Below are 43374 nucleotides of genomic sequence, written 5' to 3'. Positions count from 1 at the left end.
GCCATTGCCGGAGCGAAAATACGGCGGTGGGCAGCGCCCGCCGGACTGGTTTCAGCCTAAAAATAACGCCTGGACCAAGACCCAGCCGAAGATGGCCGGATACATGGCCTGGCTCGTCGTTGAGCACCAACGCAAGTGGGCGAAGGGCAGTGCCGGTGGTCGGCGGCTGCAAGAAGCGATGGAGCGCGGACTGCACCTGTACGAGCCCCGCCTCGCGTTGCTGGCCTGCGAGGCGGGGCTAACCACCGACGGGGCCGAGGCAGCCGTACAAGCCGCCGCGCAGGCGCTCGTCTCCCGCACCACCGACGACGCCTATCAGCGCCTTGCGGACTGGCTTACGTGGGTCCAGCAGAGCCAGGCGCTGTTGGCGCGACGGAGCATGCCCCACCGGGAACCGGCCAAGCGACGCGGTCGCCCAACCGCACTGGTACCGCCGAACCCGTACCTGCCGAACTAACTGTGTGCGCCCCTTCCACCGCGCGGTTGAGGTGAGCTTGACCATGAACCCGGGAACGCCCACTGGTGCCGATGTTCAGGCGGTCCTCAACCCTGCTGGGTGGTGGGGTCGCAGTTCGTCATCGAGGATGACCACTCAATGGTTTCGAGTGCCGGGGTGGCTCTGATCGCGTCGATCAGGGTGCGGGTGCCGCTGACTCTTGTGGCTTGAAGGTCCCAGTCGGTCCACACGAACCACGACCTGTCCAGGGGCCACAGGTTCGTCGGTGAGCACTGGTACGGCCCGCCGTTGTCCTGGATCAGTTCCGGGACGGCGGACAACGGCCCCTGCCAGAGATGCACTGTGTCGAAGTCACTTGCTGGCAGGGCGGCGTAGAAGGCATAGCAGCGGATGGCATCGCCACTCGGTGACTGCGCGGCGAGGGTGTCGAGCAGAGCGCCGAGGCTCTCTTCGTCGAGGGAGGCCTCCGGGGGCGGCTCCACTGCTACCGGCCAGCTGGCGTGCGGAAACCACCGGTCAGACGGCGGGTAGGAGCGATCACCGTGGAACTCCGGCGTTCTGGCCAGGTAGTCGCCCCAGCGCACCCGCCGCCACGGGCGGCCCGGCTTGATGACAAAGCCCAACGGAGTCCCGACGACGCTGGTGGCCTCGTCCAGGTTCACGTCACCGATGATGAGCGGCTCGATCTCGCCCGCGTTGAGTCGACGACGGTGCAGCTCGTCGTGGGTGCCGAGTCTCTCCAGAGCGGGGTTCTCGTACATCGCGTGCAGGATCCACGTGGATGCCTCCCAACCGTCGGGGGCATAGCCGGTGACGCCTTCCTCCGCCGGCCGGTCGCCCAGCCAGCTCAACAGGCTGGCCGCATCCTCTGCCCGCTCCATCGCTGACACCCCGTTATCTTCCCTACCAGGGCGACGGAAAGACCGGGCAACGCGCTGTCATGCCCCATTCCGCCGGTCCGGCTCCGGCCGCGGTCGGCCAGGAGCGGTTAGACGCCCAGTCCGGCATACCGCGCGGGTAACCGCGGGGCCAACCCATCACAAGATCATTCCCGTTTGCGGCTGGTGACGCGATCCTTACCGGCACCCCGACTCCAGAGGGGATATTCGCAAGTCGCCTGGGAGGGTGCGGGCGCCGAGATCATTGAGGCATCGCCTGCGGCCAACCAGTCCGGAAGCAACTGCGCCGATTTCACAGTCGGCCTGTCCCATGTCTTCGAGCTCTCGCTCATCCGCCAATACCTCTCCGCGGTGGTCATGGGCCGCCGTGGAGACGTGTTCTGCGATCCGACGCCGTCGCCGCTGGCCACCGTCGGCCCGCCCCTGCTGCCCGCCAAGCCGACCCCGTACGTCGCGCCCCTGGACCCGCAACAACGGGAGATCCTCCTGGTCGGCGCGTACGCGGTCTGGCTTCCCCGCAGCGGCCCCGGACGCAACGGGATGGACCTTTCCGACATCACCACCGTCGTCGCCCACGACGCCGCCGGCAACGTCGTGGCACAGCTGACCTGACGCGCCGCGGGTCAGCCCCAGGACGGAGCGTCCGCGCCCGGGCGGTGCGGGGGAGTCGTCCACCGTGGCGTGTACCCGTCGAGCGTGCCCGGCGGCCGCACGTAGCCGAGCGCCCCGAAGTCGCTGTCCATTGTGGAGACAAGGTCGGTGGGGTAGTCGGGTTCGCCCGCGCCCGTACCGGCGGTGGAGCGGCCCAGCCCGTCCAGCCACCTTGCCGTACGCGCCAGCGACAGCCGGGCGTGCCACGAGCCACCCACGCACGCGCGGCGACGCAGCCCCTCCATGGCCGCCATCGCCGCCAGCCAGCCCGTACCGTGGTCAAGCGTCTGCGCGGGCAGTGGCACCGGTCGTCCGGTGTCCGACCACGCGATGCCCGTGGCCAACTGCACCAGGCTGTCGAAGCCGCGCCGCTGCCGCCACGGTCCCGCCTCGCCCCACGCGCTGATCGACACGTACACCAGGCCCGGTCGCAGCGAGGCGCACTCGCGCGGGCCGAACCCGAGGCCCTCCAGGGCCCCGGGGCGGAAGGCCTGCAGCACCACGTCCGCCTCCCGGATCAGGTTCCGCAGCGCCTCCCGCCCGGCGTCGGTACGTAGATCCAGGTGGGTGAACCGCTTGCCGAACCCGGTGTCGACCACCAGCGCCGGCACCAACGCGAGCTGGTCGGCCCCGACCCGCAGCACGTCCGCGCCGTACGCTGCCAGGGTGCGCCCCGCTACCGGCCCGGCGATGACCCGGGACAGGTCCAGCACCCGTACCCCATCGAGGGGCCGGTCGGCGGCCGGCAGCGGGCGCGCCGGGGCGTCACCGATCCGCTGGAGGTCCACCAGAGGCAGCCCGGCCACCGTGCCACCTTGCGGATGGGCGGCCCACTCGGCCGGCGTGCGTAGCGCCGCCGCCGCGCCGCCGGCGGCCACCACCGCGTCCTCGACGTCCACCGCGGCACGGCCGGCGACAGCCGACGCCGCCCGGTCACGGTCCTCCGGTACGCCCAGGGCGCGCGTGATCGCGTCCCGGTGCGCTGGGTAGTTGGCGTGCAGCCGTACCCACCCGTCGGCGGACCGGTAGTCACCGGACAGGTCGGCCCACACCGCCGGGGCCGCACCGTCGATGCGCAGGTACCGCTCGGTGCGGAACGCCAGCGCCGCGTGCCGCACGTCCACGCGTACCCGGGGCTGCGGTCCGCCGCGCGCCTGCCACAGCCGGCCGGCGGCCAGGGTCGTCGCCGCCACCGCGGCCGTCGCGGCCGCGTCCACCCGGTACGGCGATGCCAGCACCCCGTCGCCGGTGATGTCGATCCCTGTCGGGGCGTCCACCCCCAGGTCCCGGCAGATGCCGGCGACTGCGTCGACGACTGTTTCGCTTGTGGCGCCTTCGTTCATGCTGCCGACTGTAGGTCCGCCCGACGCCCGGTCCCGGTCTGCAGTGCGGTCGCGTCGGTCACAGGACGTCCAGCTTGAGTCGCTGGAGGTAGGCGTACAGGGCGGCCGAGGCGCGCAGTCGCAGCAGGCTCCGGCGCTGCGCGGCCCGGTCGCGGCTGGCCGGTTCGGCATGGCTGGCGTCGAGCGCCGCCAGCACGGCTTCGAGGTCTCCTGCATGGGCGGCGCGCATGATGTCTCGCGTACGTGCCCAGCCGTGCCCCTCGGCCAACTGCCGCGCCACTGTCAGCGCCGCGGCGTGATCGTCGGTGAAGATGCGGTAGCCGCTCGCCGTACGCTCGACCGGCGGAAGGACTCCGAGGTCGATGTAGTTGCGGACCTGCTGGACCGAGATCCCGGCGGCCTGCGCGAGGTCGGTTGCCCGCAGCCTGCGAGGGGGGTCGACGGTGGGTCGGGGATTCACGGGCACCCGCTGACCGTACCGCTTCTATTTGGGACTTTCAGGGCATTTTCTCGACTAAACCCGGGAATCACCCTAAGAAGTCTCAAGCCCTGGAGTGGGGGTGTCGGTAATAAACGTGCCATCAGCCGCAAACGGCGACGCAGCTCCAGTCACCGGAACCTAATCGGGTGATCTACGGCAGCGTGGTGCGTCTGTTACGGGTCTGGGCCCGGCGGCGGACGGCGTCGAGCGCCGCAGGCGGGGGGAGGCTCCGCGTCAGGCCGGAGCGAGGACGCAGAACTCGTTGCCCTCCGACGTCGGCCAGGACGATCCACGGGACGTCGCCCTGGCCGACGTCGGCGAGCGTCGCGCCGAGGGTCTGCAGCCGGGCCACCTCCGCCGCTTGATCGTCACCGCGATACGGCACCACGTCGAGATGGACGCGGTGCCGTACGTCCTTCAGGTGGGGCGTGCGGAGGAACTCAAGATACGGCCCGACACCCTCCGCGGAGCGCAGCAGCGCAGGATCGTCGGTTACCCCGTGCAGGGTCCAGTCCATCGCCTCGCCCCAGAAGTGGGCCATGGCCCGCGGATCCGCGCAGTCGACCACCACCGTGGCGATCGGCCCGGTGTCCCGGTAGATCTCCCGAGGCTCCAGCACGCAGAACTCGTTGCCCTCCGGGTCGGCCAGAACCGTCCACGGGACGTCGCCCCGGCCCACATCGGCGGGCGTCGCACCGAGCTCCTTCAGGCGCGCGACCAACTCCGTCCGATGGGACGCAGAGGTGGTGGCGAGTTCGAGGTGCACGCGATACTTCACCGTTTCGGGGTTCGAGACGGCTATGACATCGACGCAGGCAGAGGCGTCGGGGTCTGTCCAGACGAAGCCCGCGGGTGCAACGCTAGTCGCACCGGGACCCGAGCGGGAAACCCAACCGAGTGCCTCCACCCAGAACCGGCCGAGCGCCGAGTCATCCCGAGCCTTAAAATTCGCCTGGACAAGGCGCAGCGCCATGCTGCCTACCCTTCCAGACTCTGAGCGCTCGCATCTGTTGGTAGCACTACAGACGCTTCCGCATCTGGATCGCGGAAATCTCAAAGCCCATTTGTTCGTACAGGCTGCGCGCGCCAAGGTTGAAGCCGAACACGCTCAGTCCTACAGAGACCACTCCCATCTCGCGGCACACCTGCTCAGCGGCGACCACGATCGCGCGGCCATAACCATGGCGACGCACGTCCCGCCGTACCGAGAAGTCGTAACCAAAGGCATGTAGGCCGTCCGATCTCTGCTCCACGTGCAACCACAGCACGCCGACCTCCTCCTCGCCGTCGTAGGCAACCCAGAGATGGTGACCAGGCGTATCAAGCCCTTCGGCTAGCAGTCGGCCAAAGTCTTCCCGTGCCTTTTCGCGAGCCTCGGACTCTGGCGTCGCTCCCGACGCGGCGATGTTGTGTGCGTAGTCAACCTCAGCGGCCAGTCGATAGGCCTGGTACCGGGCAGCGGTCATCGGCTTGAGTTGCACGGCGACAGTCACTCCTCGAACCTAGCGCCGCTCGGCAATCGCATGATTGCCGAAGGTCTTCAGGAACGGTGCCGGTACAGGACGCCTTGGCTCGACCGGAACGGCAAGAACCAGCTGGGACGGAAACGCGAGTACGCGGTACGGCTCCTCGCGCCGGCCAACCGAACGGGGAAACGGCCGTCACGCCTCGTCCGCGCCAGCCGTCGCCCCACCGAGCAGCCGCCCCAACGCACGGTTGGTCCGGTTGGCCCGCACCGCGGCCCGCTGCTGGCTCGCCGTCACCTCGATGTAGTGCTGACTCGTCGCCAGGCTCACGTGCCCCAGCAACCGCATGATCTCGGACGCGTTCGCCCCGTCCTCGGCCAACCGCGTTGCGAACGTGTGCCGCAACGCGTGCAACTGCGCCCCACGCGGCACCCGGTCGGTGATCCCGGCCCGCCGATAACACGACTCGACCAGATACTGGAGCCCGCCGCGGCGCATCGGCTCACCGTGCCGATCGACCAGCAACGCCGAATCCGGGCGTACGGTCTGCGCCCCGAACCGGCGCCGGCGACTGTCCAGATAGCCGTTCAGCACCTCGTCAAGCTCGGGCTCGATCGGCACCACCCGGGGCCGGCCACCCTTGCCGGACACCTCGACGCGACGCTCACCCGGGCGCCCCGTAATCGACGCCACCCGCAGCGCCAGCAACTCCGACAGCCGCAGCCCCGCGCACAACGCCAACGCCAGAACCGCCACATCACGCTCCGGCCAGGGATGGCGCTGCCGCTGGTCGTCGCGCGACACGGCCTCCAGCAACTGTTCGGGGGTGTCCTCACCGCGCAACGGCTTGGGCTGGGGGATAGGAGCACTCGGCCTGTCCACTGCGGACATCGGGTTACCGGCGACGAACCCGTCGGCGACCAGAAACGTGAAGAAGCTGTTCCACGCCGACCAGGCCCGGTAGACCGAGGCCGCCGCGCGGGGAGTGGCGAAGCGTGCGAACGCCGTACGCAGCACCCGGGGAGTCAGCGCGGTGATCATCAGCATGTCAAGGGGGAGGGGAGGGGTGGCGCCCTCGGCGACCAACTGGGCGACCGCCACCAGGTCACGCCGGTACGCCTGCAGGGTGTGCGGGGACGGCTTCCGCGCGGCACGGGCGGCAAGGAACTCCTCGATGAGAGTTAGTACCTGTTCGTCCTCTTTGTCCTGCATAAGGATTATTATGCATGAATTACGGGTCAACGTCGATAGGGGTCCTCGCGCCACATCGGCGCCCACGCGCAGCGATGTCGCCACGGCGCCGTATTCGCGCGCACTGTCTCCGTGAGCCCATACCGTCTCCCTGAGCCCACACCGTCGGGCGTCCATGCGGATGCGGATGCCAAGACGGACGTGCCGGATGGACGGAGAACGCGCGATGGCATCCGGCGGCGAACATCCGACGCGCGACAGTCGATCGTTGTCGTCGCGAAGCATGCCGTCTGTCGTCGCGTTTGACGGAAACCGCGGGAGACTTCGCAGCGGCCCGTGCGGGCGCGGTACGAACGCGGGCGATAACCGTGCCTGTGTCGGTGGACGCCGAAGTGGACGTCGAAGGGGTCCTCTGGGCCCCTTCCGGGGAGCCTTCCCAGAGTCAGGTTGACATAATGTGCATTATCGACCAACTGTTACCGCACGTCGGATGGGGGCTTCGGCCAGGGTTTTCCGTCCGTGTGACTGCCCGGCCCCCGGCACCCGGCAAATTCACAGCCTCACGGGACTAGGTGGCGTCGGCGCGGGTAGTCGCGCCGAGATCCGCCCAGCATTCGAGGTGATCAGGAGGAGCCCATGGCAGTCAACAGTCCCGCGGACTTGTTCATGTTTGAGCTGTCCGGCATGCACGACGCGGAGAAAAAGAAGGCCGCGTGGAAGGGCGAGATGGTCGGGCAGATCCGTGAAGGCAACCTCCAGCAGGTCGTCCGGATCGAGCAGCAGGAGAGCCAGCAGAAGGTGAAGAATCTGGAGCAGTGTTTCCAGGCGTTGGGTACCCAGCCGCGCGATGTCCCTTGTCTGGCGGTCGACGGGATGCGCGCGGACTACCAGCAGTTCATGAGTCAGAACCCGTCGCCCGAGGCGATGGAGATGTTCACTGCCGGCATTATGTTGAAGGCGTCGCACTATGGGCTCGGAAGCTACAAGAGTCTGATCGACAAGGCGATGATCATGGGCGAGACGCGGTGCGCTCAGCTGCTGCAGCACAACCTGGTCATCAGCGAAGAGAGCACCGGCCGGCTGGAGCGGATCGGCCACGAGATGAGCCAGCGGGTCATGGCCACCGCCTAGGGCGGTTCGCGGGTACGCCGATGCGACGGTCGGCGGTGTCGGTGCCACTGTGCGCCGTCGCCGCTGGCCGTCCGCTTGTGACGGCCGCTATCCACGGCGCACGTACTCCCCCTAGGCTGGTACTCCCTACTCCCCTACGCTCGTACTCCCCTACGCTCGTACTCCCCTACGGCGGCGTGGTTCGCGTACGGCTGGACTCTCTGCTCACGATGGGGCGCCGGCAGGGCTGACCGGCGTGGAGAATGTCGGACCCGGTTGGTAGAACATGTGTACAGCCGCACGTGGGAAGGGTTCGACATGGCCGTACGCAGCGCAGCCGGTGGGTTGTCTCCTGACGAGCTGGAGCAGATCCGCGACGCGCTTGCCGCGGGGCGCCGGCCGAAGGTGGTGTTCACGCAGGCGGCCGGCCAGATCGCTGGACAGCAGGGCCAGGTCGTCGGGTTGACCGATCCGCAGGACAGCGACGAGTGGGTCGTGGTCCGGTTCGGCCGGGACGAGTTGCCGTTCTCCCCCGCCGACCTCGCTGTCGCGCCCAAGGCGACGCCGGGGCACCGGGCGGCGAAGGCCGTGCAGGCGGCGAAGGCGCCGGAGTTGGCGCCTGGTCCTCCCCTGCTCCCCCCTGAGCAGCCTGCTCCGCCGCCGGTCAGCACGCCTACCACTGCGGTGCCCACGCCTCGGGAGGAGAAGCGACCGGCCACCGGGAGCGGAGCGGCCGGGCGCAAGGCCGGCCGGGGTAAGCCGGCCGCGGCGCTGACGGTGACCCTTTCGTACGCCGATGGTGAGTGGATGGTCGCCGCCCAGCAGGGCGCGAAGGTTCTCGCCAAGCCCTACCTGATCAAGCCGTCGGAGGCGCTGAAGATGGTGGGGATGCTCGACGTCCCAGGGGTTCAGGCTGCCGTCGAGGAGATCGTGTCGGCGGCCCGGGCCGAGGCGGAGGCGGCTGCCGAGCGGTTACGGGCGGAGCTTGCCGAGGTCGAGGCACGGCTGGCGGAGTTACGCGACGCGACCTAGCGGACGGAGCGGCGCCAGGTGCTGTGGCCGGTGGCGGGTCGACGAGGGTTCGCGGGCACCGGCACAATGGCAGGCCATGGCCGGTCATCTGTACCCGTACCTGGACGCGCCCACTCCGTTGGCGTTCGCGCACCGTGGCGGCGCGGCCATCGGGGACGAGAACACGGCCGCCGCGTTCGCGCGCTGCGTCGACCTGGGGTACCGGTACGTCGAGACCGACGTGCAGGCCACCAGGGATGGGGTGCCGGTCGTGTTCCACGACGCCACCCTCGCGCGGATGACTGGTGACCAGCGGCGGGTACGGGACGTGAGCTGGGCCGACCTCGCGTCGCTGCGGGTGGCGGGCGGCGCGATCGTGCCACGCCTGGCCGACATGCTCGATGGGTGGCCGCAGCTGCGGTTCAACGTCGACATCAAGTCCGAGCAGGCCCTGGAACCGGCGCTGGCGGTGCTGCGCCGGAGCTCGGCCTTCGACCGGGTGCTGCTCGCGTCGTTCTCCGACGACCGGCTGCGCCGGATCCGCCGCGCGTTGGGGCCGCGGGTCGCCACGTCCATGGGTATGCGTGAGGTGGCGAAGCTGTGGGCGGGTGCCCGGCTGGGCCGGGCTGTGCGGGTACCCGAGGGGGTGGTCGCCGCTCAGGTTCCGGTGCGGCACGGCCGTGTCCGGGTGGTCACGTCCCGGTTCGTCGCGTACGCGCACCGGCTGGGGCTGCAGGTCCATGTCTGGACGGTCGACGAGCCGACCCAGATACACGAGTTACTCGACCTCGGCGTGGATGGGATCATGACCGATCGCATCGAGGTGCTGCGGGACGTCTATCGCGCCCGTGGTCTGTGGCCACCGAAACAGGCCACCGAAACAGGCCGCTGAAACGAGATGAGGACGCCGATGGTCGCGGAGACCGGGGTACGTGCGGAGCTGAGCAGCCGCCGGGAGCGGATCGGCTGGTACTTCTACGACTGGGCCAACTCGGCGTTCTCCACCACGGTCGTTACGGTGTTCTTCGGCCCGTACCTGGGGTCGATCGCCGAGCACGCCGCCGACGCGAACGGGCGGGTGTACCCGCTGGGCATTCCGGTCGCGGCGGGCTCGCTGTTCGCGTACACGGTGTCCTTGTCGGTTTTTCTCCAGGTCTTCGTGTTGCCGACGGTGGGCGCGATCGCCGACCGGACGTCGAGGAAGAAGGAACTGCTGGCGCTGTTGGCCAACGTCGGCGCCGGCGCGACGATCGGCATGATGTTCGTGACCGGCGACCGCTACCTGCTCGGCGCGGTGCTGTTGCTGGTCGCCAATCTGGCGTTCGGGGCGAGCATCGTGGTGTACAACTCGTTCCTGCCGCAGCTCGCCGGGCCGGACGAGCGGGACCGGGTCTCCAGCGTCGGCTGGGCGATCGGGTACATCGGCGGCGGGCTGCTGCTCGCGCTCAACCTGGCCGTTCTCGTGATCAATCCGGCCGGCATCGGGACGGGCGAGATCGCGCGGTGGAGCATCGTGGCGGCCGGCGTGTGGTGGGCGGGGTTCACCATCATCCCGCTCGCGCGGCTGCGTAACCGGCCCGCCGTGGCGGGTGAGGCGCACGGCTCGGCGTTGCTGGACGGGTTCCGCCAGCTGGGGCGCACCCTGCGGGAGCTGAAGGCGTACCCGCTGACGCTGTTCTTCCTGGTCGCCTACCTGATCTACAACGACGGCATCCAGACGGTCATCGCCATGGCCAGTGTGTACGCCGACAAGGAGCTCGGTCTCGATCAGTCGGTGCAGATCGAGACGATCCTCCTGGTTCAGTTTTTGGCTTTCGTGGGCGCAATCGCGCTGGGGCGGCTGGCCCGCCGGTTCGGCGCGTGGAAGACGATACTGGCCAGCCTCGTGCTCTGGACGGTCGTGCTGGGGATCGGGTATTTCCTGCCGGCGAAGCAGCCGGTGGCGTTCATGCTGATGGGCCTGCTGCTGGGGATCGTGCTCGGCGGCACCCAGGCGTTGAGCCGGTCGCTGTTCAGCCAGCTGATCCCGCACGGCAAGGAGGCCGAGTACTTCGGCCTCTACGAGATCTCCGACAAGGGCACCAGTTGGCTGGGGCCGTTGCTGTTCGGGCTGGCGTACCAGCTGACCGGCAGCTACCGGGTGGCGATCGTGTCGCTGGTCGTGTTCTTCGTCGTCGGGTTCGTGGCCCTGGCCGCCGTACCGATCCGGCGCGCGATCGTGGCGGTCGGCAACACCCCGCCGCGGGTGCTGTAGCCGTCAGTGTGACTCGGCAGCCGTCAGTGTGACTCGGCTCGGTGGGCCGTCAGGACGTCCCCGCCGAAGTCGCTGTCCGGACGGCGCAGCACCGTGTGCGTGTGGTTGGCGTTGTTCTGCCGGTTGTCGTACTCGATGAGCAGGTCCGGCGCCTGGATGCGGTAGTAGTGCCCGAAGCCCGGCTGCGCCGGCCCCTCCCAGGCGAAGTGCAGTTCGCGCCGGTCGACGCGGGCCGCCTCCTGGCGGGCCAGCTCCGGCGGTAGCCGATCGAGGTACACCGCGACGAGTCGGTCGAGCAGGTCCCGCGCCGGTGGGGTGAGCCGGTGCGCCGGTACGCCCTGCGGGGTCAGCGGCGCGTCGACGTGGGGCTGCTGGCCGCTGGCGATGTCGGCGGGCGCCGTGTCGGCGGTGATGGCGCGCGTACGCCCGGCCGGGCCCATCGCGTCCAGGAGCGCCCGGGCCAGGTCCTCTTCGAGGGCGAGGGGGCGTACGACCGGGTGGCCGGCGTAGCTGACCGTCGCCGGGTTGGCGCCCAGGAACACCGGTGTCGGGTACACGCGGTCGCCGTCGACGGTCATCGTCACCGAGATGTGGTGGCCCTCGAACCGCCAGCCCCACCGGGAGTCGCCGTCCGGATCGCCGAACACGTTCACCCAGTAGTCGTTGCTGTGCCGGCCCCGACCCCAGCCCTCGGCCCGGTCGAGGACCTCCTCCAGCGCGACGATCGTCATGGCCTGCGCGTACGCGTGGGGGCTCAGCCCGGTGGCGAGCAGTCGGTGCGCCGCCTTGCGGGCCGGTACCGACAGCTCGGCGAGGCTGATCCCGGGCCGGGGGCGTGGACGGTACTCGATCCAGCGGCGCATCGTGTCGTCGGCGAACGCGTGGTAGGACGCGGCGCGTTGCCGGTCATCGAGGTGGCCCACCAGGGTAGCGGCGGCTGCGCGCATCGCGTCGGGGATTGTTTCCACGGCTCCTCCTTACCCACCGGTGCGCGATCTCAGCGGCGGTTCGCGCGGGCCGCCGCGATCGCGTACGTCGGGTCGCGGTCGAGGTTGTGGCGGTCGCGGTCGTAGCGTCGGGTGGTACGCGGGTCGGAGTGGCCCATCGCGTCCTGCACATCCTCCAACGGCACACCCTGGTCGCGGGCGGTAGTGGCGAACGCGTGCCGCAGCGAGTGCGGTGACAGCCTGGCCCAGGCCGGGATGCCGGCCTGCTTGGCCAGCCGGCGGACCAGCCGGAAGACGGCGGGCTGGCCGACGCGGCCGCCCGTCGACGTGACGAACAGCGGCCCGGCGGGCGGGCCCGGCCGGACGGCCAGGTACGCGTCGAGCGCCGCCGCGGTGCCCGGGGCGAGCGCCCGCCGGCGGGGCTTGCCGCCCTTGCCGACGAACCGCACGGTCCGGTGACCGCGCTCGTAGCCCAGGTCGGTGACGTCGAGGCCGACGAGTTCGCCGACGCGCAGCCCCAGGTCGGCCAGCAGGGTCAGCATCGCCCGGTGCCGGACCGCCTGCGGGCCGTCGTCGGCGTCGGCCGCCGCGAGCAGCGCGTCCACCTCGTCGGCGGTCAGCCCGACCGTCACAGAGTGGTCGCGCTCCACCCGGGGCCGGTCGGCGCCGGCGACCGGGTTGGCCGCGACGGCGCCGAGCCGGGCGAGGAACGTGTACCAGCTCGACAGGCCCGACAGGCGGCGGGCGACCGTGGCGGGCGTGGCCGGCCTGCTCGTCCTGCCGTCCACAATGGATTCCAGTTCGCGGGCGTACTCGTTGACGTGCAGGAACGACACGGCCAGGGGGTCGAGGTCGCGGCGGGCGCACCACTGCAGCCAGGCGTCGACGTCACGCTGGTACGCGGCGCGGGTGTGCGGCGACAGCCGCCGGTTGCGCAGCCACGCCGTGGTGAAGTCGACCAGGTCGTGGGTGCGCGCGAGGGAACCGGCGGGTGACTCGACGCGGATCGGCAGGTTCATGGGTACCGAAATCGTAGTTCAGCGGATCGGTGGTTCAGCGGATCACACGACGACCGGGCTGCGACGCTCGACGAGCACGACGTCACGCCAGCGGCCGTGCTGGCGGCCGAGGCGCTCGCGGGTGCCCACCACCCGGAACCCGACGGAGCCGTGCAGCGCGAGACTGGTCGTGTTCTCCGGGAAGATGCCCGACTGGATCGTCCAGACCCCGGCGGCTTCCGTCGAGTCGATCAGCGCGCGCAGCAGCGACCTGCCCACTCCCCTGCCACGTGCGGCCGGATGGACGTACACCGAATGTTCCACCACGCCGGCGTACACGCCCCGCTGCGACACCGCCGCGCAGGCGACCCAGCCGAGCACGTGGCCGTCGGCGTCGACGGCCACGAACCGGTGGTCGCCCGACCTGGCGGCGGTGAACCGCTGCCAGGTCGGGGGTTCGGTCTCGAACGTCGCCTCGCCGCCGTCGATGCCCATGCGGTAGATCGCCAGCACCGCGTCGGCGTGGGCGTCCTCCATCGGCACGATGCGCATCTGTTGCTGGGTTGGCACGGATCTACTGTATTTCCGGCGGTGGCTGGATGACGTCGGACGCTCCGCGCCGCCATGATTAGGCCGACATCCGCTCCCGCTGGTGCCCGTACCGCTGGCTGATCATCCGGCCGGCGGCGCTGTCGGCCGGCGGGGTCGTGCGGGCCAGGTGCAGCAGCGTGTCCAGGTTCGTCACCGCCGCACCGTCGACCGCCGCGCGGTCCATGATCCCGGCGCACGCCGCCTCCCGGTAGCCGGGATCGGCGTGCCCGGCCCGCTCCAGGACCGCCAGCACCTCGCTGCGGGCGTCGGCGATGCTGTTGCCCTGGCTGCGCTGGCTGACGATCCGCGGGCGGACGGGTTGGCTCGCCGGCGCCGGCCCCGACCGGGTAGGCACCGGGGTGGGCGCGGGCCGAGCCGGCGGGGCACTGACGAACTGGTCGTCGGTCGCATCGTCAGCGGGCCCCAGGTCGACGATGTGCTTGGCACACCGGTACTTCTTGTTGGGGTCGGTCCGGGTCTCCATGTGCTTGTAGACCGCCACCCGGTGCCCGATCAGCCGCTTGGCCGTCTCCCACAGCGCACGGCCGGTCGGCCCGTCGGTGCGGTCGGTGCGGATCATCTCGTCGGCTGGCTCGCCATCTCTGGGGACGGTGAGGGTCAGCATGGCCCGGGTGCTCGAGTGTTCGATCTCCACCGCGGTGAGGACGCCGACGAAGACCTGGGAGTTCATCAGTTCCGCAAGGCGACGGGTCAGCTCCGCCCGCGGGCCGCTCTCGATCCACAGGTCGATGGCGAGTGCCCGCACCCGCTCCATGTACTGGCTCTGGGGCTCGCCGTCCCGCATCGGCCCGACGCCCTGCACGGCCAGCGGCAACAGGCGCATGGCCAGCTCGCCCGCGTCCCGCGCGATCTGCTCCGGTGACATGGGGGCTCCAATCCCTCGTTAGTACGCATGTACGAGTGAAGTACAGCGCGAGGGTCTGACATTTTCGCGGCGCACTCGCGCCGGCCGTGCGACGAACCTAGACGTTTGACCGGTCCACCCCGCACCTGGACGATCGGCGCCGCCTCCCATTCGGCGCCGTCTCCGAGTTGGGAGGCGCGGTGGCACCGGACGCGGTATGAACGGCAGGTACCGGCCACATCGTCAAGGAGGTCACCATGTCAGACAGACCGTTCGCACGGGCAGGCGCAGACCCGGCCCTGCCAACCGCCGCGCCCGCGCGGCAGCCCCCGCCCGCCGGCAGGGGAAGCATCGCCGGCTTCGACGCCGCCTACGCGGGCACGCCCCCGTGGGACATCGGCCACCCGCAGCCGGCGCTGGTGCGCCTGGCCGACGACGGGGCGGTCCGCGGGTCCGTGCTCGACGTCGGATGCGGGACCGGCGAACATGCGCTGATGGCCGCCGCCCGCGGGCTGGACGCCACGGGAATCGACGCGTCGCCGACGGCGATCGGCCTGGCCCAGCGCAAGGCGGCGGCGCGCAACCTGCAGATCCGGTTCCTCACCTGGGATGCGCTCGATCTGTCCGCCCTCCACCAGCGGTTCGACACCGTGCTGGACTCTGGCCTGTTCCACGTCTTCGACGACGACCAGCGGCACCGGTTCGTCAACGGCCTCGCGGCCGCCGTGCCGGTCGGCGGCCGCTACATCATGCTCTGCTTCAGCGATCAGATCCCTGGCCAGTTCGGCCCCCGGCGGGTGAGCCGCGAGGAGATCCGCACCAACTTCCGCGACGGTTGGCACGTGCTGTCGATCGAAGCGACCACAATGGAGGGTACCGCCGCGGTGGGCGACACCCCCGCCTGGCTGTCGGTGATCGCGCGCAGCTGAGCCGGCCGGGCTGTCGGCGGGCACGGGTCCGCGTCACCAGACATGTGGTACTGCTCGGGTAGCGTCACCGCGTGCTCGCCGACATCAAGGGCCTGTCCAAGCACTTCACCGAGGAGAGCCTGCGCGCCCACCTCCTGGAGCGCTCGACCCGTACCGACGACGGCTGCCTGGTCGTCCGCGGCTACGGCAGCCGACGCGGTTGCCACCAGAAGGTCGCCGGGCGCGCCTGGGCGCACATCGCGGCGTACGTGGTGTTTGTCGGCGGCTACGACCCCGGCCTGGACGTCGAGCACACGTGCGGCGTGCGGGACTGCATCGCGCCCGCCCACCTGCGGCAGGTGACACGGGCGGAGACTGGCCGCAACCGGGCCCAGCGCTCGCACTGCCGCAACGGACACGCCCGGGAGCTCGACGAGGCGACCGGCCGGTACCGCCGTGCCTGTCGGCAGTGCAATCGGGACGCCCAGCGGTGCTGGCGGCAACGGGAAGCCGACGAGGTCGCGCGGGCCCGGGCCACCGCGGGGTGGCTGCCCGGCTAGTGCGCATCCAGAGCGGGACCGCCACCGGGCGGTCCCGCTCTTTCCGGCCGTTGCTACACCAGCCTGATTCATTACGGATGATAACTGGCATTATCATGTATCTGATTATTGGATTACCGGTATTGGTAATACAGATACTCCGGCGAAGGATGCGGTTCGTCTGATGCCGGAGATGGGTCAAACGCGAAGGCGCGCGGGACCCCGAGGGTCACCGCGCGCCTTTCCGCCCTGGGTCAGCCCTGCTTACGGGGCACGATCCGGAGGATCGCCGTACCGACGGCCAGCATCGCGAACGCCGCCAGCGCCATCCACACCACCGACGAGCCGGTCAGCGCCAGCGCGCCACCCGTCGTCGCCGCGCCGCCGCCGATAATCACCTTGTCGTACATTCCTTACCACCTCCTCTCTCGCATCAGCGCCGCGTCCACATAGGCCTTCGCGTGGACGAGCTGCAGGAAAATGTCGTAGAGGAGCTCGTACATGCTGGCCGCAGCGAGCATGTAGCGCCATCCCCGGTCCCGGACCGTGATGACCCGCTCCAGGACGAAGACCAGCGTCACCGCCAGCCAGATCGGCTGGAGGTGCACCTGCCCGACGCACAGCGCCAGCAGCAGCGACGCCAGGTACAGGAACGTCACGACGACCCCGAGCACGGTCAGCAGCTGTCGGCCCCAGTACGGCCAGGTGATGCGCGTGATCCCGTACTGGAAGCAGTTCTCGACCGCGCCGCGTTTCCACCGCAGCCGCTGCTTCCACAGGTCCTGCCAGCTCTGCATCACCTCGGTCGTGAGCGTGCATTCCCGCGGACTGAGCACCCGGTAGCCCAGGTGCCGGATGGCGAACGTCATCTCGTTGTCCTCGGTGAGGACGGTGGTGTCGTAGATGCCGCCGTCGCCGTCGCCGGCCGGCAGGGTGCCGTCCCGGCGCGCGGCGCTGATCCGCCGCAGCGTGGCTGCCCGGAACATCGCCGCGGTACCGGTGACCACCAGGCACTTGCCCTTCAGTCGCCGGACGTCGCGGGCGTACCGGGCGTACTCGTTGCGCTGCAGGTGGCCGACGAGACCGGCCCCCTCGGCGCCCCGGAACGTGCCGCCCACCGCACCGAGTCCCTCGTCGGCGACCAGGTGCGACACCGCTCCGGCGAGGAAGCCGGTGTCGAGCTGGCTGTCCGCGTCCTGGACCAGAACGAAGTCGTTGCCGTCCAGGTCCGGCTCGCCGGTGTGGCCCGCCCGACGCTCACCCCGGCGCCGGTCGCTCGGCCAGCCCTGATGCCCGTTGGCGGCCACCGGGGACCGCCGGTCGCGGGCGCGGCGGAAGCGCATCCGCCAGGCCTGGTTGAGCGCGCCGGCCTTCTTGTCCCGGTTGCCGGCGGTCTCGTACACCTCGGCGCCCTCCGCGGCGGCGACCGTGGCGGTGTCGTCGTCACAGTTGTCGGCGATCACGATGACCCGCCGGGGCGGCAGCGTCTGCGCCCGCAGGCCCCGCAGGGTGCTGGCGATCTGCCGCCCCTCGTTGTGCGCCGGCACCAGTACGGTCACCTTGGCTGGTGCTCGGTCCGGAGCGGCAGCTTCGGCGACCGTCACCACGCCACGGCTTTGGCGTAGAACGCCAGGTCGTGTCCGTCCGGGTTCGGTTCGCTGGTGGCGACCAGCCGGCCCGAGCACATCTTCTTGGCGCGCAGGGTCTCGGCGATGCGCGGCAGCGCGTTGACGGTCTCCGGACGTCCCAGATCGTGCATGTTGATCACGCCACCGGGTCGGGCCGTGGCCACCTGCGCGACGATGTAGTCGACGCCGACGTCCTGCCAGTCCACCGTGTCCACGGTGTACACGACCTGGGTGAGACCGGCCTGGGCGGCCGCGACGCGCAGCTGCTCGGTGGTGTTGTGGTACGGGGCGCGGTAGAACGTCGGCCGGGGCAGCCCGAGCAGCTGGATGACCTGCGCGCCGTCCTTGAGGTTCTTCAACGCGCTGTCGAGGGGCATTTCACCCAGCTTCGGGTGGTCCCAGCTGTGCGCCTGCACGCTGTGCCCCTCCGCGGCCATCCGGCGGACCAGCTGGGGGTTGTAGATGACCCGGTCGCCGACGACGAAGAACGTCGCCCGCAGACCGTGCTTGCGCAGCAGGTCGAGCAGGCGCGGGTCGAGCACGGGGTCCGGCCCGTCGTCGTAGGTCAGCGCCACGTAGCCGCCGGAACAGTCCGGAGCCGGGCGGAACGGCTTGACCGGCGCGGCGCTGGCGTTCACGGCACCGGTCATCACGGCGGTGGCCAGCACGCCGAGGGCCAACAGCGATGCGGTCGCCCGGCGGCGGCCACGCGGCGTACGGTGTTTGGCGCGGCGGAACATCGAAGGTAAATCCCCTCTGGAGAAAGCTCCTGGGGGCGCCGGTTTCGCCACTGACTCCTCGCCGGGCTGCTGCGGCGACCATGATCGCCCGGCGTCTCACTGTCTCGCCCGGACCCTTGTCGGGTCCGCTGCAACCATTCCGCAACCACCCCGCGACTTTCTGTCCAGCCGCCAGGCATAAAGCTCAGCCGATCGGATGTCGCGGACCGGGCCGGGGGCGCGCCTCGGGGGCGTTATGGGGTGATCTGTCCGTCGTGCGTGGCGGGGCCGCCGTCCGGCGCCAAGGCATTGATGCACGCCGCTAGGCGGCGGTAACGTGACGCAACGATCGAGCCCCGGAGGCGTCATGCGTACCCTCATCCTGCTGCTCGCGGCGATCGGCGCCGTCGTGGAGGCGGCCGTCCTCGGCGGATTCCTGTATGTGCTGGGCGTCATGATCGGCGAGTACTCGATGTCGATGAACGGGACGCCCCCAGCGGCCGGGCGGCTCGCGGTGTGGATCCTCGGCGCGGTGCTGGCGCTGATCCTGGCCGCTCTGGCGGTACCGCTGGTCAGGGCGGCGGTGCGGAGCCGGCCGTTGCGCCGCCCGGCGCGGGTGCTGATCGTCTGCGGCCTGGTGCTGAACGCCCTCTTCGGTGTCGTCGTCATCCTCGTCTCCGGCGGACTCGCGGTCGTCGGTGTGCTGGCCGTCTTCAGCCTGCTGCTCCTGGCGCTGCTCACCACGGGCGACGAGGCGGCTGAGCGCCCGTCCACCGAACCGGCGCCGGCGGCGTAGCCGCGTGTCCGGGCGGGGTGGCGGCCCGGCGTACCCAGTAGATTCGCGCGGGTGACCGAGCAGCTTGAATCCACCCGCCCCTGCGCGCACTGCGGCCGGCCCGTGCCGCAGCGGGACAGCGCGGGGCGCCCGTTTCGGTACTGCCGCGACAACGACGGCGCCTGCCAGTCGGCCGCCCGGGCCGCGCGGATGCGCCAGCGCAACTCGCCCGGCCTGACCGGGCAGGTCGCACGGGCGTTTGAGGTGGTCGACCGCCTCGAACAGGTCACCGAGACCCTCGCACAGGCCCTGTACGCCGAACTGTCGCCGGCGGGCGTGGAGCGGCAGGTCGCTGCGGTACGGGCGGAGGCGGCGACGGCGGTCGCGGCGGCCCACGCCGAGCGTGACGAGGCCCGCGAGGACGCCCAGTCGGCGCGGCGGCAGGCAAGGACGGCCCGGGATGCCGCGGACGCCGCCCTCGCCGCCGCGGAACGGGCCCGCGACGAGGCCGGCGAGACGGTCGCGCAGGTCAGGGCCGACGCCGCGGGGGCGGTACGCAGCGCCCGCGCCGAGGCGGAAAAGGCGATCGAGGCGGCCCGGGACGAAGCAGCGGAGTCGATCAAGGTCGCCCGCGCGGACGCCGACCGGGCCGAGGCCGACGCGGTGGCCGCGCGGGAGGCCGTGGACCGGGCGGCTGCCACCGCCCAGCGGGCGTTCGCGGAGCGTGACGAGGCCCGGTCGCGGGCCGCGGCCGCCGAGGCGCTGCGGGTCGACGCCCACGCCGACCGGGAAGCCGCGCGCCAACAGGCCGCCGACGCCGAGGCCGCCCGCGCGGCCGCCGTCCGGGACGCCGACACCGCCGCCCGCGACCGCGACGAGGCGGTCCGGGCCCGAGACCAGGCAGCGGAGGAGATCAGGACCACCCGCGCCGCCCACGACCGGGCGCTGGCCCGGGCGGAGGCCGCCGAGACGGAGTCGACCCGGCTCCGCGACGAGGTGTCGCAGGCGCAGCGGGAGGTGGCCAAGCTGGCCGCTGAACTCGCCGCCGCGCAGACCCGCGCGGAGGAGCTGCGGGGCAGGCTGCGCGCCGTCGAGACCGACCGCGACGCGGTACGCGCGGAACTGTCGGGCGCCCACGCCCAGGTGGGCCGGTTGAGTGAACAGGTGGCGAACCTTGCCGCGGCGCTTGCGCCGTGAGATTGCCTACCAAGGTCACAGAGCGTACGATTCGCCGCCGCAGATGAATCATGAGTAAAATGGAACAACCGACTCGCTGGCGGCACGACCGCGGCTGTTGAGACCGACAACCGCTCGCCGGCCCGGGAATGGTCAGACCGGCCCGCGTCGTTGAACCGTACGAACCGCACACTACCCGAAGGGGAAGATCCGATATGGGCGAGCGCATGTTGCGCGGAAGCCGCCTCGGAGCCGTCAGCTACGAGTCCGACCGCAATACCGAGCTGGCGCCGCGACAGACCCGCGAGTACCTGTGCGCCAAGGGCCACCAGTTCGAGGTGCCCTTCGCCGTCGACGCCGAGGTCCCGATGACCTGGGAGTGCAAGTTCGACGGCAGCGTCGCACGGCTGGTCGACGGCAACGAGCCGGAGCAGAAGCGGGCCAAGCCGCCGCGCACCCACTGGGACATGCTGCTGGAGCGGCGTTCGATGGAAGAGCTGGACGAGATCCTCGCCGAGCGGCTCCAGGAGATCCGCACCCGGCGCGGCCGCGCGGACTGACCACACCACACCTCACAACAGCCGCCCGACATCACGTCGGGCGGCTGTTGTCGTATTAGTCGGTCCTTCCGTCGCCATCGACGATCTCGCCCTCGATGGCGGTCGTCCCCCGCGGCGGTGGCGGTGGCGGTGGTGGTGGTGGTGGAGGAGGGCCGGCACGTCGACGCGGGCGTACCCGCACCCGCACCCGCCGCGGGCCGAACAGGGTGCCGGCCAGGGTGGCTGAGGTGCGCCGCTCGACCGAGCGTTCCAGCCGGTCGCGGGCGTACCAGCGCAGCGGCGTCGTGAGTAGCGCCGCGCCGAGCAGGCCGGTGACGAACCCCGGCACGGCCAGCAGCAGCGCCCCGATCAGCCCGACGAGGCCGTCGGTGGCCTGCCGGCCCGGGGGACGACCCTCCTCGGCGGCCGCGTGGAAGCGCCGCCACGCCCGTAGCCCCTGCCGGGGCACCAGCCACGCGCCGAGCGCCGACACGACCAGCAGCGCGGCGAGCGCCCATCCCCATCCGACGAGCTTGGCCACCGCCACGAAGACGGCGATCTCCACCACGATCGTCCCGATCATGGCCAGACCGATCAGCGGTACGCGACGCATGCGGTACTCCGTGCCTAGCCGGGGCGCTTCTGGCCGCCGCCGAGCGCCCGCTTCACGCTCCCCAGGCGCGCCTGGGCGCCCCACACGGTCACCCGTACCAGCGCCTCACGCACGATGGTGGAGCTCATCTTGCTCGCCCCGCGTTCCCGCTCGGCGAACGTGATCGGCACTTCGACGATGCGGAAACCGTGCCGGTAGGCGCGCCAGCCCAGGTCGATCTGGAAGCAGTACCCCTGGGAGGCCACCTGGTCGAGTTCGAGCTTGTCGAGCACCGGCATCCGGTACACCCGGTAGCCGGCGGTGGCGTCGCGCACCGGGTACCCCATCGCCATCCGGGTATACAGCGACGCGCCGCGCGACAGCACCAGCCGGCGCACCGGCCAGTTGATGACCTTGCCTCCGCGCACCCACCGCGAGCCGATCACCACGTCGGCGTCGCGGCCGGCGTCGAGCAGCCGGGGCAGCTCCTCGGGGGCGTGTGAGCCGTCGGCGTCCATCTCCACCACCGCGTCGTAACCACGCTCGCGCGCCCAGCCGAAACCGGCGATGTACGCCGCGCCGAGGCCCTGCTTGCCGGGGCGGTGCAGGACGTGGATCTGCGGGTCGGCGGCGGCCAGCTCGTCGGCGATGGCGCCGGTGCCGTCGGGGCTGTTGTCGTCGGCGATCAGCACGTCGACGGCGGGCGCCGCGCGCCGGACACGGTCGACGATGACCCGGATGTTGTCGGACTCGTTGTACGTGGGGATCACGACGAGCACCCGGCCGACGCCGGGGTAGCCCCCCGCCGACTCCTGCGGCGTATTGGTGCTCCCGGTCACGTTTCCCCCTCGCTGTCAAGCTCGTTATCAGCTGTGACGGACCGCGGGCTTCGCACAACAGCCGCGCCGACCAGCACGATGGCGGCGGCGCCCAGCATCACGTACTCCGGGACCGCCCCCAGTCTGGTTGCAAGCGTACGGGTACGGCTCAACGTCAGCTCGCGCGACTCGGCGGCCGCGGTGTTGAATCCGGTCGCGGAATGTACCCGCCCGTCGGCGGTGACGAAGCCGGAGATCCCGACGGTGGAGACCATCATCGCGTCGCGGCCGTGCTCGACGGCCCGCAGCCGCACCATGGCCAACTGCTGGCCCGCCTCGTCGGCGTCGAACGTCGCGTTGTTGGTCTGGGTGACGATCAGTTCGGCGCCACCGGTGACCGTGTCGCGCACCAGACCGTCGTAGGCGACCTCGAAGCAGATGACGTCGCCCACCCGCGCCGGGCCGACGCGCAGCACGCCGGCCCGGTCGCCGGCCAGGAAGTCGGCGCGCACCAGGTCGACCTTGGTGGTGACCTTGCGGGCGAGCGCGCGCATCGGCACGTACTCGGCGAACGGCACCGGGTGGCGCTTGACGTACGTGTCGACCGGTCCGCCGGTCGGCAGCCAGACCAGGCCGACGTTGCGTACCCGGTCGCCGGGGCCCTGCAGCAACGAACCGACCAGGATCGGCGCGTCGACGGCTTGGGCGGCCCGGGTGATGAGCTCCCCGGCGACCGGGTCGGCGACGGGGTCGACGTCACTGGCGTTCTCCGGCCAGATCACCAGGTCGGGCCGGGGCGCGGTGCCGGCGGCGACCTTGCGGGCCAGCTCCTCGGTGCCGGTGACGTGGTTGCGCAGCACCTGCTGGCGCTGGGCGTTGAAGTCCAGGCCGAGCCGGGGCACGTTGCCCTGCACGAACCCGACCGTGACCGTCCGCCCGTCCGGACGGCCGACGGGTACGACCGCGGCGAGCCCGACCACGCCGGCCGCGGCGAGCAGGAGCGCCGCGCGCCGCGCGACGGCGACCGAGCCGCGGAGAACAGCCGCGGCGATCAGGCCACCGACAAGGGCGACCGCGAACGTGACGGCCGGCGCGCCGCCCAGCGCGGCCAGGCGCAGCAGCGGCGAATCGGCCTGGCTGAACGCCAACCTCGCCCACGGGAACCCGCCGAACGGGGTCCGGTCGCGCAGGGCCTCCTGCGCGACCCACAACACGGCGGTCACCGGCGCCAGCAGCCCCGGCCACCGGCGCACCAGCCGGCCGGCGGCGGCGAGCGCGCCGCCCAGCAGCGCGACGTAGAGCGTCTGCAGCCCGGACAGCAGCAGCCAGGGCGTCCAACCGACCTGGGTGTTGGTCCAGTGCAGCAGTGGGGTGAAGAACGCGGCCCCGGTCACCGCGCCCAGCGCCAATCCGCCGGTGACGCGGCGGCCGTGCACGGCGATCGTCAACAGCGCCACCCCGACCGGCGCGAGCCACCACAGGTTGTACGGCGGGAACGACGCCAACAGCGCCAGCCCGGCCGCAGCCGCCGCCAGGACGGGCAGGATCCGGCGTACGGGTACTTGGGTGCGAGGAGCGGCCGGGTGACCGACCCGGGAGTCCGCCGGCGCCGGCTGCGACGCCGCGTCCATGCCTACCGCCGTCACGTGGGCCTCTCTCGATGGTGCTCAAGCCTGCCCATTGTGCCCGCTGTCACCGCCATGCGCCGGGAGGGGCGCGATGAGAGGGGGCCCAGGAACGGAAATCGGGGCGCGGCCGTAGCCGCGCCCCGTGCTCCCAGGTCCTGCCCGGCCGGAGTGGCAGAGCACCAAACACGACCTTCGTTCCGGCCAGGAACGGACCGGCTGCCCGCGACTGGCTCGTTGTCTACTGACCGTGTGTAACCCCCTGCCCGTACCGGAACGCGGCCGGTTCGCGCCGCCCCGCCGACCCCCGCTCGCTGGACCTGGCACGCGCCGGATGGCTCGGCGTACGGCCAGCGAACGAAGAGGCAAAGCGAACAACAGTCGCTTTCCGAAGTAGGACTCAAAGAAGGTACGCGACCCACCCCTGCCGCTGTCAACGGGTCAACCGGGTATCCCCCGATCGGGGCGGCGTGTCGCACTTGGCGTGTCTCGCCGCTGTGACGACCCCTACAGTTCCCGTCGCGCCAGCGCCATGGCGGCGTAGGGAAAATCCGCGGCGAGCAGCCCGACGGCGGCCAGCACATAGGCCCGGTCCACGCGCGGCGTCGCCGCCTTCGGCAGCCGCCATCCGCCGGCGTGGTCAGACAGGACCGCCTCCAGGGCCGCCACCGACGCGCGGGCCGGGGCGTGCCGCAGCACCCCGCCCGACCCGATCAGCAGCCGTACCGCGCCAAGATCCTTGCCGCCGCGCCGGACCGTCGCGCTGGCCGCAGGCCCCAGAGTACGGTCGCCGACGGTCTCGCCGCGGGCGTGGCGGCGCAGCGCCACCACGGCGGCCAACTCGGCGAGCCGAAGATCGACCTCCGGTGACTCGGCGATCAGGTCCGGATCGGCCGCCCGAGCCTCGGCGGCCGCGGCGAGCGACTCGGCCTCGGCGTCGCCGATCAGCTTCTCCGCCCGCGCCGCGACGACCACGCCGGGCGCGCTCCACCGCACGCCCAGGTCGCCTTCGACGGTACGGCTGCGCCACAGCACCCCGGCGACCTCCCGGCCCGGCCCGGCCGACCGTTCGGCGTCGGGCACGATCACCGAGTACACGTCGGTGGTGGCCCCGCCGACGTCGACCACGGCGAAGTCGCCGGGGGCGCTGTCAGCACTGTCGGCGTTGTCGGCCAGCAGCTCCACCGCGGTCAGCACGACATCCGGGGTGGCGCCACGGACCAGGCGGGCGAAGCGGGGATCGCGCGACAGCCCCTTGCCGCTGATGACGTGGCGCAGGAACACCTCCCGGATCGCGGCCCGCGCCGGCTGCGGCGCGAGCACCCCGATGCGGGGCAGCACGTTGTCGGTCGCGACGACCGGGACGCTCTTCGCGCGCAGCGCCGTGACCACGTCGTCGCGGGCATCGGCGTTGCCGGCCACCACGACCGGCACCCGCAGCCGCGCGGCGGCCAGCCGCGCGGCGTTGTGGCGTACGGTTTCGGCGTCGCCGCCGTCGGTGCCGCCCACCAGCAGCACCACGTCCGGTTGCGCCGCCCGTAGCGCCGTCACCCCGGCCGTGTCCAGGCGCCCGGCGGCCACGTGCACCACCCGCGCCCCGGCGCTCGTGGCGACCCGGTGCGCGGCCTCCGCGCTGACCAGAGCCTCGTAGCCGACCACGGCCAGGCGCAGCCCGCCACCGGCCGACGAGCACGCGTACCGGGTCGACAGGTCGTGGCCGGGCAGCCGCTCCGCGACGTCGGCGACGCACGCGTCGAGGCCGTGCATGACGTCGGTGCCGGCGGTCGTCGGGTGCGACGCGGTCACGACGAGCGTCCCGTCGGTCACGTCGACCACGGCGACCTTCGTGTAGGTCGACCCGATGTCGGCGCAGACGGCCAGGGGCGTGCCCGGCGCGGGCCGGGTCCGCACGTCGACGCGGGCGGTCACGGGCGCGGCGGGACGACCACGGTGCCGGTGGCCGTGACGGCGACGATCGGCGGGTCGAGGACCTCAGCCGCGGAGTCACCCTTGTCCGGGTTGCCGCGGCAGACGACCGCGCAGGTGAAGTCGACGGTGCGGCTGCGGGTACCCATGCGGGTGACCGTCGCGGTCACTTCGAGGACGTCGCCGGCCCGTATCGGCGCGGTGAACTGCACGTCGGAGTACGAGGCGAACAGGCCCTCGTCGCCGTCGGTGCGGATGCACACCTCGGTGGCGACGTCGCCGAACAGTCCGAGGGCGTACGCGCCGTCGACGAGGTTGCCGGCGTAGTGGGCGTGCGAGGAGGGCACGTAACGCCGGTGGGTGACGGTCAGACCAACGCTCATGCTGCCTTCGCTTTCTGCGTGATCAACGCGTGGACGAGGTAGCTGGCCACCTCGCGCGGGGTAGTGCCGCGCCCGAAGATCCGGTTGACGCCCAGTTCGGCGGCCATCAGCTCGTCGAAGCGGGGACCACCGACGACCAGCAGCGGCCGGCGGTCGGCCGGCACCGCCTCCCGGAACGCCGCCGACATCTCCCGGGTGTTGTGCAGGTGCGCGTCGCGCTGGGTGACGACCTGGCTGACCAGGACCGCGTCGGCCTTCTCCGCCCGGGCGGCCTCGACGAGGTCGGGCACGGCCACCTGGGAACCCAGGTTGACCACCCGCAGCTCCCGGTAGTACTCCAGGCCCTTCTCCCCCGCGATCCCCTTGACGTTGAGGATCGCGTCGATGCCGACCGTGTGCGCATCCGTACCGATGCAGGCCCCGACCACGACGAGCTCGCGCCGCAGCCGCCGCTTCACCAGCGCGTTGACCTCATGGGGCGACAGCAGCGGGAAGTCCCGCTCGGCGACGACGACCTCGGACAGGTCGACGAGGTGGTTGACCCGCCCGTACACCACGAAGAACGTGAAGCCTTCGCCCATCTGCTTGGCGTGCACCACCATCGCCGGGTCCAGGCCCATCTTGCCCGCCAACTGCAGCGCCGCGCCCTCGGCGCGCTTGTCGCACGGCACCGGCAGGGTGAACGACAGCTGCACCATGCCGTCGCCGGTGGTGTCCCCGTAGGGGCGGATGACGGTGCTCATGAACTCTCCGCAGTTTGGGCGAAGTTGCTGCTATCCGCCGGCCGGTAGCCGCAGTTACGGCGAAACTGCGCGGATCTTGGGCGCGGGCTTGAGCGCCGGCGTGGGCGTGGGGCGCTCACTGCTCGCCCTCCAGGATCTCCGTGGCCGGGTTGTAGTAGCCGGCCTCGTGGCGGGCCACGCCGTCGAGGCCCTTGCCCCGGTCGGCCGGGCGCTTGGTGATCCCGAACGTGCCGTCGGCGATCGCGTTCAGCAGCGTGTCGTCCACGATCCGCTCCAGCAGGTCCACCGCCTCACCCAGAACATGGTTCGCGCGCCGCTGGATGAATCCGCCGGGCGCCGGCACGAAGTCCTCGTGCAGCCCACCGGCGGCGTTCAGCACGTACCGGACGTTCTGCAGGGCGATGTCCCGGTCCGACAGCCACGGCGTCACCACCGCCTCGGTCATCATGCCCACCAGCAGGATGCCCTGCCCGGTCATGGTGCCGGCCAGGTTGAAGAACCCGTCGAGCAGGTTGCCGCGGAACACGTCGCCGGTCATGTGCTTGGTGGGCGGCATCCACTTCAGCGGCGCGTGCGGGAACAGCTCCCGTGCCAGCAGCGCGTGCGCGAGTTCGAGGCGGAACGACTCCGGCAGGTCGGGGTTGATCTCGAAGGCGTGACCCAGGCCGAGCTGCCAGTCCGCAAGCCCCGCCTCGTGGGCGAAGTACTCGTTGAGCAGCTGCGACACGGTGACGGTGTGCGCGGCCTCGACCGCGTCGGCGGTGGTCAGGTAGTTGTCCTCACCGGTGTTGATGATGATCCCGGCCCGGGCGTGGATCTGCCGGGAGAACCGCTGGTCGACGAAGGTGCGGATGGGGTTGATGTCGCGGAACAGGATCCCGTACATCGAGTCGTTGAGCATCATGTCCAGCCGTTCCAGGCCGGCCAGGGTGGCGATCTCCGGCATGCACAGGCCGCTGGCGTAGTTGGTCAGCCGCACGTAGCGGCCCAACTCGCGCGACGACTCGTCGAGGGCCGCTCGCATCAGGCGGAAGTTCTCCTGGGTGGCGTACGTGCCGGCGAACCCCTCGCGGGTGGCGCCCTCCGGTACGTAGTCCAAAAGGGACTGCCCGGTCGACCGGATCACGGCGATGATGTCGGCGCCTTCCCGCGCGGCGGCCTGCGCCTGCGGGATGTCCTCGTAGATGTCGCCGGTGGCGACGATCAGGTAGATCCAGGGTCGTTGGTCGGGGTCGCCGTGGCGTTTGATCAGCCGGTCTCGCTCGGCGCGGCGCTTGTCGATCCGCGTGATGCCCGCCCCGACCGCCCGCCGGGCTGCGCGCCGCGCCGCCGTCGCCGCCCTCCCCGAGGGCACCTCGAAGCGCACCGACCCGGCGGCCGCCTTCTGCGCCAGCAACGTCAGATCGTCCACGCCTTCGCGGGTGGCGGCTTCGACGACCGGCAGCGCCACCCCGTGGCCCAGGCCGACGTCGGCCACCACCGCGTCGACCAGGCGGTTGACCAACGGGATGCCGTCGGCGTCGGCGCCGGTCACCCCGGCCAGCCGCAGCACCGCCCGCTCCACCGACACGGTCGTGTGGCTGCGCGCCAGGTCCACCACCGGCTTGCCGGCCCTGCGGGCCAACTGCCGCGCCCGGCGAACGAGGGCCGGGTCGAGGTCGAGTTTTCCGCTCACGCGTCCTCCACGTCGTAGATCACCTCGCCGCGCAGCACGGTGCGCCGGCACACCGGCAGCGCCGGCGCCGATTCCTCCGGCGAATCCGGGGCCAGCACCGGCAGGCCGCCCTGCAGCGGCCCGGCCACGTCCCACACCGCGAACGTCGCCGACGTCCCAGGGGCGAGGCGGCCGTCGGCGTCGAGCCCGGCCGCCCGCCAGCCGCCCCGGCTGTGCGCGGCGAACGCCGTCCGGGTGCTCACCCGGTACACCGGGTTGTGGTGGGTGGCCGCCGCGCGGATCGTTCCCCACGGGTCCAGCGGCGTCACCGGCGAGTCCGAACCGAACGCGAGGGCCACCCCGACGCCGGCGAGGGCGCCCAGCGGGTTGGACTCCAGCGACCGGGCGACGCCGAGGCGCTGCGCGTACATGCCGTGCTCGCCGCCCCAGAGCCGGTCGAACGCCGGCTGCACGCTGGCGGTGATCCCGTACTCGACGAGCCCGCGGATCAGGTCCCGGTCGAGGATCTCCAGGTGCTCGATGCGGTGCCGCCCGGCTCGCAGCGCGTCGATACCGACCTGCCGCGCGGCCAGACCGAACCCGTCGAGGACCGTGCCGATCGCCGCGTCCCCGATGGCGTGGAACCCGCCCTGGACCCCTTCGCGTACGCAGCCGACCAGGTGCTTGGCCACCTGCTCAGCGCTGACGTACCCATGGCCGGAGGTGTCGGCGTCCAGGTAGGGCGAGCGCAGGTGGGCCGTGTGCGATCCGAGCGCCCCGTCGGCGTACAGGTCGCCACCGGCCCCGACCGCGCCCAGCTCGCGGGCCTTCGCGGCCGCGCCCAGCTCACCCCAGTACCCGTACACCTCGGGCAGGTCACCCTCGGCCGGCAGTGCGAGGAGAGCCTGGAAGCCCTCCTCGTCGGACGTGCCCGGCCCGCCGCACTCGTGCACCGCCGCGATCCCCAGCGACGCGGCGTGCCGCAGCGCCGTTTCCTGCGCCCGGCGGCGCTGCGTGGCGCCGATCGACCCGTGGGCGATGCCGCGCACCACGTGATGGGCGTCCCGGCGCAGCCAGCCGTCGGACGCGTAGCCCGGCACGTCCGGGGACACCCTCGCCAGCAGCGGCGACGAGACGATCGCCGAGTGCACCGACGCCTGCGACAGGTACACCATTCGGCCGCCCGCCGCGCGGTCCAGCTCTGCCGCCGCCGGTGGCCGCTGGTCGACCCAGCCCGACTCGTCCCAGCCGTGCCCGACCACGACCGCGTCACCGGGCAGGTCCGCAGCGTGCCGGCGCACCGCGTCGAGGACGTCCTCCCGCGACCGGGTGGCGGCCAGGTCGAGTCCCAGCAGGGTGAGGCCGGTGTCGAACGCGTGCACGTGCGCGTCGACGAACGCCGGCGCGATCAGCGCGCCGGCGACGTCGACGACCCGGTCGGCGGCCGGCGCCCCGGTGTCGGCGCCAAGCCAGGCGATCCGGCCGTCGGTGACGAGCAGCGCGGTCGAACCGGGCACGGACGCGCTGTAGATCCGCCCGTTGCGGTAGAGCGTGGAGGGGGTCATGGCGGAGGGGGTCATGGCCTCAGTCTGCCGCCAGCCGCGCCGCGAACAGATCCCGCACCGCCGGCACACCCCGCAGCAGGTCCAGCGCGAAGTCGGCGTGGCCCGGCGCGTACCCGTTGCCGATCAGCATGGTCACGTCCGCAGCCAGGCCCTCCGCCCCCAGCGCAGCGGCCGGGAACGACGTGGCCATCGAAAAGAAGATCACGGTACCGCCGTCGGCCGTCGACAGGATCGCCCCGTGCTCGCAGCCGGGCACGTCCACGCACACCACGGTCACGTCCGCCGGCCCGCCCAGGGCCTCGGTCACGGCTCTGCTCAGCGCAACCGGGTCACGGGCGTCGGCGAGAGCCACCGCGTTCGCCAGACCGGCCTTCGACAGCAGGTCGCGCTCCGCGGTCGTGGGGACCACCCCGACGGTACGGGCGCCGGCGCGCCGGGCTGCGGCGAGCGACAGACAGCCGCTCTTGCCCGCACCGCCGATGACTGCCACGGTCGGATGGCCGTAACGCCGGACGACCCGGTCGGTCAGCGCGGGCGCGCCGCACACGTCGAACACGGCCAGAGCCAACTCCGCAGGCAGGTCGTCGGGGAGCACCGCCGCGATCGACCGTCCGAACAGGATCGCGTGCCCGTCACAGGGCACCTGCTCGCTCAACCCGTCCCAGCTTCTCAACCCGTCGGTGATCTTGAGTGGGGTCAGCGTCAACGACACCAGCGTGGCGACCCGGTCGCCAGGTTTGAGGCCCAGCGACGACTCCGGGCCGACCTCGTCGACCGTACCGATGAGCATGCCACCGGAGCCGGTGACCGGGTTGTGCATCTTGCCCCGAGCCTCAATGATCGCGAGCACCTCGGCCCGCACGCTCTCGCCGTCACCGGCGTGCTTCGTGGCCAGCTGCCGGAAGCTCGCCGCGTCCAGGTTGAGCCGCTCGACCCGGACCCGCACCTCGTCCGGTCCGATCTCCGGACGGCTGTCCAGTCGGTCGGCCGCCTGGGGCAGCACGCCGCGCGGCGCGAGTACCCGATGCAGCCCGACGGGCGAGGTCATGAAAACTCCTACGTTTAATCCGGGCAGTGACGAGAATTCTTCCCGCAGGTTAATCTATCGGCCGTAGATTCTCCATTCTCTCTAAGGAGGCGCGGTGAACGAACCCGGCCAGCCCTACCTGTACCAGCGACGCACGCTGGTCGAACCGGACTGGACCCGGCTGCCCGGCTGGCGCCACGTCACCCGCGAGCAGTGGGAATCCGCCCGGTGGCAACGAGCCAACTGCGTCAAGAACGTCAAGCAGCTGCGGACCGTCCTCGGCGACCTCGTCGACGAGGCCTTCTACACCGACCTCCTCGAAGACCAGCAGCGACTCGCCACCATGTCCATGTTGGTCACCCCGCAGATGCTCAACACGATGGTGCCGACAGCGACCCCGGACACCGACAGGTTCTACGCCGACCCGGTACGCCGGTACATGATCCCCGTCGCCTCCGACCGGCGCCCCGACTGGCCCTCCCACCCGTACGCCACCCGCGACTCCCTCCACGAGCACGACATGTGGGTCGCCGAAGGGCTCACCCACCGCTACCCCACCAAGGTCCTCGCCGAACTGCTCCCCACCTGCCCGCAGTACTGCGGGCACTGCACCCGGATGGACCTCGTCGGCAACTCCACCCCAACCGTGGACAAGCTCAAGCTGACACTGAAGCCGGTGGACCGCTATGAGGGCATGATCGCGTATGTGAAGACCCACCCCGGTGTGCGCGACGTCGTCGTCTCCGGCGGCGACGTCGCCAACGTGCCGTGGCGAAACCTCGAGTCGTTCCTCATGCGACTGCTCGACATCGAGACCATCCGCGACATCCGCCTGGCCACCAAGGCCCTGATGGGCCTGCCGCAGCACTGGCTGCAGCCCGACGTCGTCGAAGGCATGGAACGCGTCGCCCGTACCGCCGCCCGCCGCGGCGTCAACCTCGCCATCCACACCCACGTCAACCACGCGCAGTCGCTGACGCCCCTGGTCGCCCGCGCGGCGCGGACCGCCCTCGAAGTCGGCGTCCGCGACGTCCGCAACCAGGGCGTCCTCATGCGCGGCGTCAACGCCACCAGCGCCGACCTGCTCGACCTGTGCTTCGCGCTGCAGGGAGAGGCAGGCATCCTGCCGTACTACTTCTACCTGTGCGACATGATCCCCAACGCCGAACACTGGCGCGTCGCCGTCTGGCAGGCACAGCAACTGCAGCACGACATCATGGGCTACCTGCCCGGCTACGCCACACCGCGGATCGTGTGCGACGTCCCGTTCGTCGGCAAGCGCTGGGTCCACATGCTCACCGAGTACGACCGCGAACACGGCATCTCGTACTGGACCAAGAACTACCGCACCTCGATCGAGTCCGCCGACCTCGACGCCCTGGACCGCCGGTACCCGTACTACGACCCGATCGACACGCTGCCCGAGTCCGGAAAGAAATTCTGGCGCAAGCAACAGGCGACCGTCGCCGTCTGACGCGCCTGAGCTGCGAAGAATTGGCCCTACCTCCGGAGTTGGCGGTGGGGCCAATTCGCTGCGGGTACGACGAACCGCGCCGCGAAGGTCGAGAACCGGAAAGTTTGCCGCGTAGCGGCGTTGAGTGCGATGTGGCGGTAGCCACATCCGCCTACGGCTTCCTAGGACGCTAGGTTATAGGTGAACCGCCGTCCGGAGCGCGCCGGCGCGCTCCGGACGGCGCTGTACCGCCGGGCACCTCAGCGCCAACCGCGCCACGAAGATCGAGCGCGTCCGCAGCCGGCCCGCGATCCGGCAGCCCGCCACGGCGGTACAGCCAGCCGTCCACCCCGGTCACCGCCGCGGCGACCACGATGAACAGGACCGCCATCATCAGCGCGTTGAGCAGGACGCCCGGGTACCCGAGCTGGTCGACGTCCACGAAGGGGTACGGGTACCAGCCGACGAGCGCGCCACGGATCAGCGTGATCACCAGGTACCCGACCGGGTAGACCAGCGACAGCGCGGTGAGCCGCCATGAAGCGGCCCGCCGTGGTCCGAACAGCAGCCAACCGAGGATCGCCATCGCGGGCACCACGGTGTGCAGCAGCGCGTCGGTGACCACCCACCAGCCGGTGAGATGCGCCAGCCCCGCCAGGACCGTGTGGTACACGAGCGCCGTGATCGCGATACCCACCACGCCCGCCACCCGGAACACGCCGAACACCGGCGATGTACGGGTCAGCCGGATCGCCAGCAGCGCGGTGGTGACGGCGATCAGCACGTTCGACTCGATCGTGAAGTAGCACAGCTGATTGATCACCCGGCCACCGGCCGAGGTGAAGTGGCCGTGCGCGTGCGACGCGCTCATGATCAGCTGGAGCGTCACCGCGGCGGACGCCACCAGCGCCGTCGAGCCGAACCAGACGCGCGCCCACCGGTCAGACATGGCGGCGAGCCTATCCAGCACCGCTATCCCCCAGGTCCCCCGTTCTGCCGCTCGCCCGTCCCGCGCCGGGCGGGTCACACCCGCTAGGGCATCCTAGGATGCTAGGTCTATCAGATCGGCTCGGCCACGGCGCTGATCGCCTCCAGTACCGCCTCGGTGTCGGCCAGATCGGCCAGGACGGCGTGCGCACCGGCGTTACGAAGCTCCGCGGCGGTGTAACGGCCGGTCGCCACGGCCACCACCGCCGCACCCGAGGCGAGGGCCGCCTCCACGTCGAGCGGGGTGTCCCCCACCAGCACGGTGGCCCGTCCGGGGTACTCCCGCTCGTGGCGTACCCGCGCCGCCGACCGTGCCAGGTCGACCAGCCGCGCCCGCACCGCGTGGGCCCAGCCGTACACGCCGATGTCCAGGTCGAGGTGTTCCGACAGGTCGAACGCTCGCATCTTCGCCTCCGCGAAGGCGCGGAGGTTGCCGGTGAGCAGGGTCTGCACCGTGGACCGATCGCGCAGCGCCATCAGAGCGGCCAACGCGCCGGGCAGGGCCCTCCCCTCCGCCCGCAGGACGCCCTCCAGGCCTGCCAGGGCCTGCTCGGCGGCCAGTCGGAAATCCTCCAGGTGCCGATCGGGATCCGCCACCCCGTTGGCGGCTAGCAGGTGGATGGCGATGGCCCGGTCGGTACGCCCCGCCATGGGCGGCAGCGGCGCGGTGTCGTCACGCCCGAACAGTTGCCGGAAGGCGATCCGGAACGCGCGTGCGCCCACACCGGCCGCGTCGACCAGCGTGTGGTCGACGTCCCACAGAACCAGCACTCCCCCGGTCATGGCGACGACTCTACGGCGCGCGGTCGATGTGCCCAACCATGTAAACCTCCGGTTTACATGGTTGGCTACAGTGGACACGTCGACGTGTCCCAGGGGGTGCCGGATGGATCGTCTCGCCGACGTGCTGACCGCGGCCGAACGCAGGGAGCTTCAGCTCCAGGCGCGGGACCTGCTGGAACGCATGACGCGGCAACTGGCCGCGCACCCCGGGCTCGAGGCGCCCCAACCGGTCGTGCGACCCGGCGACGCCGACGACGAGTACCGGCTGCGCCGCGACCGGCTGCGCCGGGTACGGGCGGCTCAGCTGGCCGGGGCGCTCGTCAACGAGGTGACGGCCGAGTTCGCCGCCGAGGAGGCGGCCGACGCGGTCTGGCTCGGCGCCAGCCTCGCCGACCTGGGCACAACGAGCGGCAGTACCCGGCAGGCCGCGCGCAAGCGCTGGCCGGAACTCGGCCCCATCTACCGGACCCGGCGCTGGCTGGACGGCCACCACGACCACCTCGTCGCCGTCATCGGCGCGGTCCTCGCGCGGGCCGGCGAGCTCAGAGGCGTCGGCCTGGACCACCTGCAGCCGCTGCGGGACGCCCTGGACAACGACGAGCCGCAACCGGCGCGGTGGCGCCGGCTGGCCGAGGCGGTCGACCGGCATCTGCGGTACGTCGCGGACGTAGCGGTGCCCACGACGGATGAGGCCGCGATGGCCGTCGACGGGGCCCGCGGCGCGGTCGCGCACTTCGACGCGGACACCGCCGGCCCGACGCGCTGACCGTCAGCCGATCTCCACGGCCGGCATGATCTCGGGCAGAAACTCCGGTGTTGCCAGGCCGGTGAAACCGGCCAGCTCACCGGTGTCGCGAACCTCGACCGCGAACAGGCCGAAGCCGTGCTCCTCCCAGTGGCGCTCGCAGGCAGCGACCCCGGCCGCGGTCCGCTCGATGGTGGAGACCGAGCCGTCGCCGATCCATCTCATGACCTCGGGATCGGCGTTGATGGCCGCCATGACGGCGACATCGTCGGCGCGCCAGCGGCGCAGCACGAGGCGGGAGGTCTCCAGGCGCATCCGTACCACCGTAGGCGACCGACCCGGCCGGGGACGCGGTGATCAACCGTGCTGCCCGGGCAGGGATGATAGGGGTATGGCCGAGATCATCCTCATCCGTCATGGTGAGACCCAGTGGAGCAGATCGCACCAGCACACCTCGTACACGGATCTGCCCTTGACCGCGGAGGGCGAGCAGCAGGCGAAGGACCTCGCCCGACTGCTGGCCGGCCGGCGGTTCGTCGCTGTCATCAGCAGCCCCCGGCAGCGGGCGCTGCGCACGGCGGAACTGGCCGGGCTCACCGTCACCGCGATCGACGACGACGTGGCCGAGTGGAACTACGGCGAATACGAGGGCGTGACCACCGAGGAGATCAGGCGGACCCGTCCGGGTTGGACGGTCTGGACCGACGGCTGCAGCCCCGGCGGGGAATCGCCGGAGCAGATCGGCACCCGCATCGACCGGGTGATCGAACGTGTACGCCCGCTGCTCGACCAGGGGGACGTGGCGATCGTCGGACACGGCCACGCGCTGCGGGTGCTGGGCGCGCGCTGGATCGGCATGCCGCCGTCGGGCGGTGGGCGGCTGCGACTGGACACCGCGACGCTGTCGGCCCTCGGCTACGAGCGCGAGCAGCAGGTCATCCTGCGGTGGAACCAGCCCCCACTCATCTGATCTGCGGCGGGCGCCCCTCGTACGGGGTGGAGAGCACCACGGTCGTGCGCGTCGCCACGTTCGCGGCCTTGCGGATCTCCTGGAGGAGTCGCTCGAGATCGGCCGGGCTCGCGACCCGCACGAGCAGCATGTAGAAGTCGTCGCCGGCCACCGAGTAGCACGCCTCGATCTCGGGCAGGTCGGCCAGCCGCTCCGGCGCGTCGTCTGGCTGTGAGGGGTCGATGGGGCGAATCGCCACGAACGCGGTCAGCGGCAGGCCCAGGGCCTCATGGTCCAACCGGGCGGCGTAGCCCCGGATCACTCCCCGCTGTTCGAGCCGGCGCACCCGCTGGTGCACCGCGGACACCGACAGCCCGACCTTCTCGGCAAGGTCGGTGTAGGACTGCCGGCCGTCTCTGCCGAGTTCGGTGAGGATGGCCCGATCCGTCTCTTCCACGCCCGGAAAACTACACTGCCGCCGCACCCGGGGTGTGCGGGCGGAGCGATTCACTCATGCGCAGGGTGCCAGCCGGCGCTCATCTGGTGCGATCCGGCGCTCATTTCGTGAGCGCGCGGGAAATCACCAGCCGCTGGATCTGGTTGGTGCCCTCCACGATCTGCAGCACCTTGGCCTCGCGCATGTACCGCTCGACCGGGTGGTCCGCTACGTAGCCGTACCCCCCGAGCACCTGCACGGCGTCGGTGGTCACCCGCATCGCCATGTCGGTGGCGAACAGCTTGGCCTTGGCCGCTTCCACGCCGTACGGCCGGCCGGCGTCGCGCAGCCGGGCCGCAGCGAGGAGCAGGGCGCGGGCCGCGGACACCTGGGTGGCCATGTCGGCCAGCAGGAAGCCGACCCCCTGGAACTGTGCGATCGGCTGGCCGAACTGCTGGCGCTCCTGCGCATACGCGACCGCGTAGTCCAGCGCCGCCTGCGCCAGGCCCACCGCGCACGCGGCGATGCCCAGCCGGCCGCCGTCCAGGGCGCTCATGGCGATCCGGAAGCCGGTGTTCTCCTCGCCGAGCAGCCGGTCGCCCGCCACCCGGGCGCCGTCGAACGCGATCTGGGCCACTGGCGAGGCGCGCAGCCCCATCGTGCGCTCCCGGGCCTGCGGCACGATGCCCGGCGTGGCGGCGTCGGCGAGCAGGCACGAGATGCCGCGGGCGCCCGGGCCGCCGGTACGGCAGAAGATGTTGTAGAAGTCGGCGTACCCGGCGTGGGTGATCCAGGCCTTCGTGCCGGTCACCACATACGCGTCGCCATCGCGTACGGCCTTCGTGGTCATCGCGGCGGCATCGGAGCCTCCGGCGGGCTCGGACAGGCAGTACGCGCCGAGCAGCTCACCGCCGAGCATGTCCGGCAGCAACCGCTTGCGCTGGGCGTCCGTGCCGAACCCAGCGAGCGGGTAGCAGGCGAGGGTGTGCACCGACACCGCTTCGGCGACGGCGAGCCAGCGGCGGGCCAACTCCTCAAGTACCTGCAGGTACACCTCGTACGGCTGGGCGCCGCCGCCGTACTCCTCCGGATATGGCAGCCCCAACAGGCCGGCGCGGCCCAAGGTGCGCACCAGGTCGCGGGGGAACTCTCCGCGCGCTTCGAAGTCGTCCGCGCGCGGGGCCAGCTCCGCGTCGGCGATGTCGCGGGTCAGGTCGAGCAGCGCGTACGCCTCGTCGCTGGGCAGGATGCGCTCGACGTGGGAGTGGAGGTTCACAGGCTCACCGGATCCAGGGGTAGAGGGTCCTCGTTGACCGCACTCTGAAGCTTAACGGTCGTTTGGGTTTTCCCGAGAGTGACACGGGGCGCCGGTGCCCGGACGGCCGGAGCGAACGCCGAACGGGGGCAGCCGGCAGCCGGCCACGCGTCGCCGCGGACAAAACGTGTGGACACCTACCCGAACCTTTTGCACCATCTGAAGAATTCGTGACGAGCCGGCGACACACGGTAGGTATCCCAGGCGCGCCCACTCGAATTGTCGGTCGGCCTATCGGACATGCCGGATCAGCCCGATTCGTTGGATCGATAAAAGCGAGTAGCCCGTCCCCGCAGTGAACCGGCGACTTGGGTAATCACATCGGGCGAAACAAGCGTTACCAATTGGTAGCGCGCATTGCACTCAGCGTTAACTCCCGAATCGCGCGCGGCCGCCGATCGCGGTCGCACCAGCGCGTCAGGCCCGTAACCCTGTGCCATCACCGGCCGGCATTTTGCGACCAAGACAGCGATTTCACGTACTGATGCTGCGCAATGCCGCGTAACACAAACACGCTCCGTAGCCGTGCGTCGATACCTGAATCCGCCCCGCCAGCCGCGATAAAGAACCTTTACTTCAGCGCTCTCTCATTCCACGCCAGCGACACGCGTTTAAGCGCAAGAAACCAGGCAAGAAACGCCGCCACACACAACCGGTACCCATATCTTGACCATGGGTATGTGGTGAGCCAGTCCCATCGAGGGGAGGTTGAGGCCGATATCCGCGACGCGCCTCGGAACGGGACCGGACGGCCGCCGTTCCACGAATCAGGTCCCGTTGGCCGACACTGAGCAGCCGGGGCAACGCCGGCTCGGCGCGACGAGAGTCGGCCGCGCACACCGCGACACCGGCGTACCGGTTGCTCGCCGACGACGGATCGCGGCGAAGAACAGCCAGGCCGCGCCGAACAGTGGCACCCAGTGGCCGCTCACCGCACCCCGGTTCCTGGTGCCGCCGCTGCCCGCGACGCACGTACCCCGGCCCCGGCTGCTGCACCGGCTCGACGTCGCCCTGCGCCACCCCCTCACGCTGGTGGCCGCGCCAGCCGGGTGGGGCAAGAGCGTGCTGCTCAGCTCCTGGATCCGCGCCGACCGGGCGCCGGGGCCGGTCGCCTGGGTGGGATTCGAGACCGCCGACGGGCTCGACGCAGCCGACGGTTTCGACTCCTGGCACCACATTGTGGAGGCCCTGGCCCGCGCCGGGGTGCACCTCCAGGCCGACGGCGACGACCGGGGCCGACCGGCGCAGCGCAGCGGTCCCCCCGTCCTGCTCGTCCTCGACGACTTCCATCTGGTCACCGACCCGGCTGTCCTGTCCAACGTCGAGCGGCTGCTGCAACAGCGCGGACCCGACCTGCGCGCGGTGCTGCTCACCCGCAGCGAGCCCGGCCTGCCGCTGTACCGGTGGCGCCTGCTCGGGCAGCTGGCCGAACTGCGCACCGAGCAGTTGACGTTCACCGCTGACGAAACCGGTGAGCTGCTGCGGCGACACGAACTCGAGGTGCCCCGCGCGACCGTCCGCAAGCTGCTGAGCGTCACCGAAGGGTGGGCGGCCGGCCTCACCCTCGCCGTGCAGGAGATGTCGTGGCGCGGCGAACCGGACCGCGTGGTCGACGAGTTGGGCGTCGGCGACCGGGCGTACCTCGACTACCTCGAGCGCGAGGTGCTGCACCGGCTGACCGACGACCAGCGGGAGCTGCTGCTGTGCACCTCCGTGCTGGAGTACGTCTGCCCCGGGCTGGTCGAGGCGTTGACCGACCGCCGCGACGGCGCGCGGATCCTGAACGAGCTGGAGCAGGCGAACGCGTTCACCGTCTACTGCGGCGGGGCCCACGGCTGGTACCGGTACCGGCGGCTGCTCCGCCGGGCGATGTACGCCGAACTGCGCCGGAGCGCGCCGGAGCGGATGCCGGTCCTGCACACCGCCGCGGCCGACTGGTACGCCCGTAACGGACTGCCCGCCGCAGCGCTGCGCCACGCCCTCGCCGCCGGCGACTGGGACAGCGCGACCCTGCTGCTCGTCCGGCACTGGCGCGAGCTGCTGGCCGGCTGCGGCCCGTCCGGCCCGGTCGGGCCCACGCCCACACCCCCCGAAGCGGTCAACACCGACGCCCGGCTGGCGCTCGCCTTCGCGGCCGCGCACCACGAGGCGGGCGACGTCGACGGCGTGCGCGCGTTCCTGCGCCGGGCCGAGGAGAGCCCGCACGTCGACGACGCGGTCGCCCCCATCCTCCACGCCGTGCGGCTGGCCGAGGCGCGCGGCGCCGGGGACGCCGACCGTACGCTGACCGCCGCGGCGGGCCTGCTCGACAGCGTGCGCGGCGCGCCGGCCGGGGTACTGGACGAGGTACGGGCGTTGAGCCGGACCGCCGCAGCGGACGCCTCGCTGGCCCTCGGGCGGTTGGAGGCGGCCACTACGGCGGTCCGGGAGGCGCTGCCGCTCGCCCGCCGCAGCGGCTCCGGCCGGATCCTCATCGCGACCCTGCGCCAGCAGGCGCTCGTCGGCCTGGCCCGCGGTCACCTCGGCTCCGCGGTGCACGCCTGTCAGCTCCTGCTGCGCGCCGTGTCCCGGGCCGGCCTGACGAGTGCGAGCGAGGCCGACTGGGCGCGGGTCGTGCTCGGCTGCGCCTGCCTGCTGCGTGGCCGGCTCGACGACGCGGCCCACCACGTCGACCGGAGCATGGCCGGCGCAGCCCACACCGACGCCGCGATCAGGATGTTCGCCACCACCATCCAGGCCCGGCTGTACCAGCTGCGCGGAGATCCGGCGCGCGGCCTGGAGATCCTCACCTCGGCCGGGGCCGACAGCGACACCGACGGCCTCCCGCCGGTGTTCGGCGCCGCCCTGGCGCTGATGGAGGCGGAGCTACGGCTGGCGCTCGGAGAGGTCCGGCAGGCGGGCCGGCTGGTCGCGGGCGACGCGACGGCGGCGCCATACCCCGACTGGACGGCCGTTGTCCGGGCCAAACTGCACCTGGCGGCCGGCGAGGCGGCGGCGGCCGCGGCAGCGGCCGGCCGGTACGCGAGGATGCCCGCCGGGACGTCGGTCCACTCGGCGGAGGCGTGCCTGCTGCACGCCCTGGCCCTGCGGAGCCTCGACGACCGAACGGCCAGCGAGCGCTTCGTCGAGCGGTCGCTACAACTGGCCAGCGCCGAAGGGCTGCGGCTGCCCTTCCTCGTCAACGCCCCCCTTGTACGCGACCTGCTGGTGGCGCACCTGTCCGCCGGCACCGGCCACGCGAGCCTCATCACCGAGCTCACCGGCGCGGCGATCAACGCTCCGGTGGCCACCCCACCGCCACGTCCGCGCGGAGTCGAGCCGCTCACCGAGCGGGAACTCATCGTTCTCCGCCATCTGCGCAGCATGATGTCCACCCCGGAGATCGCGTCGATGCTGTGCGTGTCCCCCAACACCGTCAAGACCCACGTCAAGAACGTGTACCGCAAGCTCGGGGTGGGACGCCGCCGCGACGCCATCCGCCGGGCGCAGGAGGTGGGGCTGATCTGACCGCAGCGTACCCGACGGTCGCTGGATGACCAGCCCCACCGAACGGGCCGCGGTCTGCGGTGTTTGCCAGATGTCACCTCACCCGGTCCGGGTGGAGCAGCGCCGGAACTGCGGCAACAACCGAACATCACCCGGTTCGGGGGAGCCGGGGTCACCAACCCGTGCCAACCATGGTCTGTCAGGCGCACTCGGCACGGGAGGTGCGATGGAGGAAATCCGCGCTGGTGCGCGCAGCGCAGTGGCGACCGACCCCGGGCTCGGCACGGCTGGCCAGGGGCTGGGCTGGGGGGCCTGGCACCTGGATACCGACCGGGTCGAGTGGTCCGAGCGGCTGTACCGGCTGACCGGTAGGCGCCGCGTCGACGGTGCGCTGGCTCTGCCGGGCTTTCTCAACCTCGCCGCGCCCGACGACCGCGGCCGCGTCTCGGCAGCCGTCGACCGGCTGCTGGACGACGGCGCGCCGGTGGACGTCGAGTACCTGATGCGCGCCGCGGACCGCGCGCGACCGGTCCGCGCGACCTTCGAACTGCACCCGGCGCAGCAGACCCTGTACGCGGTCGTCAACGACCTGACCGAGCTGAACCGGGTACGCGACCGGCTGCTGGTCAGCCACCGCACCGTGGTGGCGCAGCAGCGGGCCCTGGCCCAGCAGCGGGAGATCAACGGCCAGCTGCAGCAGGTGATCCTGCCGGTGCCGACGGCCGTCACCGACGCGGGCGGGATGCGCGTCGCCGTACGCTACTTCGCCGCCGACGACTCCGCCGACGTCGGTGGCGACTGGTACCTCACGGTTCCGCTCGCCGACGGCGACGTCGTGTTCGCCGTCGGGGACGTGGTGGGCCACGGGCTCGCCGCGGCCCCGCCGATGGTGGCGTTGCGCCACGCCGCCGCCGCGTACGCGGTCGCCGGCCACCAGCCCGGCGAGATTCTGGCCGCGCTCAACGTCCTGCTGTGCCGGCAGGGCAGTTGGGCGACGGCGACCGCCGTGGTGGCCCGGTACCGTCCGTCCACCGGCACGCTGACCTGGGCTCGGGCCGGCCATCCGCCGATCATGGTGGCCGGGCGGGACGGCGTGCACACCCGGTACGAGCCGGCCGGCATGCTCCTGGGCGTCTGCCCCGAGGCGGAGTACGAGCACGCGTCGGTCCAGCTTCACCCGGGTGACGTGGTGCTCATGTACACCGACGGCCTGATCGAGCAGCGCGGCCACGGGATCGACGAGGGCATACGGGACCTCGCGATGTCGGTGGCCGAAGGGCTGCACGCACCGGCGACAGACCGCCTTGAGTCCATTTTGGACCGTCTGCGTCCGCGCAATCCCGGCGACGACGCGTGCATGCTCGCCGCCCAGGCGACCGGTGCGCGGTAGCCACAAATTTCACCCGCGCCGGGTGATGGTTACTCACCCGACCACAGCGTTTCATAGGCGGCAAGGCACGACGGAGTGCCGGGGGTGGAGGCGTTCATGACGGCAGTGGAGACCCCGACATCGGTTCGCGGTGGGCGCGAGCACGCGGGCCACCCTGCTCCGGTATCCGCACAGCACCGACCCTTGCCGATGGCGGCCGGTGTTGTCGCACTCGCCGCAGGGTCCACGCCGTCTGACGGGCCTCCGATGGTGTGCCGGCCGCGATCGCCGCGCGGCCGGCACACCGCTTGACTTTACTGTCCGGGGGGTACGAACGCGCCGGTCCGGTTAACACCGGGCCGGCGCGTTCGCGGTTGCCCGAAACCCCGTACCGGGAACGGTCGCGGGAAGGAGAGGGACAAGGGATGCCCATGAGTCACAGCGGATGGGCGGAGTGGAGGAGGTTCAGCGCCGCGATGCTCGCCCTGGTCGGGGCGTTCAACATGGTGGAAGGTCTCGTCGTGGTGTACGGCGGGAACGTGGCGCGCGTCGATCCCAGCCGGGTGCTGGTCCTCGATCTGGCCGGCTGGGCCCAGGTCACGCTGACGCTCGGTGCGCTGCTGTTCTCGCTCGGAATCTGGTTGTCGCTGGTGACGGTCCGGGTGCGGCTCATGGCCCTGTCCGTCGTCTGCGTACACGCGCTCACCCAGCTCGGCGTGCTGGCCGCGTTCCCGGCGTGGGCGCTTCTCATGATCTCATTCGATGTCGTCATCATCTTCGCGCTGACCGCGACCCCCGCCGGAGGCGCGGCCAGCGTCGCCCGGACCGGGTCCATGCCCGCCGACGCCCGGCAAGCGGCGATCACGGGAGCGGGCAGGACCGGTACCGCGGTCGGGGCCGGCCGGGCCCGGCGCGGCGCGGGCGACCGGGTCGGTTACCGGCCCCGCCATCAGATAGCGAGTGCCGACGC

General features: G+C 71.4%; 44 protein-coding genes (1 of these 44 cut by a window edge). 17 read left to right on the top strand and 27 right to left on the bottom strand.

The features are described 5' to 3' along the window. On the top strand, positions 1-457 hold a 457-nt coding region (locus HC028_RS14290), incomplete at its 5' end, for a hypothetical protein (protein ID WP_168077422.1). An 86-nt stretch (positions 458-543) separates the two neighbouring features. Here HC028_RS14290 and HC028_RS14285 read toward each other — a convergent pair. After that, positions 544-1338: a hypothetical protein gene (locus HC028_RS14285; protein WP_168077420.1), complete on the bottom strand. Its 795-nt coding sequence runs from the start codon at positions 1336-1338 to the stop codon at positions 544-546. 375 nt (positions 1339-1713) lie between these two features. Between HC028_RS14285 and HC028_RS14280 the strand changes: the two genes are divergently transcribed. Then, positions 1714-1968, top strand: coding sequence for a hypothetical protein (locus HC028_RS14280; protein WP_168077418.1), 255 nt, complete (start codon positions 1714-1716; stop codon positions 1966-1968). Positions 1969-1979: 11 nt separating this feature from the next. Here the strand turns inward: HC028_RS14280 and HC028_RS14275 are convergent, their stop codons facing one another. The 5 genes from HC028_RS14275 to HC028_RS14255 all read right to left on the bottom strand — a co-directional run bounded on the left by HC028_RS14275 (position 1980) and on the right by HC028_RS14255 (position 6509). Then, entirely contained in the window at positions 1980-3350 is a 1371-nt protein-coding gene (locus tag HC028_RS14275) for a CoA transferase (protein WP_168077416.1), read from the bottom strand. A gap of 58 nt (positions 3351-3408) precedes the next feature. Beyond that, entirely contained in the window at positions 3409-3816 is a 408-nt protein-coding gene (locus HC028_RS14270; RefSeq protein ID WP_239075555.1) for a MerR family DNA-binding transcriptional regulator, read from the bottom strand. A 166-nt stretch (positions 3817-3982) separates the two neighbouring features. After that, the gene (locus HC028_RS14265) at positions 3983-4804 is read right to left on the bottom strand and encodes a VOC family protein (RefSeq protein ID WP_308442062.1); all 822 of its coding nucleotides are present in this window, start codon (positions 4802-4804) and stop codon (positions 3983-3985) included. Positions 4805-4850: 46 nt separating this feature from the next. Beyond that, positions 4851-5324, bottom strand: coding sequence for a GNAT family N-acetyltransferase (locus HC028_RS14260; RefSeq protein WP_168077414.1), 474 nt, complete (start codon positions 5322-5324; stop codon positions 4851-4853). A gap of 168 nt (positions 5325-5492) precedes the next feature. Next, a complete protein-coding gene (locus HC028_RS14255; protein ID WP_168077412.1) occupies positions 5493-6509 on the bottom strand; it encodes a tyrosine-type recombinase/integrase in 1017 nt (338 codons plus the stop codon). A 615-nt stretch (positions 6510-7124) separates the two neighbouring features. Between HC028_RS14255 and HC028_RS14250 the strand changes: the two genes are divergently transcribed. The 4 genes from HC028_RS14250 (at position 7125) to HC028_RS14235 (ending at position 10863) form a co-directional block, all read left to right on the top strand. Then, on the top strand, positions 7125-7619 hold the full coding sequence (locus tag HC028_RS14250) for a YciE/YciF ferroxidase family protein (protein WP_338091281.1): 495 nt from the start codon (positions 7125-7127) through the stop codon (positions 7617-7619). A gap of 297 nt (positions 7620-7916) precedes the next feature. Continuing rightward, positions 7917-8630, top strand: coding sequence for a hypothetical protein (locus HC028_RS14245; RefSeq protein ID WP_168077408.1), 714 nt, complete (start codon positions 7917-7919; stop codon positions 8628-8630). 76 nt (positions 8631-8706) lie between these two features. Beyond that, complete coding sequence (locus HC028_RS14240) at positions 8707-9501, top strand: glycerophosphodiester phosphodiesterase family protein (protein ID WP_168077406.1); 795 nt, start codon at positions 8707-8709, stop codon at positions 9499-9501. Positions 9502-9519: 18 nt separating this feature from the next. Further along, positions 9520-10863: an MFS transporter gene (locus HC028_RS14235; RefSeq protein WP_168077404.1), complete on the top strand. Its 1344-nt coding sequence runs from the start codon at positions 9520-9522 to the stop codon at positions 10861-10863. A 23-nt stretch (positions 10864-10886) separates the two neighbouring features. On the opposite strand, the gene HC028_RS14230 is transcribed toward HC028_RS14235, so the two are convergent. From HC028_RS14230 to HC028_RS14215, 4 genes are all read right to left on the bottom strand, one after another. Further along, on the bottom strand, positions 10887-11810 hold the full coding sequence (locus HC028_RS14230; protein WP_168077471.1) for a DUF3500 domain-containing protein: 924 nt from the start codon (positions 11808-11810) through the stop codon (positions 10887-10889). A gap of 50 nt (positions 11811-11860) precedes the next feature. Then, a complete protein-coding gene (locus tag HC028_RS14225) occupies positions 11861-12829 on the bottom strand; it encodes a tyrosine-type recombinase/integrase (RefSeq protein ID WP_168077402.1) in 969 nt (322 codons plus the stop codon). Positions 12830-12871: 42 nt separating this feature from the next. After that, positions 12872-13345 (bottom strand): GNAT family N-acetyltransferase, encoded by a 474-nt coding sequence (locus HC028_RS14220; RefSeq protein ID WP_168077469.1) that lies wholly within the window; start codon positions 13343-13345, stop codon positions 12872-12874. A 91-nt stretch (positions 13346-13436) separates the two neighbouring features. Further along, positions 13437-14285, bottom strand: coding sequence for a hypothetical protein (locus HC028_RS14215; protein ID WP_168077400.1), 849 nt, complete (start codon positions 14283-14285; stop codon positions 13437-13439). Positions 14286-14521: 236 nt separating this feature from the next. On the opposite strand from HC028_RS14215, the gene HC028_RS14210 reads away from it, so the two are divergent. Beyond that, on the top strand, positions 14522-15193 hold the full coding sequence (locus tag HC028_RS14210; RefSeq protein ID WP_168077398.1) for a class I SAM-dependent methyltransferase: 672 nt from the start codon (positions 14522-14524) through the stop codon (positions 15191-15193). A 71-nt stretch (positions 15194-15264) separates the two neighbouring features. Further along, positions 15265-15732: an HNH endonuclease gene (locus HC028_RS14205; RefSeq protein ID WP_168077396.1), complete on the top strand. Its 468-nt coding sequence runs from the start codon at positions 15265-15267 to the stop codon at positions 15730-15732. Between the two features lie 233 nt (positions 15733-15965). Here the strand turns inward: HC028_RS14205 and HC028_RS14200 are convergent, their stop codons facing one another. The 3 genes from HC028_RS14200 to HC028_RS14190 are packed head-to-tail and all read right to left on the bottom strand — an operon-like array spanning position 15966 to position 18079. Continuing rightward, entirely contained in the window at positions 15966-16121 is a 156-nt protein-coding gene (locus HC028_RS14200) for a hypothetical protein (protein WP_168077394.1), read from the bottom strand. Between the two features lie 3 nt (positions 16122-16124). Next, positions 16125-17318: a glycosyltransferase family 2 protein gene (locus tag HC028_RS14195; RefSeq protein ID WP_168077392.1), complete on the bottom strand. Its 1194-nt coding sequence runs from the start codon at positions 17316-17318 to the stop codon at positions 16125-16127. Beyond that, positions 17312-18079 (bottom strand): polysaccharide deacetylase family protein, encoded by a 768-nt coding sequence (locus HC028_RS14190; RefSeq protein WP_168077390.1) that lies wholly within the window; start codon positions 18077-18079, stop codon positions 17312-17314. Before HC028_RS14190 ends, HC028_RS14195 begins: the two co-directional genes overlap by 7 nt. A gap of 346 nt (positions 18080-18425) precedes the next feature. Between HC028_RS14190 and HC028_RS14185 the strand changes: the two genes are divergently transcribed. The 3 genes from HC028_RS14185 (at position 18426) to HC028_RS14175 (ending at position 20569) form a co-directional block, all read left to right on the top strand. After that, the gene (locus tag HC028_RS14185) at positions 18426-18854 is read left to right on the top strand and encodes a hypothetical protein (RefSeq protein WP_168077388.1); all 429 of its coding nucleotides are present in this window, start codon (positions 18426-18428) and stop codon (positions 18852-18854) included. Positions 18855-18905: 51 nt separating this feature from the next. Continuing rightward, entirely contained in the window at positions 18906-20030 is a 1125-nt protein-coding gene (locus tag HC028_RS14180; RefSeq protein WP_168077386.1) for a hypothetical protein, read from the top strand. 194 nt (positions 20031-20224) lie between these two features. Further along, positions 20225-20569, top strand: coding sequence for an RNA polymerase-binding protein RbpA (locus HC028_RS14175; protein WP_168077384.1), 345 nt, complete (start codon positions 20225-20227; stop codon positions 20567-20569). A 55-nt stretch (positions 20570-20624) separates the two neighbouring features. Here HC028_RS14175 and HC028_RS14170 read toward each other — a convergent pair whose 3' ends face one another. The 9 genes from HC028_RS14170 to kdd all read right to left on the bottom strand — a co-directional run bounded on the left by HC028_RS14170 (position 20625) and on the right by kdd (position 30902). Continuing rightward, complete coding sequence (locus HC028_RS14170) at positions 20625-21161, bottom strand: FxsA family protein (RefSeq protein ID WP_168077382.1); 537 nt, start codon at positions 21159-21161, stop codon at positions 20625-20627. Positions 21162-21175: 14 nt separating this feature from the next. Further along, a complete protein-coding gene (locus HC028_RS14165; RefSeq protein WP_168077380.1) occupies positions 21176-21979 on the bottom strand; it encodes a polyprenol monophosphomannose synthase in 804 nt (267 codons plus the stop codon). Next, positions 21976-23589: an apolipoprotein N-acyltransferase gene (gene lnt, locus HC028_RS14160; RefSeq protein WP_168077467.1), complete on the bottom strand. Its 1614-nt coding sequence runs from the start codon at positions 23587-23589 to the stop codon at positions 21976-21978. Before lnt ends, HC028_RS14165 begins: the two co-directional genes overlap by 4 nt. Positions 23590-24090: 501 nt before the next feature. After that, positions 24091-25512 (bottom strand): glutamate mutase L, encoded by a 1422-nt coding sequence (locus HC028_RS14155; RefSeq protein WP_239075554.1) that lies wholly within the window; start codon positions 25510-25512, stop codon positions 24091-24093. Beyond that, entirely contained in the window at positions 25509-25892 is a 384-nt protein-coding gene (kal, locus tag HC028_RS14150) for a 3-aminobutyryl-CoA ammonia lyase (protein ID WP_168077379.1), read from the bottom strand. Before kal ends, HC028_RS14155 begins: the two co-directional genes overlap by 4 nt. Then, positions 25889-26635, bottom strand: a complete 747-nt coding sequence (gene kamE / locus HC028_RS14145) for a lysine 5,6-aminomutase subunit beta (protein WP_168077378.1) — start codon at positions 26633-26635, stop codon at positions 25889-25891. The genes kal and kamE overlap by 4 nt, the downstream gene beginning before the upstream one ends. A gap of 115 nt (positions 26636-26750) precedes the next feature. After that, the gene (kamD, locus tag HC028_RS14140; protein WP_168077377.1) at positions 26751-28310 is read right to left on the bottom strand and encodes a lysine 5,6-aminomutase subunit alpha; all 1560 of its coding nucleotides are present in this window, start codon (positions 28308-28310) and stop codon (positions 26751-26753) included. Next, positions 28307-29869: an amidohydrolase gene (locus HC028_RS14135; protein WP_373313954.1), complete on the bottom strand. Its 1563-nt coding sequence runs from the start codon at positions 29867-29869 to the stop codon at positions 28307-28309. Before HC028_RS14135 ends, kamD begins: the two co-directional genes overlap by 4 nt. 4 nt (positions 29870-29873) lie before the next feature. Continuing rightward, a complete protein-coding gene (kdd, locus tag HC028_RS14130) occupies positions 29874-30902 on the bottom strand; it encodes an L-erythro-3,5-diaminohexanoate dehydrogenase (protein WP_168077376.1) in 1029 nt (342 codons plus the stop codon). 94 nt (positions 30903-30996) lie between these two features. Here kdd and HC028_RS14125 point away from each other — a divergent pair, with 94 nt between their 5' ends. Then, a complete protein-coding gene (locus HC028_RS14125) occupies positions 30997-32355 on the top strand; it encodes a KamA family radical SAM protein (protein WP_168077375.1) in 1359 nt (452 codons plus the stop codon). 169 nt (positions 32356-32524) lie between these two features. On the opposite strand, the gene HC028_RS14120 is transcribed toward HC028_RS14125, so the two are convergent. Then, complete coding sequence (locus tag HC028_RS14120) at positions 32525-33283, bottom strand: Pr6Pr family membrane protein (RefSeq protein ID WP_168077374.1); 759 nt, start codon at positions 33281-33283, stop codon at positions 32525-32527. 110 nt (positions 33284-33393) lie between these two features. Further along, positions 33394-34104: an HAD family hydrolase gene (locus HC028_RS14115; RefSeq protein WP_168077373.1), complete on the bottom strand. Its 711-nt coding sequence runs from the start codon at positions 34102-34104 to the stop codon at positions 33394-33396. A gap of 103 nt (positions 34105-34207) precedes the next feature. On the opposite strand from HC028_RS14115, the gene HC028_RS14110 reads away from it, so the two are divergent. Continuing rightward, positions 34208-34870, top strand: a complete 663-nt coding sequence (locus HC028_RS14110) for a hypothetical protein (RefSeq protein ID WP_168077372.1) — start codon at positions 34208-34210, stop codon at positions 34868-34870. 3 nt (positions 34871-34873) lie between these two features. On the opposite strand, the gene HC028_RS14105 is transcribed toward HC028_RS14110, so the two are convergent. Further along, positions 34874-35164 (bottom strand): GNAT family N-acetyltransferase, encoded by a 291-nt coding sequence (locus HC028_RS14105; protein WP_168077371.1) that lies wholly within the window; start codon positions 35162-35164, stop codon positions 34874-34876. A gap of 76 nt (positions 35165-35240) precedes the next feature. On the opposite strand from HC028_RS14105, the gene HC028_RS14100 reads away from it, so the two are divergent. Continuing rightward, on the top strand, positions 35241-35819 hold the full coding sequence (locus HC028_RS14100) for a histidine phosphatase family protein (RefSeq protein WP_168077369.1): 579 nt from the start codon (positions 35241-35243) through the stop codon (positions 35817-35819). Here the strand turns inward: HC028_RS14100 and HC028_RS14095 are convergent. Continuing rightward, complete coding sequence (locus HC028_RS14095) at positions 35812-36255, bottom strand: Lrp/AsnC family transcriptional regulator (RefSeq protein WP_168077367.1); 444 nt, start codon at positions 36253-36255, stop codon at positions 35812-35814. The genes HC028_RS14100 and HC028_RS14095 overlap by 8 nt on opposite strands. Positions 36256-36355: 100 nt before the next feature. Then, complete coding sequence (locus HC028_RS14090; protein WP_168077365.1) at positions 36356-37510, bottom strand: acyl-CoA dehydrogenase family protein; 1155 nt, start codon at positions 37508-37510, stop codon at positions 36356-36358. Positions 37511-38326: 816 nt separating this feature from the next. Between HC028_RS14090 and HC028_RS14085 the strand changes: the two genes are divergently transcribed. From HC028_RS14085 to HC028_RS27080, 3 genes are all read left to right on the top strand, one after another. After that, entirely contained in the window at positions 38327-41056 is a 2730-nt protein-coding gene (locus tag HC028_RS14085) for a winged helix-turn-helix domain-containing protein (RefSeq protein ID WP_168077363.1), read from the top strand. Between the two features lie 205 nt (positions 41057-41261). Next, complete coding sequence (locus HC028_RS14080) at positions 41262-42425, top strand: PP2C family protein-serine/threonine phosphatase (RefSeq protein ID WP_168077361.1); 1164 nt, start codon at positions 41262-41264, stop codon at positions 42423-42425. A 410-nt stretch (positions 42426-42835) separates the two neighbouring features. Further along, a protein-coding gene (locus HC028_RS27080) for a DUF7144 family membrane protein (protein ID WP_203981399.1) crosses the window boundary here: on the top strand, positions 42836-43374 show its 5' portion. The gene runs 301 nt beyond the window's last position; the window shows 539 of its 840 coding nt (coding positions 1-539); it begins with the start codon at positions 42836-42838; the stop codon falls past the right edge of the window.

The organism is Planosporangium flavigriseum (assembly GCF_011947225.1).
Taxonomy (GTDB): domain Bacteria; phylum Actinomycetota; class Actinomycetes; order Mycobacteriales; family Micromonosporaceae; genus Planosporangium; species Planosporangium flavigriseum.
This window is presented reverse-complemented; position numbering and strand designations above follow the sequence as displayed.

What these genes read in the sequence shown, in the direction of transcription:
- HC028_RS14215 (WP_168077400.1), bottom strand. Translation starts at nt 14,285, where the DNA reads ATGTCACCGGAGCAGATCGCGCGGGACGCGGGCGAGCTGGCCATGCGC.
- HC028_RS14210 (WP_168077398.1), top strand. Translation starts at nt 14,522, where the DNA reads ATGTCAGACAGACCGTTCGCACGGGCAGGCGCAGACCCGGCCCTGCCA.
- HC028_RS14275 (WP_168077416.1), bottom strand. Translation starts at nt 3,350, where the DNA reads ATGAACGAAGGCGCCACAAGCGAAACAGTCGTCGACGCAGTCGCCGGC.
- HC028_RS14115 (WP_168077373.1), bottom strand. Translation starts at nt 34,104, where the DNA reads ATGACCGGGGGAGTGCTGGTTCTGTGGGACGTCGACCACACGCTGGTC.
- HC028_RS14120 (WP_168077374.1), bottom strand. Translation starts at nt 33,283, where the DNA reads ATGTCTGACCGGTGGGCGCGCGTCTGGTTCGGCTCGACGGCGCTGGTG.
- kdd (WP_168077376.1), bottom strand. Translation starts at nt 30,902, where the DNA reads ATGACCTCGCCCGTCGGGCTGCATCGGGTACTCGCGCCGCGCGGCGTG.
- HC028_RS14100 (WP_168077369.1), top strand. Translation starts at nt 35,241, where the DNA reads ATGGCCGAGATCATCCTCATCCGTCATGGTGAGACCCAGTGGAGCAGA.
- kal (WP_168077379.1), bottom strand. Translation starts at nt 25,892, where the DNA reads ATGAGCGTTGGTCTGACCGTCACCCACCGGCGTTACGTGCCCTCCTCG.
- HC028_RS14265 (WP_308442062.1), bottom strand. Translation starts at nt 4,804, where the DNA reads ATGGCGCTGCGCCTTGTCCAGGCGAATTTTAAGGCTCGGGATGACTCG.
- HC028_RS14185 (WP_168077388.1), top strand. Translation starts at nt 18,426, where the DNA reads ATGCGTACCCTCATCCTGCTGCTCGCGGCGATCGGCGCCGTCGTGGAG.
- HC028_RS14105 (WP_168077371.1), bottom strand. Translation starts at nt 35,164, where the DNA reads ATGCGCCTGGAGACCTCCCGCCTCGTGCTGCGCCGCTGGCGCGCCGAC.
- HC028_RS14170 (WP_168077382.1), bottom strand. Translation starts at nt 21,161, where the DNA reads ATGCGTCGCGTACCGCTGATCGGTCTGGCCATGATCGGGACGATCGTG.
- HC028_RS14080 (WP_168077361.1), top strand. Translation starts at nt 41,262, where the DNA reads ATGGAGGAAATCCGCGCTGGTGCGCGCAGCGCAGTGGCGACCGACCCC.
- HC028_RS14225 (WP_168077402.1), bottom strand. Translation starts at nt 12,829, where the DNA reads ATGAACCTGCCGATCCGCGTCGAGTCACCCGCCGGTTCCCTCGCGCGC.
- HC028_RS14240 (WP_168077406.1), top strand. Translation starts at nt 8,707, where the DNA reads ATGGCCGGTCATCTGTACCCGTACCTGGACGCGCCCACTCCGTTGGCG.
- kamE (WP_168077378.1), bottom strand. Translation starts at nt 26,635, where the DNA reads ATGAGCACCGTCATCCGCCCCTACGGGGACACCACCGGCGACGGCATG.
- HC028_RS14285 (WP_168077420.1), bottom strand. Translation starts at nt 1,338, where the DNA reads ATGGAGCGGGCAGAGGATGCGGCCAGCCTGTTGAGCTGGCTGGGCGAC.
- HC028_RS14190 (WP_168077390.1), bottom strand. Translation starts at nt 18,079, where the DNA reads ATGTTCCGCCGCGCCAAACACCGTACGCCGCGTGGCCGCCGCCGGGCG.
- HC028_RS14220 (WP_168077469.1), bottom strand. Translation starts at nt 13,345, where the DNA reads ATGGAGGACGCCCACGCCGACGCGGTGCTGGCGATCTACCGCATGGGC.
- HC028_RS14110 (WP_168077372.1), top strand. Translation starts at nt 34,208, where the DNA reads ATGGATCGTCTCGCCGACGTGCTGACCGCGGCCGAACGCAGGGAGCTT.
- HC028_RS14245 (WP_168077408.1), top strand. Translation starts at nt 7,917, where the DNA reads ATGGCCGTACGCAGCGCAGCCGGTGGGTTGTCTCCTGACGAGCTGGAG.
- lnt (WP_168077467.1), bottom strand. Translation starts at nt 23,589, where the DNA reads ATGGACGCGGCGTCGCAGCCGGCGCCGGCGGACTCCCGGGTCGGTCAC.
- HC028_RS14135 (WP_373313954.1), bottom strand. Translation starts at nt 29,869, where the DNA reads ATGACCCCCTCCGCCATGACCCCCTCCACGCTCTACCGCAACGGGCGG.
- HC028_RS14175 (WP_168077384.1), top strand. Translation starts at nt 20,225, where the DNA reads ATGGGCGAGCGCATGTTGCGCGGAAGCCGCCTCGGAGCCGTCAGCTAC.
- HC028_RS14235 (WP_168077404.1), top strand. Translation starts at nt 9,520, where the DNA reads ATGGTCGCGGAGACCGGGGTACGTGCGGAGCTGAGCAGCCGCCGGGAG.
- HC028_RS14250 (WP_338091281.1), top strand. Translation starts at nt 7,125, where the DNA reads ATGGCAGTCAACAGTCCCGCGGACTTGTTCATGTTTGAGCTGTCCGGC.
- HC028_RS14230 (WP_168077471.1), bottom strand. Translation starts at nt 11,810, where the DNA reads ATGCGCGCAGCCGCCGCTACCCTGGTGGGCCACCTCGATGACCGGCAA.
- HC028_RS14200 (WP_168077394.1), bottom strand. Translation starts at nt 16,121, where the DNA reads ATGTACGACAAGGTGATTATCGGCGGCGGCGCGGCGACGACGGGTGGC.
- HC028_RS14255 (WP_168077412.1), bottom strand. Translation starts at nt 6,509, where the DNA reads ATGCAGGACAAAGAGGACGAACAGGTACTAACTCTCATCGAGGAGTTC.
- HC028_RS14280 (WP_168077418.1), top strand. Translation starts at nt 1,714, where the DNA reads ATGGGCCGCCGTGGAGACGTGTTCTGCGATCCGACGCCGTCGCCGCTG.